This is a genomic window from Streptomyces sp. 2A115 (genome assembly GCF_052245575.1).
Lineage (GTDB): Bacteria > Actinomycetota > Actinomycetes > Streptomycetales > Streptomycetaceae > Streptomyces.
Genome location: NZ_JBQQCG010000044.1, coordinates 1 through 55,199, shown reverse-complemented (window position 1 = coordinate 55,199; position 55,199 = coordinate 1). Strand labels below are relative to the sequence as shown.

Genomic DNA, 55,199 nt, shown 5'->3' with positions numbered 1-55,199 from the left:
GCACGTGGCTCCGATCGCGATGGCGATGGAGGCCAGGGCGAATGCGACGGCGCAGACGCACGCGGTGCCGCCGATGACCACCCACTTCTTGGCGCTGAACTCCTGCTTCGGCGCGTGGTGCTGGCAGGACGGGGCTTGCTGCTGGCTGTTGGCGACCTTGGCCAGTTCCACGGCGGCGAGCGCCAGCTGTACGGCGGCGGTGTTGGTCTGCGCCTCCGTGACGGCGGCCTCGGCCTTGGCGAGGGGGTCGCTCATGTCGCCCACCTCCGCACGCTGCGGGTGATGCGCGGCCACATCCAGACGCCGGCGGCGAACGCGAGGACGGCGGGCTGCGAGACGACCGCGGCGACGATGGCCAGGACGACGGCGAGGAGGGCGGGGTAGGCGACGAGGAGGCCGAGGATCGCGCCGAAGATGAGTCGGCTCATGACGGCACCGCTTCCAGCTCGGGGAGCACGTCCGGGTGGAACAGGTTGCGTCCTCGGGCGTCCTTGCTGTGGACGGTGAGGCGTCCCGCGTGGACCCAGGAGCGGACGGTGGACTGCTCGATGCCGTACCGCGCGGCGACCTGAGAGGACGTCATGAGGGGCGCCTCGGGCGGTGGCCCGTCCTCGGCGTCCTGGTCCGTCCCGGGCGGGAGTTCGGGCGTCTCGTCGGCGTCCTGGTCGGTGTCGCGTTCGAGGGTCACGGTGGGCTGCTCGACGGGCGCGGGCGTGTCTCCAATTGGAGACACGGGGACGCTCGGGACGGCTGTGGACGCGGGGGCGTCCTCGGCGTCTTGCGCGAGGCGCTCGTGCAGCTGCCGCATGAGGGCGCCGAACGCTACGAGGGCGGCGGAGGGCGGGACGGCGGCCACGATGTACTCCATCGGGTCGGCCCCGTATCCGACGCCCGCGACGTTCAGTGCGATCGAGCCGAGCGACCCGAACGCGGCGAGGGCGACGGCCCACCAGTCCATGCCGCGGCGGGCCAGTGAGGCGCGGAGGATGAGCAACTCTCCGGCGACGATGAACAGGTCGACGGTCGCCGGCCATGCCCAGGCGCGCCGGCCGTCGAGGCCGTTGCCGTCGGCGACGTCGTGAAGGTGTTCGTAGGACAGCCAGAACGCGGATGCGGTGAGCAGGATGGTGACGGTGGCTGCGCCGACGGCGAGGCCGTCGCGGGCGCTGGGTCGGCTCACTGGGCACCTCCGCGCAGGCGGTCGGCCTCGTCGGCGGCGCGGTCGATGCGCAGGGATGCGACGCGGAGCGCTTGGGCGATCTTCCGGGCGTCTTCGGGGGTGGCGTCGAGGTGGGCGTCGAGGGTCAGGGCGAGCAGCGGGTGCGGCTCGTCGTGCAGCTCGCCGTAGGGGGCGTGGCTGATGTAGGCGTCCATGACCTCGACCAGGCCGTGGTTCCAGGTGGAGGCGCTGGCCTTGACGTGTACGCCGTTGTGGGTGATGTCGGCGAGGTAGCCGACGAGCTCGCCGTCGTGGCCGGTGCACCAGGCCGGTTCGGGGACGGTGACCTCGCCGTGATCGCCGGTCTGCAGGATGACGGTGCCCTCGGCGTAGCGGGGATCCTGTACAGCGGGCTCCGGGCGGGTGGGCGGGTATGCCCGGTCGACGGCCGCGGCGAGCTGGTCCATGACGGCCTGGTGTTTGGCCGACCAGGTACGCCGCCGGTCCCGCTCCATGACGTTGTCGATCTCGGCGACGGGCGCGGCGCCGAGGATGCCCTCGACCTCCTCGCGGATCTCGGCGACGGTGAGGCTGGCGGGGTCGCGGCCCTCGCCCATCTGCGCCCAGCCGATGCCGAGGGCGGTGGCCAACTGTTCGCGGGACAGGGCGTAGGCGACGCGGACGACGACGTCTGGGGTGATGCCCTCGTCGGGCAGGATCTGCGTCGGCCCGTACACGGGCAGGTCGTCGTACCTCATGCGCGCTCACCTCGCTCGTCGGCGAGGAACGCGGCGATGGCCGGGAACTCCTCCGCGAACGAGGGGTCGACGGAGTGGCGGGCGGCCTCGTCCTCGGCGGCGCGGATGAGGATGCGCAGGGCCTCGCGGACGCCGGCGTCGTTGGGGGTGGCGAGCATGCGGTGCCCGAGCTCGATCGCAACGGCGAGGTCGCTGGGCTCGGCGGCGTTGATCAAGGCGCCAGCGGGCGCGCTAGGGTTCTGCTGGGTCATGAGGAGGCTTCATCTCTCTCGTGATCAAGTGGTGCCCCGGCGGGCGGTAGGGTCGCCTTGCCGGGGTTGCCCGCTTTCCGGGCCTATTCGGTTGTGGTCGGGGAGTCGGCGGGCCGTAGGGTGGCCGATCCGTACTCGCGGATGGATCTCCGGACTGCGCTGACGTCGATCCCGATCTCTCGGGCGACAGCCGACTTGCTGCCGAGTTCTCGGACGCCCTCTTCGAACGCTTCCGCTCGCCTCCGGGCGCTTGCCGCGATCTCCGCTTGCAGCTCGCGCTGCCGCCGGTTTTCGGCATCAACACGTGCGCGCCAATCGGGTGTTGGCACATCGCCCACCGTACTAGGACCCAGTGTCCTAGGCAAGACTGCCGCGCCATTCACGCAACCCCCTCGGGTTGCAACCGGGCGAGCATCAGGAAGTCCTTCGACTCGTACACCAGGCCGCACCACGGGCAGACGAGACGCGTGTCGCCGTCGCGGTAGCGGATCGTCGCCCCGCACGGAGTGTCGTCCTCGTCGACGGCGGCCACGCACTGGCCAAGCGGCCGGCCGCGGTCCGGCTTCGCCCCCACGATCGACAGGGCCGCACCCTCCAGCTCCCTGACCTCACGAGCCAGATCACCGGCGCCCGGGTACGAGGACGCGATCCACTCCAGGCTCATGCCGAGCCAGCGGCACGCGACCATGACGCGGCGGTCGATGCTGCCCTCGATGGCCGGCTGCCCCCAGCCGCGCGCCGCCTGCACGTCGGACCGCCACGACTCCAGGACGAGGGCGATGCCGCCGTGCCGGAGGTCGAGGACGGCCTCGTTCAGCGGGAGCGGCGGCTCGGCCGGGGCGGTCGTGACGCGCTCGCCGAGCGGCCGCGCAGCCGGGGCCAGGTACAGCCCCAGCTCCACGAACAGCTTCGGCAAGCGGTCCAGCCGCCCGGCGAGGGCGAGCACGTCGCCGGGGCACAGGGAGCCGTGCTCGAGGTCGCGGTCGCACAGGCCGCACTGGTTCATGCGTCGGCCCTCTCGCGTGCGGCCTGCAGTCGGGCCTCGGCGGCGCGGACGGCCTTCCGGTCGCGGCGGTCGTCGAGGACACCGAAGACGATCTGGACGAGCAGCATGAAGTACATGCCGACCGAGGCGCCGAGGGCGAGCAGCTGAATGTCGTGATCACTCATGACCGTGTCCTCTCCAAGATCAGAACGGGGGCTGCTCGGGGTGTCCGGCCGGGGCGGGTGCGGGCGGGGTGGTTGACCACCCTCCGCCGGTGGACTGGCCGGGCGCGGCCGGTGCGGGCTTGGCACCGGCCCACGGGTCATCCGTTGCCTTCTGAGCAACGGTTCCCTGCCCGCCACCCGCCGGGTTCTTCGTGACCTTGGCGGTGGCGCGGGCGAGGGTCGGGCCGACCTCGTCGACGTCGATCTCGTAGACGGTCCGCTTGACCTGCTCGCGGTCCTCATACGACCGCTGCTTCAGTCGGCCGGTGACGATGACGCGGACGCCGCGGGCGAGGGACTCGGCGACGTTCTCGGCGGCCTGCCGCCACACCGAGCAGGTGAGGAACAGGGCGTCGCCGTCCTCCCATTCGCTGGTCGTCTTGTTGAAGCGGCGCGGGGTGGAGGCGATGCGGAACTTGGCGACGGCCGCGCCGGCCGGGGTGAAGCGCAGCTCGGGGTCGTCGACCAGGTTGCCGACGATGGTGATGACGGTCTCGCCTGACATGGCGGACTCCTTCCTGATCTTGCCGCTGTCGGCAAGGTCAGTTGGTGGGATGCTGGGTGGGTGGCCGGGCCCGATATCCGCGGGCCCGGCCGGTGTCGTGTAGGTCAGGCGCGCGGCATCGTGATGCCCTCAGCGAGGGACTCGTTGAGGGGGCGCCCGGCAGCCTCGAATGCGGCGGCCGTCTCGTTGATCGTGGGCAGCACGCGGGCGCGGATCTCGACCCCCTGGACTTCGAAGTCGTGCTCGCGCAGCTCGTTGGGCGTGAAGAGCATGTCGACGTACAGGAAGACGGGCTGGACGCTGGTCGTGGCGGTGCCGTCGATCAGGTGAGCGTCGATGACGGTGGCCCACCCGATGACCGGGCAGGTGATCTCTTCGCTGCTGTCGCCGTGGTCGAAGACGACGACCCAGTCGTGTCCGGCGGGGGCCATGTTGAGGACGGATCCGGTGGCGATGTTCATGAGTTCTCCTCGGTGGTATTTGCGGTGGAGTCGGACTCCACCGCAGCGGTTGCGACTCCGTCGCTCGGATTCGCAAGGGATCCGTCGGTCGGGCCGACGGAAGCCTGGTTGCGGAGCTTGGCGGCGTGCCGGAATGCGAGGCCGCGCTGCCGGTTGGCGTTGAGGGCTGCGCGCCGACGCTTGGCCGCCTCGGCGCGGGCGCGGGCGGCGGCGATCTTCTCGGCCACCACGTCGTCGACGTTCACGGCTGGGCCTCTGCAGGCGGGTTGACCGTCACGCCGTAGCCGAAGACCTCGTTGTACTCGGCCGTCGTCCAGACCCCGCCGTCGACCACGAAGACGGGCTGGACCAGATCGCTGTCGCCGAGCGGACCGGAGGCGTTCGGGGTCAGGATCCAGGCGGCGACGGGTGCGGTGACGGGGTCTCCGTTCCGCGGGTCTCCAACGGTCACGGTCCACCCGGGGGTGGCCGCAGTGATCCCAGTTGCGGATGGGGCGGGCTTAGCTGATTCGGGCATTGGTGCCTCCTGCGGCGGGTGGGTTGACCTCGTCCCGGCGCCTTGCTCCTGTGGAGTGCTCCTGTGTGACCTCGTCCTCGTCCCACCTAAAGAAGTGGGACGAGGGACGAGGACTCACGACCTCGTCCGGGACGAGGTGGGACGAGGTCGGACGAGGTCAACTTCGAGTGGTGTGGATCAAGAGGGTGGGGCGAAGTGGGGCAGATTCGGGCATCCGACCTCGTCCCATGCCCGGGACGAGGTCACGCGGCGTCCTCCTCGGGCGGTTCGTCCTGTTGTGTGATCGGTGTTGCGAGCCGGTGGAGGATGGCGCCGCGCGCCCCTGGCTCGGCCACAATTCGGCCCGCATCGACGAGGGCGGCGACCGCCCGGCGGACATCGACGGCACGCCCGTTGACGCGGTCCTCGATCCCCTTGCCGGGCAGGGGGGTGGGTGCCCCGGCGAGGGCGTCGAGAACCTTGGCCTTCAGCTTGTTGATGCGCTTCTGGTCCTCGTCGGCCTCGCGGTCTTCCTCGTCGCGCACCTTGGGTGCATAGAGGTGGGCCTCGGCGTACTCCTGGGTCTCGGACTTGACGACGAGGTCGGCGTACCAGTGCATGCCGCTGGTGTGCGGCAGGCCGTTCTTGCGGATCTGTCCGGGCCGGTCCTTGGCGACTCGGATGATGGACTTGCCGGTGACGCCGATGCCGAACGGCCGGTGGTTCTCGAGCATGTACATCACGCCGTTGAGGCCGTTGAGCTTGTGGACGCCGCCGATGCTGTAGCGGCCGCGGTTCTCGCTGGACTTGACGACGTGGTCGAGGGTGACGACGGCGGCCCCCGAGTTGGCCATCGGGCGCAGCAGGGTGCGCCCGAACTTGGCGACGTCGGTGTTGTCCTTCAGCTCCAGGCCGAAGAGGCTCATGCCCTCGGTGACGCCGTCGACGATGGCCAGTGTCGGGTTGTACTCCAGGGCTCCGGCCAGGTCGATCAGGTCGATGTCGCTGGGGCCGTTCTCGGGGCGGATGTAGTGGAAGCGCTCCAGGATGTCGGCGGGGTTGGCGCCGAGGCAGAGGAGCCGGCCTACGACGCCGCCCGCGTCGTCCTCGAAGTCGAGGTACAGGACGTGGTTGCCGTCGTTGATCTCCTGGAGGGAGGCGATGAGGGCGAGCCACGTCTTGCCCGCTTCGGATTCGCTGGCGACGCTGTTCATCCGGCCCGGGTAGAACAGACCGACGCCGTCGTCGCGCCGTCCGACGGTGGGCTGCGGCGGCTTATACGAGCCGTCGAGGACGCTCGCCAGGTCCTGCGGAGCCCACGTGCGCGGCACCGGCTCGCGCGCGGTTTCGACAGGCGCGGCGTTCCCCCAGTCGTGGGGCGGCTCCTCGCCGTCCTGACCGAAGTAGGCGTCCATCGCCTGGTCGATGTCGGTCGTCATGCGGCCCATCCCCTGTCACCGGGCCGGGTGGCAGCGCTGTCGAAGGAGGCGCGGGCCTCGGAGTCGGTCAGCCCGACCGCCCCCGCGGCGGACAGGAGACCGGCCTCGGCGTCGTACAGGTTGATGAGCCCCTGCTCGGCGAGTTCGTGGGCGCGGCATGCGGCGAAGTAGAAGCTGCGGTTGCGGCCGCCCTCGGCGGAGTCCATGACGTGCTGGACGAGGTCGTCGACGGTCCAAAGCTTCCCGCCACCGGGACGCTTCGCGGAGCTGGCGGCGGACGGGAACCGGTGGCGTGGTGCCTGTCGCGGGGCGGGCGCGGGACGCCGTTCCTTGCGGGGCAGGAGCGTCTCCGGCCACGGGGTGGCGGGCGCGCGGTACAACCCGTCGCCTGCCCATCGGTATCGGCCGCCGGACGCGTGCACGGAGGGGGCGAGCAGGATGTAGCCGTTGTGTTTGAAGTCGATGCCGGGGAAGGGTTCGCCGGGCAGGTCGAAGCCGGGGGACAGATACGGCATGTGAAGGCCGCCACCTCCGGTGAGCTGCATGACGGTGCCGGGCAGGACGCCGACGCGCTCTTCGAGGGCCCGGAAGGACTTGTCGCCGCCGTTGCGCGGGTCGACGTCGATGACGGCCCAGCCGTTGGGCTTGCAGGGCGCGCCGATGTTGGCGTCGGGCTCCTCCGTCCACCACTTGTGGATAAGTGCCGGGTCGGTCGTGGCTGCCCAGAAGCCGTGACAGGTGGGCACGCCGCAGCGGCATTCCTCGGGGCGGTGCTTCACGTACAGGCTGCTCTGCTTGTCACAGCGCGGGCAGTTCGCGTAGGGGGTCTTGTTGCGGCGGACGCGGAAGACCTTGACGCCGAGGGCGGCGTAGGCCAGTGCTGCGTCGCCGAGTGCGGCGGGGATGACTCTGCCGACGTTCACGAACTGCTCTCTTCTACGAGCTGGATCAGTGGTTCGTGGGGTGCAGGCGGGCGCCGCGGGGGGATGGCGGCGCCCGCCTGCGGCTCAGCCGGTACTTCGCTTTGCCTGGGCGATGTCGTCGGCGGCCGCGGTGATGCGTGCGCACCAGGCGCGGGCGGCGGACTGGACGCACGGGCTGCTGGGCTGCTGCCTCAGGTCGTGCTTGATCGAGTCCATGACCATCTCGTGCAGCGCCGTCTCGGCCGCGCGCTGCACGTACAGCTCATCGGCCGTGACCTGCTCGACCGTGTCCAGGTCGGCGGGCTCGGTGACCGGCCATTGGCCGGGGCGCTTGCTCACGGCTGGCTCCCGAGCATCCGGTACACGAAGACGACGGCTTCGTCGCGGTGGCCGGTGCAGACGGGGAGGTCGCGGCGGAGCCTGGTCCCGTCGTGGACGCGGAGCACGGATCCGGCCGGCTGCGCGCAGCCGGCGCAGTGGTGGCCGTCGGTGTCGCCGAGGACCTGGTCGTCCGAGCAGTCGCACCATGAGCACTGCTCGCCGTCGGCGAAGTCGTTGACGACGGCGATGGTGCGGCCGTCGGCGGCGGCTTCGCGGGCAGTGGCGAGGGCTTGGTCTGACCAGAACGTTTGCTGCGCGGTGCGCGTCACGTCGCCTCCTTGCGGAAGATGGGCCAGCCGGGGCCGGGCTGGGGTTCGGGCTTGCCCTGCAGGGCGGCCGGGGTGTGGAGCGGACAGCGGCGGCCGGGGATGAACAGTCGGACGCCGTTGGCCTCCTTGCAGAACTGGCGCTCGTCGCCGATCCAGTGGCGGCATTCGGGCCTGCGCTGGGAGTCGTCCCAGAAGCTGCGGGCCGGGCGGCCGGGGGCGCCCACGAGCTGCGCACCCCCGGCCGACGCGGTGTTCTGCTGGTCGGTCACGACTGGCGCTCCGCCTGGTCGGCGGTGTCGGAGTAGCCGTGCTCCAGCCAGCCGCCCGGGTGTGGGCGCGGCTGGACGACGTACACGCCGTCGTCGGATACGACGACGGGCCCGTCCGTACCAACCTGCAGGTAGGCGGTCGTGCGGGCGGCCTTGGCCTTGGCGGCGAACTCTGCTTCGAACTCCTTCTGCGTGGGCTCGCCGCCGTTGTCGTCGTCGGTCGGCCAGGCGGTGACGGCGCTGGGTCCGAGGATCGGCTCGATCCAGTTGGAGCAGGTCTCACAGACGGGGATGCACCGGCAGGTGGTGGCCCGGGATCCGGCGGGCCGCCAGTCGTCCGGGGCCGCCTCGGGTCGGAGCGGGTCGGAGCAGCGCGGGCAGATGCCGGTGTCGATGGCCTGGGTGATGCGCTCGGCGTTCAGGACGGCGAGCTCGGCGGCCGTGTCGGGCAGCAGCGTCTCAAGGAGTCGGCGGCTGGAGTCGACGACGCATTGCGGCCGGTACGGGTGTGCACCGGAGAAGGTGCGGATCGGGGTACTCATGCCTGCACCGCCCGCTTCTGCTGGTCGAGGACCAGGTCGCGGAGGGCGCTGAGTCGCGCGACAGGGTCCAGCCCCTCGGGGACGGTGACGATCAGCTCGCCGTCCTTGAGGAGGGCGGCCGAGCCGCGGAAGATTGCGGCGAGCTCCGGGTCGATGGCGCGGAGTCCATCGAGGCTGGTCTCTCTGAGCGTGATCCCGTAGTGCTCGACGAACGCGGGGATCACGACGGTGGCCGCGTACTCGTTGGCGAGCGACTCGACCTGGTCGAGCTGGGCGCGGGCCTCGGTGACCTTCGCCAGGAGCTGGCGGGGAGTGACCTCCTGCAGGTCGCCCTGATTTCCCTGGGTGCTGGCGACGAGGGTGGGGCGGCCGTCGTCGAGGTCATGCATGATCTCGGCGGTGAGGCTGGCGGTGACGCTCTGCTCGTCGGGGACTGACGTCGCCGTTGACGTCTTGGCTACTCTGGTCATGAGCGTGTTCCGTTTCCTACTTCGCGGTATGGATGGGCTGGCTCACTGGAGAGGGCGGCTGGTACCCGCCCTCTCCGTCGTTTCCGGCGGACGCTCCGACCTGGTACGTAGGAGCGGCGCCGTTCTCCTGGGGCAGTAGCCCGAGGAAGCGTTGGAGGTCGACGGTCCGTGCGACGCGCCGGCGTCCCAGCCGGATGACCTCGATGGGCAGTCGATCTTGCGCAGCTAGCTGATACGTCGTGCTCTCTGCCAGACCTAGCGCCCGGCCGACGGTCGGCCACAGCGGGACGAGCGCGGGCTGGTCGAGGATCGCGGCGATAGAGAGGGCGGGGACGGTCATGCCGTCTCCCGCTCACGCTCGCCAAGCCACGCATCGACGGTGGTTCGCCGATAGACGACCTCCCGGCCGAGCCGGAATCCGACAGGCCCGACCTTGCGGTAGCGCCAGCCACGCACCGTGGCGACGGGCTTACGCAGGTAGGCCGCGAGCTCCTTGGTTGTGAGCAGGTCAGGAGCTTCCTGAACAGGCATTTCCCCTCCTTGCAACCCCTCGGACACCGACCGCCGATGGGATGAGTCACAACATTATGAGCAACGTTGGGAAGAGTCAACAACAACAGCCGCAACGACGGCCACCAGATCCCAACGCTACTCGCAGCGTTGTGGGCTCACCCTCTTGCGTCAGCTCACAACGGGCCCGACCCTTGCGAGTAACGTTGCGAAGCGTTGAGACAGATTGAGGAGCCATGGACGCATCAGGTTGGCCGGAAGAGAACTGGGTTGTCCTGGGCGAAGAGATCGCCAAAGCTCGCCGCGCCAAGGGCTGGGATCAGCCGGAACTTGCGCGGCAGTCCGGCAACTCGCCCAACACGATCAGCAACTACGAACGAGGGCGTGTGCCTAGAAGCCGCCGCGTGCCACCTGGGGTTACCCGTGTCGCGCAGGCTCTGGGATGGCTGCCGGACACAGCGAACAGGATCCTTGCCGGCGAGGACCCCGAGGTGGCCCTTGGCCAGCCAGAGCTCTTCTCGCTACCGGAAAGGTACGAGGAAATGTCGCGGTCCAGGCGGGCCGGGACCGCGAGCGCGGCGGCGGGGCCTGCGCGAGTCGGGCCGCTGAGTGCGCGCGACATCGAACTAACGCAATCTGGCCACGTTGCCCAAGACACGTTCATCCGCCAGATGAAGCGCTATCGAAAACTGCAGAATGTCTCGACTGAAGAACTTGCCAAGCGTGTTGCAGAGTTCGGCGGAGATATTAGCCTGGAAAATCTCACGCGTCTCGAAAACGGCACACGCCAACTGAATATGTGGGAGGCCGAGACGCTTGCGCGTGCACTGGATACCAGTGTGCAATGGCTACTCGGTTCGGGATTTCAGAGCGGCATGCCGGATGAGCTGACAGCACCCCCTACGGATGAGGAACTGCAGGCCGAAGCAAAGGCCATCGAGCGACGCATCGCTGAGGCTGGCATCCAGGTCAACCATGCAGCCGCACGGCACGCCTACGTCGTGGAACAGGCGGAGCAGGCGCGGCGGGAAGCTGAAATGGCGCGGATGATGGTGCAGCAAGCGATTACCCAGCAGGCAGAGCTGGAGAGGCAGTATCACTACCTGCTTGGACGAATCGATTCCCTGCGCGCGGCAAAGGGGGAAGAGCTAATCATCCAGACGCATCTCGTCTCCCAGCCGAGTGACGAAGACTTTGCGGACCAACGGTCGGTCGGTGCCCAGTTGGCAGAGGGGAGGAAACGGCTCGAGATGACCCTTGAAGATACGCACCTGCTGACGCGGATTCGGCCGGATATTATCCTTGCCATTGAGCGCGACGACTTCACAGCGGTGTCTAAAGACCCAGGCAAACGCGACGTGTTTGCGCGTGGTCACATTCGCGTGCTTGCCCGCGCCTACGGCCTCGATCCTGCACAACTGCTTAGTCAGTACGACGCAGAGCGCGGGGGGTGGCCAGCTCCGTCCCCCGAGGCGCCCGTGTCCCCGGCCGATTCCGGCACCAAGCCGCGTCGGCGAGTTGTGCGGCGGAAGAAAACTGACGGAGATCAGTGACCCCGTTCCACTCGGACATCATGGTGTCGCAGCCGAAGTAGCCGCTGCCAGATGCGGCGCTGCGGATCCGCACTGAAGGAGATCGCCATGAAGGGTTCTACGTATCGCCGTTGTTACTGCCGTGACGAGAACGGCAAGGCGCTGAACAAGTCGTGCCCTCAGCTGTCGTCCCGGCGGCATGGTGTGTGGGCGGTACGGCAGGAACTTCCCAACCGGCAGGACGGCACCCGCAGGTCGTTCTCCCGCTCCGGCTACGACACGGCGAAGGACGCGCAGGCAGACCTGGACAAGGTGCGGGCGCTGCTCGACCTCCCGGACGGCGACGACACCGAAGCGCAGGTCCTCGTCGGCGACCTGCTCGAGACGGTGAGCAAGAACAAGAAGGCTCCCCTGCCCGATCTCGCGGAGACGCGGCGGCGCCTGGTGCGCGGGCAGAAGTTGACGGCGACGATGACCGTCGGCGACCTCCTCGACGAGTGGCTCGACGTGAAGCGCAAGTCCCGCGAGAAGACCACGCTGAACGGATACGAGTCCCACGTCCGCGTCCACCTGCGGCCGGCGCTCGCCGACTACCGCCTCGACCGGCTCGGGGTCGGGCACTGCCAGCAGATGTTCGACGCGATCGACGACCACAACGAGACGATCGCCGTGGAGAACGCGGAACGGCGCGAGCAGGTGGAGCGCTGCAAGTGGGTCAAGGGTGGGCGCCCTCCGACTGCCGAGCGCGAGCGCCTGGACGCGGAGAAGGCGAAGCTGGCCTCGATGCCGCCGTACCGCCGGGTCACCGGTCCGGCCTCGAAGCAGGCGATCCGGCGGACGCTGCGTACCGCCCTGAACTTCGCGATCGGCCGCGAGTACGTCACCTACAACCCGGCCAAGTACGTGGAGCTGACGGCCACCAAGCGCCCGGCCGGCCTGCTGTGGACGGATGAGCGGGTGGCGCGGTGGCATGCCACCGGGGAGCGGCCGTCGGCCGTGATGGTGTGGACGCCCGAGCAGCTGGGCCAGTTCCTCGACGCGGCCGAGAGCGACCGCCTGTACGCCGTCTTCCATGTGATCGCCCATCACGGCCTGCGCCGCGCCGAGGCGGTGGGCATGGACTGGGAGCACGTCTCGTTCGAGGCCAAGCAGATCCTCGTCGCCAAGTCCATCACCGTGGATGGCTGGACGCCCATCGAGAAGGCGCCGAAGACGGACGGGTCCGCGGACACCGTGCAGATCGACGGCGGCACCGTGGACGTCCTGAAGGCGCACCGCGCCCGGCAGTTGGAGGAGCGGACCGCACGGCTGGAAGCGGGCCTGCCGTGGACGGACACGGGCAAGGTGTTCGCCGACGAGTCCGGCGAGTGGCTGCACCCAGAGGTCGTGTCGGAGACGTTCCGCGCGATCGTCGCGGAGGAAGACCTGCCGCCCATCAACCTCCGTGATCTACGTCATGGAGCGGCGGCTCTGATCAAGGCGGCGGGCGGCGACCTCCATGACGCGAAGGTGAAGCTGCGGCACTCGACGATCACGCTCACGTCGGACACCTACCTCACGCTCTTCCGTGACTACGAGGACGCTCTGACGGAGAAGGCGGCGGCCGTTGTGCCTCGCGCCCGGAAGGGGTCCGCTGACACTCCCGCTCACGCACCGCTCACGCAGGAGTCCGGAAACGGCGACGCCCCCCAACCGGTCTAGACCGATTAGAGGGCGTCTTCCCTGCTCATCCACCAGTTGGATTACCCAACCTTGGTAGACCCTGTGGGACTCGAACCCACAACCAATGGATTAAAAGTCCACTGCTCTGCCAATTGAGCTAAGGGTCCGCGCACCGGCACTCGCCAACGCGCCGCACCGACCCGTGTCGATGCAGGAACGAGCATAGCCGGACGAGGCCGGGACTCCGATCGGGTATCGGTGACCCGGCCGTGCCGATGGCGCGGAGATGGAGCAGAGATGGAGCGGAAAGCCACGAACCGACCGGCCCCGAGCTACGGATCAACCGGCTCCGGAGCCCCCGCGCGAGCGGCTTCGCGGGCCAGGGTTCGTTCGTGATCCGGGTTGAGGAACCAGTGCCGGGCCGAGACGAACCACCAGATCGCGGCGAAGCCGAGGACGGCCAGGACCGCGAGCGGGGCGTAGTTGAAGGTCTCCCAGGTGACCGGGGAGACCTGGGGCAGCATGAAGAGGACCGTGATCACGCCCACCCACGCGATCGCGACGATCCCGATGGGGCGGGACCAGCGGCCCAGGTGCCAGGGGCCGCGTTCGAAGGCGTCTCCCTTGCGGACCCGCAGCAGCGTCGGGATGACGTACGCGATGTAGAGGCCGATCACGGCGATCGACGTCACCGCCGCGTAGGCCGTGACATTGATCAGGTAGGGCAACCCAAGCACCAGCGCGCCCAGCGCCGCCAGCCACACCGCCGCGACCGGCGTGCGCGTGCGCGGGCTCACCGTGTGCCACACGTGCGAGAACGGCAGGGCCCCGTCGCGCGAGAAGGCGTAGATCATGCGGGAGTTGGCGGTCACGGACGCCATGCCGCAGAACAGCTGGGCGCCGATCACGACCAGCAGGAGCAGCTTGCCCGCGGTCGCGCCCAGGGCGTCCATGAGGATCTGGGCCGGTGGCACGCCTGTCGGCGAGCCCAGCGCCCCGTCGTACGACTGGATCGCGAAGGTGAAGCCCAGCAAGAGGACGAAACCCGCTATCCATGACGTCCAGATGGACTGGACGATGCCCTTCGGGCCGGCCGTCGACGCGTCGCGCGTCTCCTCCGTCATGTGCGCCGAGGCGTCGTACCCGGTGAAGGTGTACTGCGCCATCAGCAGGCCCAGGAGGACGACGTACAGGCCGCTGCCCCAGCCCGTGTTGTTCACGAACTCCGTGAAGACGAAGGACGCCGACTGGTGTTGGTCGGGTACGAAGACCAGCGCGCCCACGATGACCCCGACACCCAGCACGTGCCACCACACGCTGACGCTGTTGAGGAAGCCGACGATGCTTACGCCGAAGGTGTTGAGGAGGCCGTGCAGGACCAGGATCCCGGCGAAGAGCAGGATCGTACGGCCGGCGGTGACCTCGAAGTCGAACTGGAGGTTCAGGTACGCGCCCAGGAAGGACGCGGCCCCGAAGTCGACCCCCGCGGTCACCGCCAGCTGGCCGAGGACGTTGAACCACCCCGTGAACCATGCCCAGGCCGCGGCCGTGCGGGGTGGGGCCAGGCGGTGGGACCAGAAGTAGAGGCCGGCGGAGGTCGGGTAGGCCGAACAGATCTCGGCCATCGCGAGGCCGACGATCAGCGTCATCAGTCCGACCGCCACCCAGCCCCACATGATCACGGAGGGCCCGCCGGTGTTCATCCCGAACAGGTACAGCGTCATGCATCCCGAGAGCACCGAGATGATCGTGAAGGAGACCGCGTAGTTGGAGAACGCCGACATCCGGCGGGCGAGAACCTGCGTGTAACCGAGCTGGGCAAGCCGTTCTTCGTCCGACAGCCCAGGTGTCTTGACGTCATCTGTCATGCCCCCAGCAATGCCCCGGCCGGGGGTATGACATGCGCCACAGAGGAGTTCGGTTGGCCAAAAATAGGTGGCCGATCCGCAGTCCGCCCCTGGGAATGCCGAAGGGCCCGGCCGACCGAGGTCGTCCGGGCCCTTCAGATGCTGGTCGGTGAGGGTTCACTGCACGTCAGCCGTTGCGCTTCCAGCGCGGCTTGTCGTCGCGGCGCCCGAAGGAGCCGGTAGCGGTGCCGGTGCCGGAACCGGCGCCGTCACGACGGCCGGTCGGGCGGTCGTGGCCGCCGGTGCGGAAACCACCGCCGGAGGGACGGTCGCCCTGACGGTCACGGTTGAACGGACGGTCGCTGCCACGGTGGCCGGACGGACGGTCGTCACGGCGGAAGCCGCCACGGTCGCCACCGCGCTCGCCGTCACGGCGGTCACGGTTGAAGCCACCCGTGGGACGGTCGCCCTGACGGTCACGGTTGAAGCCGCCACGCTCACCGTCACGACGGTCGTCACGGCGGAAACCACCCGAGGGACGGTCGCCCTGACGGTCGAAGGAACGGCCGCCGCGGTCGTCCTCACGACGGAAGCCACCCGTACCCGACGGGCGCTCGTCACGGCGGTCACGGTTGAAGCCACCCGACGGACGGTCGCCCTGACGGTCACGGTTGAAACCGCCACGCTCACCGTCACGACGGTCATCGCGACGGAAACCACCCGAGGGACGGTCGTCACGGCGGAAGCCGCCACGGTCGCCACCGCGCTCGCCGTCACGGCGGTCACGGTTGAAGCCGCCCGACGGACGGTCGTCACGACGGTCACGGCGCTCGAAGTTGCCGCGCTCGTCACGACGCTGACGCGGCTGCTCCTCGCGAGCCTGCTCGGCGGCGGCCTGCGCCACCTGCTGCTCGGCCACGGCGGCGGCAGCAGCCTCCACCACGGCGGCCGCCTCGGCCAGCGCGGCCTCCGGGTCCTCGCCCCGCTCGCGCGCGGCCCGAGCGATCAGCCGGTCGGCCTCCTCGCGCAGCTCGCTCGCACGCCGCTGCGCACGCTCCAGCTCCTTGGCGAGCTGCGAGACCTCACGCTCGGCCTGCTGCGCGGCGTTGACCGCCGACTCGGACTGGACCTCGGTCATCGACCGGGCTCCGGTGATGTCGGCGACCTCCGGGTCGAAGGCCGCACCGCCCTGGATGATGTGGCGCGTGGCGTCGACGCCCGCGTCCTCCATCTGACGGAAGATCTGGCGACGCTGGTGCGGCAGGGAGAGGGACACGACCGTGCCGCTCTTCCCCGCGCGAGCCGTACGGCCGGAGCGGTGCAGGTAGTCCTTGTGGTCGCCGGCCGGGTCCACGTTGAGGACCAGGTCGATGCCGTCGACGTGGATACCGCGGGCGGCCACGTCGGTCGCGACCAGCGCGTTGACGTAACCCTTCTTGAAGTCCTCGAGCACGCGGGTACGCGCGCCCTGTGTCATACCGCCGTGCAGCGCGTCCGCCTTCACACCGGAGTCGCAGAGCTGCTCGGCGATGCGGTCGGCGCCCAGCTGGGTGCGGACGAAGATGATCGTGCGGCCCTTGCGGGAGGCGATCGCGGCGGTGACCGGCGCCTTGTCCTTGGGCTTCACGATGAGGATGTGGTGGGACATGGTCGTGACGTTGCCCTGGGCGCTGTCGACCTCGTGCGTGACCGGGTTGGTCAGGTAGCGCTTGACCAGCGTGGAGATCTCGTTCTCCATCGTGGCGGAGAACAGCATGCGCTGGCCGCCGCCCGGGATCTGGTCGAGCAGCTCGGTCACCTCGGGCAGGAAGCCCAGGTCGGACATCTGGTCGGCCTCGTCGAGGACCGCGATCTCGACGTTCGCCAGGGAGCAGGCGCCGCGGTTGATGATGTCGCGCAGCCGGCCCGGAGTGGCGACGAGGACGTCGACACCGCGCTCCAGGGCGTAGATCTGGTTGCTCATCGACGTACCGCCGCAGACGACCTTCATCTTCAGGCCGAGGACGTCGCCGTACGGCTGGAGGGCGTCCGCGACCTGCATCGCGAGCTCACGCGTCGGCGTGAGGATGATGCCGCGGGGCTTCTTCTTCTCGGTGTGGCCGCCGGACAGCTTCGTCAGCAGCGGCAGACCGAACGAGAGGGTCTTGCCGGAGCCGGTGCGGCCGCGGCCGAGGATGTCCTTGCCGGCCAGGGCGTCCGGGATGGTCGCGGCCTGGATCGGGAAGGGGGAGGTCACGCCGTTCTGCGCGAGCTTGCGCACGATGCCGTCGGGGAGACCGAGGTCACCGAAGGTGGGCTCGGGAGTCTCGGACGTCTCGGGAGCCGTGGCCTCGACGGCCGCGTCTGCGTTGTCCCCGCTGTTCTCGGGCACGACGACGTGATCAGTACTAGAAATGGACATGCGAATGCGAAACCTTCCGGAGTCTCTTCGGCACGCGCCCGTCAACTCCGTGATTTCGCAAACGACCGCCTCAATGCGGTCAGCCACGGCAAGGGAGAGTACGCGCCACGCGGCGCGCTCTGGTGCGGCGCCGGGCAATAGGATCAGACGATCTACCACCATACGCACCCTCCACCCCTGAAGGCAAACGGAGCGCGACAGTCCAGGTCAGCCCCTTCCGAGCCCCTCCGTGCGGGCCTCCCGCGCCTCCGTGCGGGCCTCCCGCGTCTCCGTGCGGGCCTCACGGGTCACACCTCGGGCCTCACGCCTCAGGCCTCGACCCCGGCACGCGGTGCGGGCTCCCGGTCGGCGAACTGGGGCGCGGGATCCGGGTGCGCCGAGGACGAGGGCTCGGCGGTGGACGGGTCGGGCGACGGCGTGGGGGTCGCCTTGGTGGGCGTCGGCTCCGGGTCGGGGCGCGGCGGAGTGGTGGGCTGCGCCTTGGTCGGTGAGGGCGCCCCCGGCCTGGGCTTCTTCCCGCCCGTGTGCCCTTCGCCACCCTCGCCGCCCTTGACGGGTCCGGACGGGGCGGGGGACACGCTCTCCCCGGCCGACGGCGAGCCCGACCGGGACGCGGACTCACTCGGCTTCGTCACACCGTGTTTTCCGTCACTCGCGCCGTGATAGCCGGGGCCCCCGCCGGACACCGCCGACCCCCCGTCGGGCGCCTCGCCGCCCCGCTGCCCCGCCGAGTGCGAGGGCTTCGCACGGTCTCCCTCATCGTCACCGACGCTCATACAGCCGGCGGACGCGGCGACGGCCAGGGCCGCGGCGGCCAGACGGACGGGTACGTACATGGCGCGCACGGGCAGCCACCTCCGAGGGCGGTGTGAGGAGTCCCCCTGCCCAACTCCCGCCGCCCACAAGAGGACACGGACACGCGCCCCGCCTCCTCAGGCCGTACCCGTCGCCTCAGGCCGTACCCGATGGCTCAGCCGTGCTCGAGTGCTCACCCGTACCCGAGGGCGTGCAGGCGCGCGTCGTCGATGCCGAAGTGGTGAGCGATCTCATGCACCACCGTCACCTCCGTCTCGACCACCACGTCCTCACGCGTCTCGCACATCCGCAGCGTGGGACCCCGGTAGATCGTGATCCGGTCCGGCAGCACCCCGGCGTACCACTCACCGCGATCGGTCAGCGGAGTCCCCTCGTACAAACCGAGCAGCTCGGGATCATCGGACGGTGGTTCGTCCTCGACGAACACCGCCACGTTGTCCATCAGCCGCGTCAGCTCCGGCGGAATCCGGTCCAGGGCCTCGGCGACCAGTTCCTCGAACGCCTCGCGCGTCATCTCCAGCACAGGGCCATTGTCCGGTACGGACGTCCGGCCGGTACCGATGTCCGGCCGGTACGGACACCGCGTACGAGAACACGCACACGTGCCCGTACGAGAGCACCGGTCAGGCCGCATATACACCCCGGCACTTGGGCATACGGGAGCAATGGCCCGCGTCCCCGCTGCCGCCGCCGCTCTGCACCGCGTACAAAAGGCGCCCAGCGCCCTCGTACGGCACTACCGCGCACGCCGCACGCACCCGGAAATCGAACTCGTCCACCAGCCGCACCCCTACACCCGCGCCCTCGGCCTCGTCGCCGTCGTCCTGCTCGGCGCCTGGCTGGGCCTGCTGATCGTCGGGAACGTGCGCGCGCCGGTCGGCCCCATGGACACGACCATGACCCTGCGCCCCTCCGTCTCGGGCGGCACGAAGATCAACGTGTCGCCGCTGGGCGCCCTCGAACTGCGCAGCCATGTGGCCCCGCTCCGTCTCGACGTCGACGTCGACCAGCTCGACCCGGTCCGCTCCCAGGCCCTCGTCGACCATCCCGAACGGCTCTCCGGCCTCCAGGACGAGATCGCCCGCGACGTCGGCCACGGCACCCTGGACCTGGCCGTACGCTCCTGCGTCGCCGTCGTCTCGGGCGCGACGGCGCTGGGTCTCGCGGTCTACCGGCGCCCACGCCGGGCCCTGGCGGCGGGCGGCCTCGCGCTGGCCCTCCTGGCCGCCTCGGGAGGGACTGCCTTCGTGACGTGGAACCCCAAGTCGGTCCTGGAGCCGAAATTCTCGGGGCTGCTGTCCTCCGCTCCGTCCGTCGTCGGCGACGCCCGCAGCATCGTCAGCGAATTCGACGTCTACCAGAAGGAGTTGGCACGCCTGGTGACGAACGTGACGAAGCTGTACGACGCCACGTCCACGCTTCCCGCGTACGCGCCGGACCCCTCCACCATCCGCGTCCTGCACGTCTCCGACATCCATCTCAACCCGGCGAGCTGGAAGATCATCGCCTCGCTCGTGGAGCAGTACGAGATCGATGTGATCGTCGACTCCGGCGACACGATGGACCACGGATCGGCGGCGGAGAACGGCTTCCTGGACCCGATCGAGGACCTGGGAGCCCCCTACGTCTGGGTCCGGGGCAACCACGACTCGGACACCACCCAGCGCTACCTGGAAGGCCTGAAGAACGTCCACGTCCTGGACGACGGCCGGGCCGAGACGATCGAGGGCCTGCGCTTCGCGGGCATCGGCGACCCGCAGTTCACTCCCGACCGCACGAACAAGCCCGGCGCCGAGCAGTCCCAGGAACTGGCCGGCGCCCGCCTGGCCTCCGCCCTCCGCGACCAGAACACCGCCGGCACCCCCGTCGACATCGCCGTCGCCCACGAACCGTCGGCGGCCCGCGAGGTGGACGGCGAGGTCCCGCTGGTGCTGGCCGGCCACCTCCACCACAACGAGATGGAGATCCTGAAGTACGGCACCCGCCTACGGATCGAAGGGTCCACCGGCGGCAGCGGCCTGCGCGCGATCGAGGGCAAGTACCCGGACCCCATCGAGGCGTCGATCCTCTACATGGACCGCGACACCCGCCGCCTCCAGGCCTGGGACGAGATCAAGCTGGGCGGCCTCGGCCTCACAACGGCCGAGGTCAGCCGCCACCTCCCGGAGGAGAACCAGCCGGGGGCGACGCCGTCGCCGAGCCCGCCCGGGTCCGGCCCGTAGGTCTGTGGGTGCTACGCCTATTCGGTTTGGTTCAGGCTCAAACGCCGTAGTACAGTCACGTCGTGCCCACGGGCAGCGGTCAGGGCTTGACCGTCCTGAGTTCCGACAGGGACGCGGGAGAAGCGGAACCCTTCGGGGGAAAGCGGAGTCACATGCTTCTCACGTCCCCTCCTCTTGGGGACGCACCGATGAAGCAGCAGTATTGGCCGTCCGCCCTCATCGTCTAGCGGCCTAGGACGCCGCCCTTTCAAGGCGGTAGCACGGGTTCGAATCCCGTTGGGGGCACCAGCTACTCTGCGTTATTGCAGGTCAGGGCACACGTATTCGCCTTGCGATTTACTGAACGCGTTTTTGTGTCGCGTTCTGTGTTTCCTGTAGCACCGCGGCTCACGAAGTCGCAGGTGAGCGCTTTGAACAGCTGCCAGGCGAGTGCCTTCACCGCCATTCGCACCTGCTGCTTCTCCACAAACTCCACTTCCTCTGCCTCTGCCTCTGCCGGGGAAGCTTCGATCCGTGGTGCCGGGCTGCGGTGCCTCTTGATGGGTCATGCGCCCGCCGCACGGTCAGCCGTCGGCCGGTTGGTTCTGTTACCTGCGCCGGACGTAGAGGCGGTTGCCCTCCGGTCCTGTCCACTCCAGGCGGACCACGCCGGGGACGGCGGCGTTCGCGATGCGGGACGGGTGGGACCAGTATCCGGCGGTCGGGTTGCGGAAGAACGTGGCCCAGAGGCCACCCGCGTGGTCGGCGAAGAAGTTGTTGTGGCCCGCACCGACGCCCGCGGTCCACCGCCGGGAGTACGGGCCCTCGAAGCGGTCGGCGACGGCGACGACCGCGTCGTACTGGTATTGCGTGCGGCCGGTGCCCGGCGGGTCGTAGGCGTAGCGCGTGCTCTCGTCCGGGGCGACGGACGAGCGGTTCCAGGCGGCGTGGAGGAGGTAGTACCTGCCGCCGTGCTTGAAGACGTACGCGCCTTCGAGGTACGGCTCCGGAGAGTAGGGCGACTGCCGGAACTCCGGGAGGTCCGTGGTGGGGACGATGTCCTCCATGTCGTCACGGAACTTGGCGTACAGGTCGTTGTGCAGCACGAGCCAGGCGTCGTCGCCCTCGGCGTAGATGCTGCCGTCGATGTGGTGGTACGCGCCGGGCGCGATAAACGGCGGCCCGCCGGTGAGCGATTCGCCGAACGGCTTGGCGAGGTTGCCCTCGGCGAGCCGGTACGGGCCCGCGACCCCGCCCTCGCTCACCAGCAGGAAAGAGCCGACCTTGCGGGAGTGGTCGCCCATGCACGCGACGATGTACCAGCGGCCGCGGACGTAGTGCACCTCCGGCGCCCACACCTCGCCGCGCTTGCCGAACTCGTCGTCGTGCCAGTACTGCTGCCAGGGGGCGACGACCGTGCGCCCGGGCCGGTTCTCGCCCACGAACTCGGGCGACCACACCTTGCCCTTGGCGGCGCCCGGGCGGATTCCGGTGGTGTCGGCCAGCCGCCACGGTCCGCGCAGCGACCGTGACACCCACACGAAGATGCCGTCGTTCCACGGGCCGGCGACGTCGAGGCCCGGCGCCCGGGTGGTGCCCGTGGCGACGTAGAGCGGACGGCCCCCGACGACGAAGCAGTTGACGTAGGTGTCCCGCATCCAGACCACGCCGCGCTCCTTGTCCCGGGGGCGCAGTTCGAGCGGGAGGACGAGGGAGTTGTCGTCGCGCGGCCAGAGGTCCGGGCGGGGGTCGGCGAGGCCGTACGGTTCGGGGTCGGGCCAGTTCGCCGGGTATGCCGCGGCTTGTCCCCGTCGCGTCGCCGGGTCCGCCCGTACGGAGGTCGTGGGCAGCGCCGCCGCCACTCCCAGGGTGCCGGCACCTGCCAGCAGGGCTCTCCGGCCGATGGGCGGCCCGTTCGTGTTGTTGATCATCAGCCATGTCCTCCCTCGTCGGGCCGCCCGGGTGACGGCATGACGCCCAGGATGCGAACGGCCGCCGGATTTCGTCAACAGCCCGGAAAATTAATCCGGATCGGGTGTTCCGGGGGCGCGGCTTCAGCCGGGGCGACTCCAACCGTCATGCGTTATCGAAGCGTTACGATCCGGGTGGCGGCCTAGGCTTTCCAAGTAACCCCAGTTCACAGGCGTGGAGGTCGACTGCCCCTGGAGGATGGGGGCGGCGAAGTGATTTCGTCCGACTCATTGACGAAAATATTCGGCGCTCACATGCTGTCCGGCATGCACCCACACGACGGTCCGCTGACACGGCTCCGGCGCAGCCATGAGCAATCCGTTCTCGAACTGCTCCGCAAGTACGGTCCGCTGAGCCGTGCCGAGATGGGCACCCGCAGCGGGCTCTCCCGCACCACGCTCTACGACATAGTCGCCGGCCTGGTGACCAGCGGTGCGGTGGTCGTCGGCACGCCGTACGTCGAGGCGCGCAAGCGGGGGCGCCCGGTGGAGAAGCTCAGCCTCAACCCGGCCGCCGGTGAGGCGGTGGGCATCGACTTCGCGCGCCGTGCCGTGCATGTCGCCGCGGTCAACCTCGCCCACGAAGTGGTCGGTTCGGCCGGCGAGGGGCATGCGGCGGACCTGTCCTGGCCCGAGCGGGTGGACATCGCCGTACGGCTGCTCGACTCGCTGACCACCGGTGCGCCGGGACCGGAATCGGGATCCGACGGCTCAGGGCGGGCACAGGCCGTCCATCTCGGCGCGCTCCGTGCGATCGGCGTCGGCGTGGTCGGACCGACCACCGACCCCGGCAGCGAGAGCGCCCACGCGCAGGGCATCGACGGTCTGCCGGACCTGCTGCGCAAGCGGTTCGGGGTGCCGGTGCTGCTCGACAACAACACCCGCCTCGCCGCGCTCGCCGAAGCGGTGTGGGGCGCGGCGGCGGACAGCAGCGACGTGCTCTACCTGAGGCTGTCGCACGGTGTGGGCGGCGGCCTCGTCGTGGGCGGCGCGCTGCACCGGGGCAGGCACGGACTGTCCGGCGAGTTCGGGCACATCACCGTGGACCCGGCCGGCGAGCGGTGCGAGTGCGGCAAGACCGGCTGCCTGGAGACCCTCGCCTCACTCGACGCGGTACTGCGCCGCTACCGGGCGGCGGGCGGCGGGGCGGACAGCCCCGCGCAGTTCCTGGACGCCGCAACGGCAGCCGACCCGCCCGCCCTCGAGGTCCTTGCCCGCGTCGGCAGCGAGGTCGGCGGCGTACTGGCCGCGATCTGCCACGCCGTCGGCCCGGGCGTCATCGTCGTCGGCGGCGAACTGGCCCAGGCCGGCGACGCCCTGCTCGAACCGGTCGAACAGGCCCTGCGGCAGCACCTGATGCCGCTTGCCCGCCACCACGTGGACGTACGGCGCGCCACGCTCGGCGAGGCCGGCAGCGCACTGGGCGGCATCGCCCTCGTACTCCATGAAACCCCCCTGCTCACCCACTACCCGCAGCCCGTCTCCGAGGAGAACGCATGAGTCCACCAGTGAGGAACCCATGGCTGTGATCACCCCTCTCGACAAGGCCGCCGCCCCCGCGCAGCGGCAGCAGCAACCGCGTCGTACCGTCCGACCACTGGTCCTGGGCGGCCTGGCGCTCGCGGCGGGTGTCGGCGCCTGGGCCGTCGTGGCCGCCCTTGGACTGGTCGAGAACCTGCCCACACCGGCGGCGGTGGCGAGCAAGGCGGGCACCATGATCGCCGACGGCACGCTGGCGTCCGATACGGTCGCCAGCCTGCGCCGGGTCTTCATCGGCTACGCCCTCGGCGTGGTCGTGGCGGTCCCGGTCGGCTTCCTCATGGGCTGGTACCCGACTGTGCGCGCCGTGGTCGAGCCATACATCCAGTTCTTCCGCACCATCCCGCCGCTCGCGCTGATCCCGCTGGCCGTGGTGCTGCTCGGTATCGGCGAGGTGCCGAAGATCGCCGTGATCTGTCTGGCCTCGTTCATGGCCTGCGTCGTGGCCTCCTTCCAGGGCGTCGTCGACGTGGACAAGACGCTGATCAACGCCGCCCGGGTGCTGGGCGCTTCGGACCGCGTCATCTTCGCCAAGGTGGTCGTGCCGGCGTCCACCCCGTTCATCCTCGTCGGCATGCGGATCGGTCTCGGCGCGTCCTGGGCCACCGTGGTCGCCGCCGAACTCATCGGTGCGCAGGAGGGGTTGGGCTACCGGATGCAGAAGGCGGCCACCTGGTTCGACATGGACGCGATCTTCGTATCGCTGATCACCATCGGAGTGCTCGGGCTCGTCATGGACCGGCTGTTGCTGCTGGCCGAGCGACGCCTCACCGGCTGGCAGGAGCGACGATGAACAGCAGGATCAGTTTCCGTGGCGTGGTGAAGACCTTCCCGCTGAAGGGCGCCACCTTCACGGCACTCGGCGGGGTGGACCTGGACATCGCGGACCAGGAGTTCGTCACAGTCGTGGGCCCGTCCGGCTGCGGCAAGTCCACGCTGATGAGCATGGCCGCGGGACTGCAGGCGCCCGACTCGGGCAGCGTCCTGGTCGACGGGAAGCCGGTGTCGGGTCCCGGCCCCGACCGGGGTGTGATCTTCCAGCAGTACGCCCTGTTCCCCTGGCTGACCGTGCGCCAGAACGTGGAGTTCGGGCTCAAACTCGCCTCCGTACCCGCCGACGAGCGCAGGCGGCGCGCGGACGAGGCCATCGCCCTCGTCGGACTCGGTGAGTTCGCCGATGCCCTGCCCAAGACGCTGTCCGGCGGCATGAAGCAGCGCTGCGCCATCGCCCGCGCGTACGCGGTGGACCCTCAAGTGCTGCTGATGGACGAGCCGTTCGGTGCTCTCGACGCGCTCACCCGGGTGCAGTTGCAGGACCAGCTGCTGGGGACCTGGAGCCAGGAGAAGCGGACCGTGCTGTTCATCACCCATGACGTGGACGAGGCCGTCTACCTGGCCAACCGTGTCGTCGTCATGGCGGCCGGCCCCGGGCGCGTCCACCGCGTCATCGACGTGGACCTGCCCTATCCGCGCACGGAGGAGATCCGGCTGTCCGCGGAGTTCCGCCGCGTCCGCAACGAAGTCTGGACGTCCGTCTACCACCAGGACGAAGCCGCCTCGGCTGCGTAACCGCCCGACGGCTTTCCGCTACCCGCCCTCGTACTGCCTCGTACTGCCTCGCACTGCACCGAGAGGATTCCTCCACCATGCCCCGAAGCACAGTCAGGCACGCCCTCACGGCGCTACCAGCCGTATTCGTCATGTCGCTTTCCGTGAGCGCGTGTTCCGGGAGCGTTTCCGGTGACGACTCCACAGTCAGGTTCGGCTACATAGGCGACTACAACGGGGCCAGTCTGCTGGCGATCGCCGAGAAGCAGGAGCTGTGGAAGAAGGCCGGGCTGACCGCGGACGTGAAGTCGTTCAACAACGGCCCGGTGCAGATCCAGGCGCTCAGTGCCGGCGACCTCGACTACGGCTACATCGGCCCCGGCGCCATGTGGCTGCCCGCCTCCGGCCAGTCCAAGATCATCGCCATCAATACGCTCACGTACGCCGACCGGGTCATAGGCCAGCCCGGGATGGAGTCCATGAAGGACCTCAAGGGCAAGCGGATAGGCGTGCCCGAGGGCACTTCCGGCGACATGATCCTCAACATCGCGCTGGAGGAGGCCGGGATGACCGACAAGGACATCTCCAAGGTCAACATGGATCCGTCCACGATCGTCTCCGCCTTCTCCTCCGGGAAGATCGACGGCGCCGGCTTCTTCTATCCGGCCATCGACACCATCAAGAAGAAGGTGCCGGACCTGGTGGAGGTCGCCAGCACCAAGGACACCGGGGATTCCTTCCCCACCGCGTTCGTCGCCGGCAACAAGGTGCCGGAAGAGAAGAACAGCAAGGTGGTCGAGGTGCTGCAGCAGGCCAACGACTGGCGCCAGGCACACCCCGAGGAGACCATCGCGCTCACCGCGAAGCTGCTGGAGGTCTCCGAGGCCCAGACGAAGGCCGACGCCTCCCACGTCCAGACCCTCTCCACCGCGGACCTGGCGGCCAAGTCGAAGAGCGGTGAGGTGGACAAGTGGCTGAAGACACTCGGTGACTTCTTCGTACGCAACGAGCAGCTGGACGAGAACCCCGATCCGGGCGAGTACTACGCGGGCGAGCTCTACGAGAAGGCGCGGGGCGAGTAGGGGGCGAACGCGTCCTCCGGGGCCGCGTCCTTACGGCTCGCCAGGCAATGCGATCCGTCCGTACGACCCGTCCGTACGACTCGAAAGGCACCGCCGTGCGCCACAACATGCTCTTCCTCATGACCGACCAGCATCGCGTCGACACCATCGGCGCCTACGGCAACCCGCACGTGCGCACCCCCAACCTGGACCGCCTCGCCACGCAGGGCACCCGCTTCGACAGCTGCTACACGCCGACCGCCATCTGCACCCCGGCCCGGGCCAGCCTGCTGACCGGCGCGGCACCCTTCCGGCACAAGCTGCTCGCCAACTACGAGCGCAACGTGGGCTACTTGGAGGACCTGGCCGACGGCCAGTTCACCTTCGCCGAGCGACTGCGCGGCGAGGGTTACAACCTGGGCCTGCTCGGCAAGTGGCACGGCGGCGTCCGGCGCACCGCCGCCGACTACGGCTTCCAGGGCCCGGACCTCGCCGGCTGGCACAACCCCGTCGATCACCCCGACTACCTGGCCTACCTCAAGGAGAACGGCCTGCCCGAGTACGCCATCAGCGACCGGATGCGCGGCACGACCCCCAACGGCAGCCCCGGCAACCTCCTGGCGGCCCGGCTGCACCAGCCCGTCGAGGCCACCTTCGAGTACTACCTGGCCACGCGCACGATCGAGATGCTCCACCGCTTCGCCGGGCACGAGCAGGCCGGGGAGGGCGCCCCGTTCTTCCTCGCCACCCACTTCTTCGGCCCGCACCTGCCGTACATCCTCCCCGACGAGTACTTCGACCTGTACGACCCGGACCTGGTGGAGCTGCCCGCCTCCATCGGCGAGACCTTCGCGGACAAGCCACCGGTGCAGCGCAACTACAGCAAGCTGTGGGCGTTCGACACCATGCCGATCGAGGACAGCCGCAAACTCATCGCCGTCTACTGGGGGTACGTCACGCTCATCGACGAGCAGATCGGCCGCATCCTCGACGCCGTACGGGAGTTGGGCCTCGACGAGCGCACCGCGGTGTGCTTCACCGCCGACCACGGCGAGTTCACCGGCGCCCACCGGCTGCACGACAAGGGCCCCGCCATGTACGAGGACATCTACCGCATCCCCGGGCTGCTGCGGGTGCCGGGCGCCGTACCCGGCCAGGTGCGCGAGGAGTTCGTCTCCCTCACCGACTACACGGCGACCATCCTGGAACTCGCCGGCAGCGACCCCGCCCCGGCCGTCGACAGCCGCAGCCTGCTGCCCCTTGCCCGCGGCGAACGGCCGGCCTGGGACGAGCACCACCTGGCCGAGTACCACGGCCACCACTTCCCGTACCCGCAGCGCATGCTGCGCACCCGGCGCTACAAGCTGGTCGTCAACCCCGAGTCGCGCAACGAGCTGTACGACCTGCGGACCGACCCGCACGAGCTCCTCAACCGCTACGAACACCCCGAACTCCGACACGTACGCACACAGTTGATGCACCGCCTGTACCGCCTGCTACGGGACCGAGGCGACAATTTCTTCCACTGGATGACACCCATGTACGACGTGCCGACCGACCACGACACCACCCTGTCGTCGTTCGAGACGGAGAAGCCCGGCGGCGCGGGCTCCTCGACGCCCGCCGGTACAGATGCCCCGACGCCGGCCGGCGGTACGCGATGAGCAGCCCACCGAGCGCGGGCCGCGCCGACTTCTCCCGCTGTGCCCCTCCCGCGCCGACGCCGATGCCGTCGACGCGGGTCGGCTCGCCCTCGCGCTCACGCCGCCCGCACCCGGCCGCCCGGCTACGACACCCACGTCGCCCTGCCCGCCGGAACCTTCCGTATGGGCACCGAGGACGCGCACCCCGGTGACCGGGAGGGCCCCATCCGTGAGGTGGCCGTGGACGCGTTCGCCATCGACGCCCACGTCGTCAACTTGAGACGCGTCTCCCCGCCCCGATGCCACCCCGTGGTGGTGCGGCGTGCGGGGAGCCACCTGGCGCACCCCGGAGGGGCCCAGCAGCGACATCGAGGGCCGCTGGGACCATCCCGTCACCCACGCCGGCTGGTCAGACGCCAAGGCGTTCGCCGAGTGGGCCGGCGGACGGCTGCCCACCGAGACCGAATGGGAGTACGCCGCCCGCGACGGCCTCGACCAGGCCACGTACGGTTCCTTGCGAGGTTCTCGTACGGCGCGTCGCGCTGGTCCCGCGCCGGCGCTGGTGAACGCGATCAGCGGCTTGCCGCCGACGGCGCCGATCTCGCGGGAGACGACGAGCCCACTCCATAGTGAGGTGACGGAACCGCCGCTCTGCGGGGCACCCGGGACGGTGGCGGCGTAGTGCCCCCACCCTGCTCGTTTTCGGGCCGTAGCCCTTCCTCTGATACGCTGCTCCAGCGACGTCACCCCAGCTGACAAGCACCTCCACGATCATCGAGAACCATCTTCTCGGTGTCGTCGGCGCTCCAGCGGGACGGTGGCGGAGAGCAAAGAATCCCGTTGGGGACACGCAAAACCGTGTGCGACACTGTCTTACGCGTCACACACAAAAGCTTGGTCCTGTGGAGCAGTTTGGAGTGCTCGCCACCCTGTCAAGGTGGAGGCCGCGGGTTCAAATCCCGTCAGGACCGCTGCGATCCGCGAAAGCGGATCGCGTGGCTGGGTAGCTCAGTTGGTACGAGCGATCGCCTGAAAAGCGATAGGTCGCCGGTTCGATCCCGGCCCCAGCCACAACCCGAAGGCCCCGCCCAGATGGACGGGGCCTTCGCCGTGCCCGGCCCGCGTGGGCGGCCATCCGCAGGTCCCTGCGCAAAAGCGTTCGCACCTTGTTTCCCCGAGGTGAGATCCTGGACCGCGTATGTCTACGCATCCCGCCCCCGCCCCCGCCTTCGGCGATCTCGCCCCCCGTCTGGCCGAGCTGTCCCTGCGCGACGCGCACCGGCTCGGGCGCAGGCTCGAGGGCGCGCGCCGGATCCGTAAGCCCGAGGCCCGGGCCGCCGTGCTCGCCGAGATCGAGGCGGAGGTGGCCAAGGGCGAGGTCCGCATGGCCGAGCGGCGCGGCCGCGTGCCCGCCGTCTCGTACCCCGAGCAGCTGCCCGTCAGCCAGAAGAAGGACGACATCGCGGACGCCATCCGTGCTCACCAGGTCGTCATCGTCGCAGGTGAGACCGGGTCCGGTAAGACGACTCAGATCCCCAAGATCTGTCTCGAACTCGGTCGTGGCGTCCGCGGCATGATCGGGCACACCCAGCCCCGCCGCATCGCCGCCCGTACCGTCGCCGAGCGCGTCGCCGAGGAGCTGGACACGCCGCTGGGCGAGGCCGTCGGCTGGAAGGTGCGCTTCACCGACCAGGTGAACCCGGACGGCACGTTCGTGAAGCTCATGACGGACGGCATCCTGCTCGCCGAGATCCAGACGGACCGCGAGCTGCGCGCCTACGACACGATCATCATCGACGAGGCCCACGAGCGGTCCCTGAACATCGACTTCCTGCTGGGATATCTCGCTCAGCTCCTACCCAAGCGGCCGGATCTGAAAGTCGTCATCACGTCCGCGACCATCGATCCGCAGCGGTTCTCCCGGCACTTCGGGGACGCGCCCATCGTCGAGGTCAGCGGTCGTACGTACCCCGTGGAGGTACGCTACCGCCCCCTTCTCGAAGAGGAGGGCGACGATTCCGACCGCGACCAGATCACCGCGATCACGGACGCCGTCGAGGAGCTCCAGGCCGAGGGCAAGGGCGACATCCTCGTCTTCCTCTCGGGCGAGCGGGAGATCCGGGACACGGCCGACGCACTCACCAAGAAGAACTACCGGTTCACAGAGGTCCTGCCCCTCTACGCCCGTCTCTCGCACGCGGAGCAGCACCGCGTCTTCCAGCAGCACACGGGCCGCAGGATCGTTCTGGCCACGAACGTCGCCGAGACGTCGCTGACCGTCCCGGGCATCAAGTACGTCATCGACCCGGGCACCGCCCGCATCTCCAGATACAGCCACCGTACGAAGGTCCAGCGCCTCCCGATCGAGGCGGTCTCCCAGGCGAGCGCCAACCAGCGCAAGGGCCGTTGCGGACGGACCAGCGACGGCATCTGCATCCGGCTCTACAGCGAAGAGGACTTCCTCGCCCGGCCCGAGTTCACCGACGCCGAGATCCTCCGTACGAACCTGGCCTCCGTCATTCTCCAGATGACCGCGGCCGGCCTGGGCGACATCGAGAAGTTCCCGTTCATCGATCCACCGGACCACCGCAACATCCGTGACGGCGTCCAACTCCTCCAGGAACTGGGCGCGTTGGACCCCTCCCAGAAGGACACACGCAAGCGCCTCACCGACACGGGCCGAAAGCTCGCCCAGCTGCCCGTCGATCCACGCCTGGCCCGGATGGTCCTGGAGGCCGACAAGAACGGCTGTGTCCGCGAGGTCATGGTGATCGCGGCCGCGCTCTCCATCCAGGACCCGCGCGAGCGCCCGGCCGACAAGCAGACGCAGGCAGACCAGCAGCACGCCCGCTTCAAGGACGAGACGTCCGACTTCCTCGCCTTCCTCAACCTCTGGCGGTACGTGCGCGAGCAGCAGAAGGAGCGGGGCTCGTCGTCCTTCCGCCGCATGTGCAAGCAGGAGTATCTGAACTTCCTGCGGATCCGCGAGTGGCAGGACATCTACTCCCAGCTCCGTACCGTCGCCAAGCAGATGGGCCTCCATCTGGAGGAGCCTTCGGCGGGTGCTTCCGCCCCCGAGCAGCAGGTCCACCTCTCGCTCCTCGCCGGGTTGCTGTCGCACATCGGCATGAAGGACGTGAAGGAGGGGGCGAAGAACGAGTATCTGGGCGCACGGAGCGCCAAGTTCGCGATCTTCCCCGGCTCGGCGCTCTTCAAGAAGCCCCCGCGTTTCGTGATGTCCGCCGAACTCGTCGAGACCTCCCGCCTCTGGGCCCGCGTCAACGCGAAGATCGAACCCGAGTGGGTCGAGCCCCTCGCGGAGCACCTGCTGAAGCGCACGTACAGCGAACCGCACTGGGAGAAGGACCAGGCCGCGGTGATGGCGTACGAGAAGGTCACGCTGTACGGCGTGCCGATCATCGCCCAGCGGAAGGTCAACTACGGGCGTGTCGACCCGGAGACGTCCCGCGAGCTGTTCATCCGCAACGCGCTCGTCGAGGGCGACTGGCGTACGCACCACAAGTTCTTCGCCGACAACCGCAGACTCCTCACCGAGGTGGAGGAGCTGGAGCACCGCGCCCGGCGCCGCGACATCCTCGTCGACGACGAGACCCTCTTCGACTTCTACGACCAGCGGGTACCCGAACACGTCGTGTCGGGCGCGCACTTCGACTCCTGGTGGAAGCACAAACGCCACGAGGAGCCCGAACTCCTCGACTTCGAGCGCTCGATGCTCATCAACGAGCGGGCAGGGGACGTAAGCAAGGACGACTACCCCGACTCGTGGCGCCAGGGCCGCCTCAAGTTCCGCGTCACCTACCAGTTCGAGCCGGGCGCCGACGCGGACGGCGTGACGGTCCACATCCCGCTCCAGGTCCTGAACCAGGTCACGGACGAGGGCTTCGACTGGCAGATCCCGGGCCTGCGGGAAGAGGTCGTCACGGAGCTGATCCGCTCCCTCCCGAAGCCGATCCGCCGGAACTACGTGCCGGCGCCCAACTTCGCGCAGAAGTTCCTGGCGCGGGCGGAACCCCTCCAGGAGCCGCTGACGACGACGATGGCGCGCGAGCTGAAGCGCATGGTCGGTGTCCCGTTGACGGCCGACGACTTCGACTGGTCCAGGGTCCCCGACCACTTGAGGATCACTTTCCGGATCGTCGACGAGCGGCGGCGCAATCTGGCCGAGGACAAGGACCTGGAGGCGCTGCAGCTGCGGCTGAAACCGAAGGCCCGCCAGGCCATCTCGCAGGCGGCCGCCGCCACGGCCGAACGCGAGGGCGGCGAGTCCCTGGAGCGCAAGGGCCTCACGGACTGGACGATCGGCTCGCTCACCCGCGTCTTCGAGACGCGTCGTGCGGGCCAGCCGGTCAAGGCGTACCCGGCGCTGGTCGACGACGGCGACACCGTCTCCGTACGCCTCTTCGACACCGAGGCCGAGCAGCAGCAGGCGATGTGGAAGGGCACGCGGCGGCTGATCCTGCGCAACATCCCGGTGAATCCGGCGAAGTTCGCGTCGGACAAGCTCACGAACGCCCAGAAGCTGGCGCTGTCCGCGAACCCGCACGGCTCCATCCAGGCGCTGTTCGCCGACTGCGCGATGGCTGCCGCCGACAAGCTGATCGGGGACTTCGGCGGCCCGGCCTGGGACGAGGAGTCGTACCGCAAGCTGTACGACAAGGTGCGCGCTGAGATCGTGGACACGACGGTCCGCACGGTAGGCCAGGTGGAGCAGGTCCTGGCCGCCTGGCAGGCCTGTGAGCGCCGCCTGAAGTCCGTACGGAGCCCTGTGCTGCTCGCGAACCTCACGGACGTACGGAGCCAGCTGGACGCCCTCGTGAAGCCCGGCTTCGTCACGGAGGCCGGCCTGCGGCGCCTGCCGGACCTGATGCGGTACCTGGTCGCGGCGGACCGCCGGCTGCAACAGATGCCGACCGGCGTCCAGAGGGACACGAGCCGCATGGAGAAGGTCCACGAGATGCAGGACGAGTACGCCTGGCTGCTGGAGCAGATGCCGCAGGGCCGCCCCGTCCCCTCGTCCGTCCTGGACATCCGCTGGATGATCGAGGAACTCCGCGTCAGCTACTTCGCCCATGCGCTGGGCACGGCGTACCCCGTCTCCGACAAACGCATCGTGAAGGCGATCGACGCGGCCGTCCCGTAACGGAGCCTGCACACTGGGTGAGTTCGCCCTCGGCCGCCCCCCTCCTGTAGAGTCTCTTCTCGCAGCGCAACGCAAGAATCGCACTGCGAAACCTGGTCCTGTGGAGCAGTTTGGAGTGCTCGCCACCCTGTCAAGGTGGAGGCCGCGGGTTCAAATCCCGTCAGGACCGCTTGGATTGAGGGCCTCGTATCCGTCAAGGATGCGGGGCCCTTCCTCACGCCCGCCCACACCGCCCCGAAAGCGCCCGCCACCCCGTCAAGGCGGAGGCCGCGCCTGCGGCGCAGCCGCAATCGGGCACAGCAAATCCCGTCAACACCGCTTGGATTGAGGGCCCCACGTCTACCAAGGATGCGGGGCCCTTCCTCACGCCCCGCACAGGAGCGCCCCAAAGGGGCGCGGGGCCGTGACATCGTGCGGCTCCGCCGCGTGGGCGCGACCAGCCCCCACGGACCCGCAGCCGCACACCGCCGCCACAATCCCTCACGCCGGCGCAACCTCCGCCAGACCTCGCTCGCCCCACAAGCCCTCCCAAGCCCCGCACAGCGCACCGCGGGCTTGACGCCGTCACATTCCGCCGGTACTCAGAAACCAGGGCCCAACACCCCACCGGAGGTGGCTATGGCGGCGTCCGCTAGGCATGAGACGCGAGCTCTGCTCCGCGCCCATCTGTCGGCCGCTTCCGGCTACCGCTACGGCTACCGCCACCTGACTCGGCACTGTCCGATCTGTCACCGGCTCCTCCGACTGGCCTCGGAGCCCGGCCCGGGCGGCAAGGAGAGCCCCGAGGGCGCCACCGCGGACGAAAGCCCCTCGACGGCATGAGCGGACCGAGCAGCGTGCGCAGCGCTTCACGCATCAACTGCCCCTGGGGCAGCCCCAGATGCACTCGGCCCCATTAGCGCACGAACGCCACACGAACCAGGACTCTGGCATGTGACGGGTGTCACTGCATAGGATTTCAAACCGGTGGAACTTACCCCCCACCTACAACTGGTCAATTTAATATGTGCAATTGCACCAGCCTCAGAGACCGACCGCCGGCGATCCAACAGGCCTCCCCAGGCTGCGACAAGGCCGCTCACAGACCGGCCTCGCACCCCATGACCAGCGCACAAAAAAGATCGCGCTGGACTCGGCGGAGTCCAGCGCGATCCACGACGCACCCTTGTTGCTTGTGGTTCCTGCTCGGGCGTGGACCCCGTTGGGGCAGGATCCGCGTCGCTTGGAGCTTGGGTTCGGGCGTACCGACAAGTGGGGGACCTGCCGAAATGCCCTGCTATGGAGTTGTTGTTCAGGCTTCGCTGCGCTGCTGCGGGATGCCCGCGAGCAGAGCGCGGACCTCAGCTTCGCGGTAACGGCGATGCCCGCCGAGCGTGCGGATCGAAGTGAGCTTGCCTGCCTTCGCCCACCGCGTGACCGTCTTCGGGTCCACGCGGAACATCGTGGCAACCTCAGCGGGGGTCAGCAGCGGCTCGGCATCAGGGGTGCGAGCGGTCATGAGCGGCCTCCTCGGGAGAACCGAACCTTCTCGGTTCTTTCCTCTAAATTCTGCACCTTGACCCGCGTTGCCCGAAATGGCGGACGCGGGCCGAGTCGGTTATAGGACGAACGGCTTGTCCTCGGCACTACAACTACACCATCTGTCCAGCCACGTCGGCCAAACCGATGGAATTGCCCTCCCAGGTGTTCATCAGCGACGGAAGCCGATGGACCATGCCATAGCGGACAGTCACGCCACTGTGACGATCAGTCACAGTGGCGATCAGGAGTCACCAGACCCCCCATAGTGCGCAATGCTGAGATTCCACCCATACATGAGTAGATGGAGCCTCCCCCGGACTCCTTGTCCTATTTTGGCATGAGGAGGGGCGTTAGGCGCAAGGTCCACGTAAGTGCCGTCCGTCACGCTTACCCCGTAAGACCCGGATGGGTCTTACGTCCTGTCAGATCCCGTGACACAGAGGAACCGAGGGAAGTGCCGAACGCGGCGGGTGAGCTCGGGCACTCAAGTCCCGGCAGACGGCCTTCAGTTCGCCGACCGGCGGTCCCGCACCGACCGCCACCGCTCCACGAGCCGGCCGTACGCCTCCCCGGCCCCGACCCCGTCGCCGCTGCGCAACGCCTCGACGCCCTCGGCCACGTCCGCCGCCGAGTGGTCGCCGTCGAGCTCCGCGGCGGGCAGGACGTGCACCAGGCCGCCGTAGTCCAGCTCGACCAGCGAGCGCGGGTGGAACTCCTCCAGCCAGCGCCCCACATCCACCAGGCCGTCGATGAGCGGCCCCTCGTCAAGGGTGTCCCTGAGCGTCCGCAGGGCCCGCGCCACCCGCCGCCGCGCCTGCACCATCGGCGTCCGGTAGCGCAGCACGGGCGCGTCCTCCTCGGCCCCGGAGCCGGTCCCCTTGTCGTACTCGCGCTCCTCGTCCGAGACCAGCACGAACCAGTTCAGCGGGACCTGCCAGGTCGACGTGCGGATCCAGGGCCGGGCGTCGGGGTTGCGGGTCAGCCAGCGCTCGTAGTCCTGGGTCGCCTGGCGGCGTACGACCGCGGGAAGCACCGCGTCCAGGAGCGGCGGCGGCAGCTCCTCGGCCAGGTCTCCCAGGGCCTGCCAGCCGCGCAGCCGGGTGCGCCAGGGGCACACGCACAGCACCCCGTCCACCTCGGCGACGAACGCGTCGCCGCTCTCGTGCACCGGCACCGGGATCGGCGGGATGGGCAGCAGGTCGGCCAGGGAGCGACGCAGTTCGTCCTGGTACGAGGGGCGCTCCGGGCGACGCGCGTAGCGCGCCCAGTGGTCGCGCTCCGGTTCCGGGAAGGCGGCCAGCGGTTCGTACACGCGGAGATAGGCCGCGTACGGGACGATCAACGAGGACACCTTGGGCACGCCTGCTCCCTCCCCCGACAGCCACCAGGAAAACCCGCGAAACCCGCACACAGGCGCGCGGGAAAACTATGCAAATCGTCCCACGGCCCAACCCCCCGAGTAGGTGATCCTGAACACTGCGCCGATGGCGGGCGGGCGCAGGCTCTAATCTCATGCCCACGGGACCCGCCACCCGTACGGGACCCGCCCCTCAATCGCCGCTTATTACCTGGGAGTCACCACCGTGACCGACGTAACCGACGGCGTCCTGCACACCCTGTTCCGCTCGGATCAGGGGGGCCATGAGCAAGTCGTGCTCTGCCAGGACCGAGCCAGTGGCCTCAAGGCCGTCATCGCCATCCACTCGACCGCCCTGGGCCCCGCCCTCGGCGGTACGCGCTTCTACCCGTACGCGAGCGAGGAGGAGGCCGTCGCCGACGCGCTGAACCTCTCGCGCGGGATGTCGTACAAGAACGCCATGGCCGGACTCGACCACGGCGGCGGCAAAGCAGTGATCATCGGCGACCCCGACAGGATCAAGACCGACAAGCTGCTCCTCGCGTACGGCCGGTTCGTGGCCTCGCTCGGCGGGCGGTACGTGACCGCCTGCGACGTCGGGACGTACGTGGCCGACATGGACGTCGTCGCCCGGGAGTGCCGCTGGACCACCGGCCGCTCGCCGGAGAAGGGGGGCGCCGGCGACTCCTCCGTGCTGACCGCGTTCGGCGTCTTCCAGGGCATGCGGGCCTCCGCCCAGCACCTGTGGGGCGACCCGTCACTGCGCGGCCGCACGGTCGGTATCGCGGGCGTCGGCAAGGTCGGTCGCCACCTGGTGGAGCACCTGCTGGAGGACGGCGCTCAGGTCGTGATCACAGACGTACGGCACGAAGCCGTGCGGAGCATCGCCGACAAGCACCCGTCCGTGGGAGTGGTCGCCGACACCGACCGGCTGATCCAGGCCGAGGGACTCGACATCTACGCCCCCTGCGCCCTGGGCGGCGCCCTGAACGACGACTCCGTGCCGGTGCTCACCGCGAAGATCGTCTGCGGTGCGGCCAACAACCAGCTGGAGCACGCCGGAGTGGAGAAGGACCTCGCCGACCGCGGGATCCTCTACGCGCCGGACTACGTGGTGAACGCGGGCGGTGTCATCCAGGTCGCCGACGAGCTGCACGGCTTCGACTTCAAGCGGTGCAAGGCCAAGGCCGCGAAGATCTTCGACACCACGCTGGCCATCTTCGCACGTGCGAAGGCGGACGGGATTCCACCGGCTGCCGCGGCCGACCGTATCGCCGAGCACCGGATGGCGGAAGCACGCCGTCCGTGACGTCCGGGGGCGTCCGGTGGGTACCCGTCGGCGGATGTTGGAGAGAACTCTCACGTTCGTCGGCGGGTCGTTCGCCAAGAAGAGGCTAAAATCGCGGTTGACCAGCGAGGACAGGGCACCTCGCGGGTTCTGGGCGTAGGCACGTCCTGCGGGCGACGTACCGTATGGGCGTGGGCTCAGGTACCGTGGATGCCCTACGGACCGGTCTCTCCACGGAGAGCCCGTTCCAGATCATGAACGCGTGTCAAGACTCTGGGGCCGTCGAGCCCCGTCACCGAGGGGGTCGAGCCATGGGGCGCGGCCGGGCCAAGGCCAAGCAGACGAAGGTCGCCCGCCAGCTGAAGTACAACAGCGGCGGGACTGACCTGTCGCGTCTGGCCAACGAGCTGGGCGCTTCGACTTCGCAACAGCCGCCGAATGGCGAGCCGTTCGAGGACGATGACGAGGAAGATGACCCGTACGCCCAGTACGCGGATCTCTATAACGACGACGCGGACGAGGACGATGAGTCCGGTCCCGCGTCGCAACGCCGCGGCGCTTGACGTCGTTCCAGCTGAGCTTGTCGTTCTAGCTGCGCTTTCCCGGTCCGGGGCGGTTTCGCGCCGGACCGGGTTTTGTGCATGGCGCTCCGCTTGGGGCGCCGGTATATCTGCGGGTCGTCCATATGCCTGCGGGTCGTTTTGGGCTGATCGCGCAGTTCCCCGCGCCCCTGAGTGGGGCGCCCCTGACCCGGCGTCTGATCAGTTGGCGTAGTCGCCGGTCAGTGTTGCGCCCGTCTCGTGGGCGGCGCGGTCGGTGATCTCGCCTGCCACCCAGGCGTCCACGCCCCGGTCGGCCAGGGTGGCCAGTGCCACATCCGTGGACTCCTCCGGGACGATCGCGATCATGCCGACGCCCATGTTCAGCGTCTTCTCCAGCTCGAGGCGCTCGACCTGGCCGGTGGTGCCGACGAGGTCGAAGACGGGGGCCGGGGTCCAGGTGCCGCGGTCGACGATCGCGTGCAGGCCGTCCGGGATCACGCGGGCCAGGTTGGCCGCGAGGCCGCCGCCTGTGATGTGCGAGTAGGCGTGCACGTCGGTCGTGCGGGTCAGGGCCAGGCAGTCCAGCGAGTAGATCTTGGTGGGCTCCAGGAGCTCCTCGCCGAGCGTGCGGCCGAACTCCTCGACGTGCTGGTCGAGCTTCAGCTTCGCGCGGTCGAAGAGGACGTGCCGGACGAGCGAGTACCCGTTCGAGTGAAGACCGGAGGCCGCCATGGCGATCACCGCGTCACCCGTACGGATACGATCCGCGCCCAGCAGCCGGTCGGCTTCCACAACGCCCGTACCGGCGCCGGCGACGTCGAAGTCGTCCGGGCCGAGGAGGCCCGGGTGTTCGGCCGTCTCGCCACCGACGAGGGCGCAGCCGGCGAGGACACAGCCCTCGGCGATGCCCTTCACGATGGCGGCGACGCGCTCGGGGTGGACCTTTCCGACACAGATGTAGTCGGTCATGAAGAGCGGCTCGGCGCCGCACACCACGATGTCGTCCATAACCATCGCGACCAGGTCGTGGCCGATGGTGTCGTACACGCCGAGCTGCCGGGCGAGGTCGACCTTCGTGCCCACGCCGTCGGTGGCGGAGGCGAGCAGCGGCCGCTCGTAGCGCTTGAGGGCGGAGGCGTCGAAGAGGCCGGCGAAGCCGCCGAGGCCGCCGAGGACCTCGGGGCGCTGCGTCTTCTTCACCCACTCCTTCATGAGCTCTACGGCGCGGTCGCCCGCCTCGATGTCGACGCCGGCAGCTGCGTAGCTGGCACCTGTGGTCTCAGAAGACATGACAGTGAGAGCTTTCGTGTCGTACAGCTGAAGTGCTGCGGGGTCTTACGGGCGACGGATCGCGTCGGCCGCGGCCGTGGCTGCCGGACCGGCGGCCAGTTCGGTCTCCAGGAGCTGCTTGCCGAGCAGCTCGGGGTCCGGGAGCTCCATCGGGTACTCGCCGTCGAAGCAGGCGCGGCAGAGGTTCGGCTTGGCGATGGTGGTCGCCTCGATCATGCCGTCGATGGAGATGTACGAGAGTGAGTCGGCGCCCAGGGAGGTGCCGATCTCGTCGATGGTCATGCCGTTGGCGATCAGCTCGGCGCGGGTCGCGAAGTCGATGCCGAAGAAGCAGGGCCACTTCACCGGGGGCGATGAAATCCGGATGTGGACCTCTGCCGCGCCCGCCTCACGGAGCATCCGGACGAGCGCGCGCTGCGTGTTGCCGCGGACGATCGAGTCGTCCACGACGACCAGGCGCTTGCCCCGGATGACTTCCTTCAGCGGGTTCAGCTTCAGACGGATGCCGAGCTGGCGGATCGTCTGAGAGGGCTGGATGAAGGTTCGGCCGACGTACGCGTTCTTCACCAGGCCGGCACCGAACGGGATGCCGGAGGCCTCCGCGTAGCCGATCGCGGCGGGCGTGCCGGACTCCGGGGTCGCTATGACCAGATCGGCCTCTACAGGGGCTTCCTTGGCGAGTTTGCGGCCCATTTCGACGCGCGAGAGGTACACGTTCCGGCCGGCGATGTCCGTGTCCGGACGGGCCAGATACACGTACTCGAAGACGCAGCCCTTGGGCTTCGCTTCCGCGAATCGGGAGGTACGGAGGCCGTTCTCGTCGATGGCGACGAACTCGCCGGGCTCGATCTCCCGGACGTAGGCCGCGCCGCAGATGTCGAGGGCGGCGGACTCGGAGGCGACGACCCAGCCGCGCTCCAGGCGACCGAGGACCAGCGGGCGGATGCCCTGCGGGTCGCGGGCCGCGTACAGCGTGTGCTCGTCCATGAAGACGAGGCTGAAGGCGCCCTTGACCTGCGGGAGGATCCTCGCGGAGGCCTCCTCGATGGTCAGCGGCTTGCCCTCGTCGTCGACCTGGGCCGCGAGGAGCGCGGTGAGCAGGTCGGTGTCGTTGGTTGCCGCCACACGCGGAGTGCGGCCCTCCTGCTTGGGCAGGTCGGCGACCATCTCGGCGAGCTCGGCCGTGTTGACCAGGTTGCCGTTGTGGCCGAGCGCGATGGAACCGTGCGCCGTGGCACGGAAGGTGGGCTGGGCGTTCTCCCAGGTGGACGCGCCGGTGGTCGAGTAGCGGGCGTGACCGACCGCGATATGACCGAGGAGCGAACCGAGCGAGGCCTCGTCGAAGACCTGGGACACGAGGCCCATGTCCTTGAAGACGAGGATCTTGGAGCCGTTGCTGACCGCGATTCCCGCGGATTCCTGGCCTCGATGCTGTAGGGCGTAGAGCCCGAAGTAAGTGAGCTTGGCGACCTCTTCACCGGGAGCCCAGACTCCGAAGACGCCGCAAGCGTCCTGGGGGCCTTTCTCGCCGGGGAGCAGATCATGACTGAGTCGACCGTCACCACGTGGCACGCCACCGAGTGTAGGCGAGATCGACCACTGGTCCGAATTGGGGAATCCCTGAAGATGCGAGTCCCTAATGGATCACTCCGCGGCGACGGCTTCGACGCCCGTTCCGTTTTCGCTGGTCAGCGTGAGGGTTCGGTCCTTGAGCTGGTACTTCACCGTGCCGTTGAAGAGCTTCAGCAGGGCCCGCTCGGTGTCCATGAGTGAGGCGGAGCACATCATTCGAGTGGTGCCGGGGCTGCCCAAAGTGATATTGCCGTCGCTGACCGTGGCTTTCGCCGTCACCTTGTTGCAGCCGAGCTGGCCGCGGACGGTGCCCTTCTCGTCGAACGTGAGGTGGACCTTGCCGTCGGCCTCGGAGGACAGGGGCACGGCCGACTCGCCCTTCACCTCGCCCTTCATCAGCGAGGTGACGTTCCACTTCGTGCCGTAGAGCTCGGCCGGCTGTTCGGCGGTGAGTTTCACGGTGTGCCCGTCCTTCGTGGTCAACGTCAGCTTGTCGTCGTTGACCTCGGCCTTGATCGTGCTGCCGGAGATCACGTCGCCGAGTCGGGACTCGAACTCCATCGTCCCCTTGGTCGTACAGGCCATCTCGGTCTTCATCGTGTCGTCGCCGACCTTGATGGTGTCGCCCTTGACCTCGGCGCTCGCCCCGAAGTGGTTGCAGCCGTAGTTGCCGCCCACCCTGCCGTCCTCGGCGAACTCGATGTGGGCTCCGGCCGGGGCGTCGTACGTCTTGCCTCCGGTCGTCACGCTCTGCACGCTCCACTGCTTGCCGGTGATCTCGACGGACTGGCCGGTGCCTACGGAACCGGAACCGGATTTGTCGTCGCCGCTCTCCGTGCCGCAGGCGGCGGTGGCGAACAGCCCGGTGATGGCCAGGACGCTGAGGCTGCTGAGGGTAAGACGCTGCGTGTGCATGCCGCTTTGACGGGACGGGTGGGGTGGTTGGTTCCCCTTCTGGGTGAACGGGGGCACCGCATCCGGAAGAGCTCAGCGCATCAAGGGAAGCAGTCCGCCCAGGTCGGACCTTTCCCCGCTCGCGCTGACCTCGGCGTCGGCGAGGGCAGCCCGCCATTCCGTTCGCCCGGTCGCGAGCCGGATCCAGGTCAGGGGGTCCGTCTCGACGACGTTCGGCGGGGTGCCGCGGGTGTGGCGCGGGCCCTCCACGCACTGCACGACCGCGTACGGCGGCACGCGCACCTCCGTGGAGGCGCCGGGTGCCTTGGCCGCGAGCGCGTCGGCGAGGAGACGGGTGCAGGCGGCGAGGGCCTGGCGGTCGTACGGGACGTCGAGGCCCGGGACGGCCGCGTTCAGGTCGTCGGTGTGGACAACCAGCTCGACCGTGCGGGTGACGAGGTAGTCGGCGAGGGTCATGGAGCCCGTGCGGGCGGCGAGCCGCCGGGTGTCGGGGGCCGCCGCCAGGCGCTCGGTGAGGCGCCGCTCGGTGCGGGCGTAGAGCGCGTCGAGGTCCGGGTTCGCCCTGGCCAGTTCCCGGGTGTCCGCGGCGATGTCGTCCGACCTGCCGGAGGTCGCGAACGGCCAGTCCAGCAGGGCGAGCTCCGCCTTGTCCGGTTCCTCCCGGTCGAGGTTCCGGCTGACGGTCTCGACGGCCATGGTGATGTGCGCGGCCAGGTCCCGTACGGTCCAGTCGCCCAGCCGGGTGGGGAGGGCGAGCCGGTCGCCGCCGAGCGTCCGTACCGCCTCCCGTACGTTCCCGAACTGCGCGAACACCGCCGCGCGGATCTTGGCCGGGTCGTAGGTACGGGTGCGCTTCTTGGCCGGGGGCATGGCAGGAGCGTACGTCGGTGCGAGGGCTGGGGGCCGCCCCTGGGTAGGGGGTGTGCTCCAGGAATGTGACAGATCTCGGTGGACTGTCACATTCCTGGGGACCAGGTGGGGGGTTACGCCTGCCGGAGCTGCGTCCCCGGTGCCAGGGGCCTAAAGTTCAGCCCGCTCTTGACCAGCCGTGAACGTCTCGCCGTTGGCCGGAACTCCGATTCCCCGCCAACGGAACGGAACACCGAGGGCCGAGTCCACGTCCGGGCCGTCCATCAGCTGGAAGTGGACATGCGGCTCGGTGGAGTTGCCGGAGTTTCCACAGCGGGCTATCTCCTGCCCTGCCCGCACACGGTCGCCCGCCCGCACCGCGAGTGAGCCGCGCCGCAGATGCGCGTACATGGCGTACACCCCGTCGCCCAGGTCGAGAACGACATGATTGCCGACGATCCCGCCCGCGCCGCCGGTCTCCCGGACGGCCGCCTCGATCACCATCAGGTAGGCGAAGGCGGGCCAGGAGTTGCGGCTGAGGTGGTCACGTCGCCAGTCGGAGGCACGCACGACGGTGGCGTCGGCGACGGCGTACAGCGGCTCGTCGAAGGCGGGGAAGGCCCGGACTCGCCGGACGACCGGCCACAGCACGGCGAAACCGGGGCGGGACCTCGGGCCGTCCTCGGGTTCCGCCACGATGTCGATCGCGTACGTCTGCCCGTACCCGTGCGTGCCATGGCTCGGCACCTTGGTGGCGGGGCTGTTGAGGGCGGACCAGCGGCCCCTGACCGGCGGGTCCACCTCGACCGGCGTGCGGTGGGCGGCTTCGCGCCGGGGCCCGCTGCGGCCGACGACCGAGCCGATGGCGAGGGCCACCGCCAGAGGCATGAACACCCACCACCCGTTGATCGAGAAGCCGAAGACAGAGCCCCCGATCACGATGGCGAAAAAGGCCAGCAGGAGAACCCGAAACAGGATCATCGCGGTCTTGCGTACGGACATCATTCCCCCAAAGTCTGTCGCTCGGTATCAGGTCGGCCGAGCCGCAGTCAGGGCCACCAGGAGCGGCACGACCCGCACCGCAGGGATCTCGTAGCGACCACGCCCCGCCTGCCGCAGCCAGCCCGCGGAGGTCAGCTGCCGCAGGTGGTGGTAGATCTGGCCGCTCGTCCCCACGTCGTCGAGCTCGGCCAGTTCGGTGGCCGTACGGCGACCGCCGAGGATCTCGCGGAGCAGCCGCAGCCGCATGGCATGCCCGAGCGCGGCGAAGGCCTCGGCCAACTCGCCCCAGTCGGCGTCGAGCAGCTGCTCGGTGAGCGCGCCGTACTGCCACTCGTAGCGCTCCTCGGTCGGCAACCGCACCGCGCCCGTGAACAGCACGCCCCCGTCGGCCACCTGGGCCAGCTGCTCCTTGAGCCCTTCGAGCGCCCAGAAGTCACCGCTGGACGGAACGACGGGCTCGGGGCCCTCGCTCTCCAGGGCATCAAGACGCCGCTCCAGTTCCGCGACGCGCTGTTCGAGATCCACACCCCGATATTACGTAATTACGTAAAGCCCGACAACAGGTCTGTCCGGATACGGCGAAGCCCCCCGCCCGGGTCGGCGGGGGGCTTCGGTCGAACCGGGTCGGCCTGCCTGTCAGGCAAGCAGCGCCGGGATCGTCTCCTCGTGCGCCGTGCGCAGCTCGGCCAGGGAGAGGGTGAACTCGCCCTGGACCTCCACCGCGTCCCCGTCGACGACCCCGATGCGGGTGACGGGCAGGCCGCGCGCCCCGCACATGTCGTTGAAACGGAGCTCCTCGGAGCGCGGGATCGCGACGATCGCGCGGCCCGCGGACTCGGAGAAGAGGAAGGTGAAGGCGTCGAGCCCGTCGGGTACGACGAGACGCGCGCCCTTGCCGCCGAGCAGTGCCGACTCGACCACGGCCTGGATCAGACCGCCGTCGGACAGATCGTGCGCGGAGTCGATCATTCCGTCGCGGGAGGCGGAGATCAGGATCTCGGCCAGGAGCCGCTCGCGCTCCAGGTCGACCTGGGGCGGAAGACCGCCGAGGTGGTCGTGGATCACCTGCGACCAGGCCGAACCGCCGAACTCCTCACGCGTGTCGCCGAGCAGGTAGAGGAGCTGGCCCTCCTCCTGGAAGGCGACGGGCGTGCGGCGGGCGACGTCGTCGATGACGCCCAGCACGGCCACGACCGGCGTGGGGTGGATGGCCGCCTCGCCCGTCTGGTTGTAGAGCGAGACGTTGCCGCCGGTCACCGGGGTGCCCAACTGCTGGCAGGCGTCGGCCAGTCCGCGAATGGCCTCCGCGAACTGCCACATCACCGCCGGGTCTTCGGGCGAGCCGAAGTTCAGGCAGTCGGACACGGCGAGCGGCTTGGCACCGGTCGTCGCGACGTTGCGGTACGCCTCGGCCAGCGCCAACTGGGCGCCGTGGTACGGGTCCAGCTTGGTATAGCGACCGTTGCCGTCCGTGGCGATGGCGACGCCGAGCCCGGTCGACTCGTCGATGCGGATCATGCCCGAGTCCTCGGGCTGGGCGAGCACGGTGTTGCCCTGCACGAAGTGGTCGTACTGGCTGGTGATCCAGGACTTGGAGGCCTGGTTGGGGGACGCCACCAGCTTCAGGACCTGGTCCTTCAGCTCGTCCGAAGTGTCCGGCCTGGGCAGCTTGTTGGCGTCGTCCGCCTGGAGCGCGTCCTGCCAGGACGGACGGGCGTACGGGCGCTCGTAGACCGGACCGTCGTGCGCGACCGTGCGCGGGTCGACGTCGACGATCTTGCCGCCGTGCCAGTAGATCTCGAGGCGGTCGCCGTCCGTCACCTCACCGATGACGGTGGCGATGACGTCCCACTTGTCGCAGATCTCCAGGAACCGGTCGACCTTCGCCGGCTCGACGACCGCGCACATGCGCTCCTGCGACTCGCTCATGAGGATTTCCTCGGGCGAGAGCGTGGAGTCGCGCAGGGGTACGTCGTCCAGCGTGACGCGCATGCCGCCGGAGCCGTTGGAGGCGAGCTCGGACGTCGCACACGACAGCCCGGCCGCACCAAGGTCCTGGATGCCGACGACCAGCTTCTCGGCGAAGGCCTCCAGGGTGCACTCGATGAGCAGCTTCTCCTGGAAGGGGTCGCCGACCTGGACCGCCGGACGCTTCGACGGCTTGGCGTCGTCGAAGGTCTCACTCGCCAGGATCGAGGCGCCGCCGATACCGTCGCCACCCGTGCGAGCCCCGTACAGGATGACCTTGTTGCCGGAGCCCGACGCCTTCGCGAGGTGGATGTCCTCGTGCCTCATGACACCGATGGCACCGGCGTTGACCAGCGGGTTGCCCTGGTAGCAGGCGTCGAAGACGACCTCGCCGCCGATGTTCGGCAGACCGAGGCAGTTGCCGTAGCCGCCGATGCCGGCGACGACACCGGGCAGTACGCGCTTGGTGTCGGGGTGGTCCGCCGCACCGAAGCGCAGGGGGTCCACGACCGCGACCGGCCTGGCCCCCATCGCGATGATGTCGCGCACGATGCCGCCGACGCCGGTGGCCGCGCCCTGGTAGGGCTCGACGTACGACGGGTGGTTGTGCGACTCGACCTTGAAGGTGACCGCGTAGCCCTGGCCGACGTCGACGACGCCGGCGTTCTCGCCGATGCCGACGAGGAGGGCGTCGGACTGGGGGGCCTTCTCACCGAACTGCTTGAGGTGGACCTTGGAGGACTTGTACGAGCAGTGCTCGGACCACATGACCGAGTACATGGCGAGCTCGGCACCGGTGGGCCGGCGGCCGAGGATCTCCACGACCCGCTCGTACTCGTCCTTCTTCAGGCCCAGTTCGGCCCAGGGCAGCTCGACGTCGGGGGTCTCGGTCGCGTGCTCGACCGTGTCCAGAGGCGTCCGGCTCATACGTTGACCAGCTTCTTGAGGATCGAGGTGAAGAAGGGGAGGCCGTCGGTGCGGCCGGTCCCGATGAGGGGCTCGACCGCGTGCTCGGGGTGCGGCATGAGGCCGACGACGTTGCCCGCCGCGTTCGAGATGCCGGCGATGTCGCGCAGCGAGCCGTTGGGGTTGAAGTCGAGGTAGCGGAAGGCGACCCGGCCTTCCGCCTCCAGCATGTCGAGGGTGCGCTCGTCGGCGACGTACCGCCCGTCCATGTTCTTCAGCGGGATGTGGATCTCCTGGCCGGACTCGTAGTCGGTGGTCCAGGAGGTGGCCGCGTTGTCCACCCGCAGTTTCTGGTCACGGCAGATGAAGTGCCGGTGGTCGTTGCCGAGCATGCCGCCGGGCAACAGATGGGCCTCGGTCAGGATCTGGAAGCCGTTACAGATCCCGAGCACCGGCATTTCCGACTTCGCCTGCTCAATCACGGTCTCCATCACCGGCGAGAAGCGCGCGATGGCTCCGGCGCGCAGATAGTCGCCGTACGAGAAACCGCCGCAGAGCACCACCGCGTCGACCTGCTTGAGGTCCTTGTCCTTGTGCCAGAGAGCGACGGGTTCGGCACCGGCGAGCTTGATCGCGCGCTGGGTGTCGCGGTCGTCGAGGCTGCCCGGGAAAGTGACGACGCCAATACGAGCGGTCACTTTCCGACCTCCGCGACTTCCTCCACCTTGACGGTGAAGTCTTCGATCACGGTGTTGGCGAGGAAGGATTCCGCCAGTTCATGGATGCGGGCGAGCGCGGCGTCGTCCACCGGTCCGTCCACTTCCAGTTCGAATCGCTTTCCCTGACGTACGTCGGAGACACCCTCGAAACCGAGACGCGGCAGTGCACGCTGCACCGCCTGGCCCTGGGGGTCGAGGATCTCCGGCTTGAGCATGACGTCGACTACGACGCGTGCCACTGGCACTCCCGGTGTGTGGTGCTGAGCAGGTTCCTTCAGACTACCCGCACAAAATTTCTACGCGGGTAGATTGGTAGGAATCTACGTGACGGCCATCACGATTCCGCATCGAGGTGCTATCTACGACCTATCGACGGGCTACCTTCACGAAAAATCCTGGGAAAGATCCGGGTCGGGGCCCCGTTCCCTATTGCCCTCGGACACGCCAAGAGATTTAGTCGAGCTTCACATTGGATTGCCGGGCACTGTACAAATGAATTGGCAATAGTCGATACTTTGCCCAATCGCTCATAAAAACAGCCGACAGTCGGCATCTCCGCACGTCGTCGCGCGTCGCTGGAGAGGTGCCGCACGAAGGGACCGATATTCGTGGCGCAGCGTGTCGTAGTCACTCTCTTCGACGACATCGACGGCTCGGAAGCGGCGGAAACGATCGCCTTCGGTCTGGACGGCAAGTCGTACGAGATCGACCTGAATCAAGCCAACGCGAAGAAACTGCGTAAGGCGCTCGAGCCCTACGTGGAGGCCGGCCGGAAGCGGTCGCGCTCCGGCAAGGCCTACCGGCAGACGGCCGTCGCCCCGGACCCGGCGGCGGTCCGGGCCTGGGCGCAGTCCAACAAGCTGGAGGTGCCTGCCCGCGGGCGCATCCCCAAGAGGGTTTACGAGGCGTTCGCAGAGGCGCAGTGACCCCAGGGAGAGGCGTGGCTTCCGCGGGTCAGTTGTTGGGTGTCGGTTTGTTCGGGCTGGTCGCTCCCCCGCTCATGGGGGTCCCCCATCGCGGCGGAGCCACATGTGTCACAGCCCCGCGCCCCCTTACGGGGCCTGGCCCCGGGGTCCTCATCGGACCCTGGGAACAGCCGACTTGCGCTGCACCCCCGCTGATCAGCTAGAGTCTGGAGCACGCCGAGGGGCCAGGCCGAAAGGCCCACCTCACGGAGTCACGCGGGTGTAGTTCAGTAGCAGAACATCCCCCTTCCAGGGGGAAGGCGCAGTGTGCAATTCCTGTCACCCGCTCTGCATCGCTTACCAACCACTGTTGTGGATCAGGTAGGCTGGTGCTTACGCCGACCGGTGAGAGCCGGTCGGAGGCAATGCGGACGTAGCTCAGTTGGTAGAGCGCAACCTTGCCAAGGTTGAGGTCGCCAGTTCGAACCTGGTCGTCCGCTCCAGTCAGTACAAGCAAGTAAAGGCTCCGGTCATCGCGACCGGGGCCTTTCTCGTATGCCCTCGCCCGCTTGCCGAGACCCGATGTCCTCGACTGACACCGTTCTGACATTTGTCATGTGCGGCGATGACAGCACGCACTGCCCGCGTCACTCGGCAGCCGGGACGCTGGTCTCATGAACGCGAATCTCATGGGCACGAACGAACGCGTGATTGAGGTCACTGATCTGCGACGCGTGTACGGGGCAGAGTTCGAGGCGGTCCGGGGGGTGAGCTTCGCCGTGGGCCGCGGGGAGCTGTTCGCGCTGCTCGGGACCAACGGCGCGGGCAAGACCTCCACCGTCGAACTGCTGGAGGGCCTCGCGCCGCCGGCCGGCGGACAGGTGCGGGTCCTCGGTCACGACCCGTACACGGAACGCGCCGTGGTGCGCCCGCGCATCGGCGTCATGCTCCAGGAGGGCGGCTTCTCGTCCGAGCTGAGCGTCGCGGAGACCATACGGATGTGGGCGGGCTGTACGAGCGGGGCACGGCCGGAGGGCGAGGCGCTGGCGCTGGTCGGCCTCGCGCGCCGGGCCGACGTACGGGTGAAGCAGTTGTCCGGGGGTGAGAAACGGCGCCTGGACCTGGCGTGCGCGCTCCTCGGACGGCCCGAGGTGCTCTTCCTGGACGAGCCGACGACCGGGCTCGACGCCGAAGGGCGTCAGGAGACCTGGGAGTTGGTGCGCGAGCTGCGTGAGACGGGCACGACCGTGCTGCTGACCACGCACTACCTGGAGGAGGCGGAAGGGCTCGCCGACCGGCTCGCGATCCTGCACGCGGGGCGGATCGCGGTCTCCGGGACCCCGGCCGAGGTGACCGCCTCCCAGCCGTCCCGGATCTCCTTCGAGCTGCCCGACGGCTACTTCCCCGGCGACCTGCCGCCGCTCGCCTCGCTCGGGATCACCGGGCACGAGATGGACGGGCGGAAGCTCCGGCTGAGCACGAACGAGCTGCAGCGGGCCGCCACCGGGCTCCTGGTGTGGGCCGAACACGCCGGGGTCGAGCTGCGGGGGCTCGATGTGCGGTCGGGGTCGCTGGAGGAGGCGTTCCTGCGGATCGCCCGTGAGGTGTCGGCCGAGGCCGAGAAGGCAGACGTGGAGAAGGGAGGCGTGTCATGAGCGCGGAGACATTGACGCAGACCGCACCCGTGGGTTCGGGTACGGCAGTGACCGCCGCGGGGCGGATGAAGGCCCTCGCACGGGCCGAGCTGACGTTGCTCTGGCGGAGCAGGGCCACGCTCTTCGCGGCCCTGTTCGTGCCGCTGACCTTGCCGTTCACCTTTCGCTTGACGGTCGAGGAGATAGACCTGGAGGAGGCGGGGCTCTCGGTCGGCTCGGTGATCCTGCCGGCCACCATCGGCTTCTCCCTGCTCTTCGCCGTCTACAGCTCTCTGGTGAGCGTCTACGCCGCCCGACGTGAGGAGCTCGTCCTCAAGCGGCTGCGCACCGGGGAGCTGCGGGACGCGGAGATCCTGGCGGGCGCCGCGCTGCCGTCCGTCCTGATCGGGCTGGCGCAGTGTCTGGTGCTGGCGGTCGCCTGCGCGGCGCTCCTCGACCTGGGAGCGCCCGAGGCACCGCACTACGCCGTCGTGGGGCTGCTGTTGGGGCTCGTGATGTGGCCCGCGCTCGCGGCCGTCGTCGCGAGTTTCAGCCGGAGCGTGGAGGGCGCCCAGGTCGCGGCGATGCCCTTGATGCTCGTGTCGATGATGGGCTCCGGCGCCCTCGTACCGCTCGAGGTCATGCCGGACCGTCTCGCCTCCGTCTGCGAACTGCTGCCGCTGTCACCGGTGATCGCTCTCGTACGCGGCGGCTGGACCGGAGACCTCGGCGCGTACGACGCGCTGGGCGCCGTCGCCACGGCTGTGGCCTGGACCGTGCTCGCGGTGTTTGCTGTACGGCGGTGGTTCCGCTGGGAACCGCGACGCTGAGACCGACGGGCCATGGACGGACGACGGAAGGACGGGGACGGGTATGCGCGCGCCGGGAGCCTGGTGGCACGGGAAGAGCACGCCGGCGAAGGTCGAGACGTACACCCGCTGGTCGTTTCACTTCTTCGCGGTGATCGAGATCGCCTCGACCGGGCTCCCGGTGTTCGGACAGGTGGGGGCAGGGCTCGCCGTCTGGCTGTTCCTGCCGCTGTGCGGGCATGCCGTGCTGTGCGCGGTGACCGCGTCCCGGGCACTCGGCTGGACACGCGGCACCCGCGAGCAGCCCGTACGGTTGCTCGCCGCGCTCGGTACGGTTACCGGGCTGCTCGGGATCGGCGCGCTCGCCCTGACGGAGCACGGTCCCGGCGGCGAGGGCACCGACACCGCGGCGGGCACGCTCTTCGCGGGCGTGATGGTCTTCGGGGCCGGGACGCTGGCCCTGGGCGTCCGCAACCGGCGCCGCGTACTGGCGGTCGTGGGCGGTTTCGCGGCGGGCACCGGGGTCGTGGCGTTTCTGTTGGGCATCCCCGGGACCGCCGCCCTGGCCTGGGCGTTGGTCGTACTGATCGCCGGCGGGTTCCTCTCTCTCACGTCCATCTTCTCGGTGTGGCTGCTCAACGCCGTGTACGCCCTCGACGCGGCCCGCGAGACCCGCACCCGCCTCGCCGTCGCCGAGGAACGGCTCCGCTTCGGGCGCGACCTGCACGACGTGATGGGCCGCAACCTCGCGGTGATCGCCCTCAAGAGCGAACTCGCCGTCCAGCTCGCGCGACGCGAACGACCTGAAGCAGTGGAGCAGATGATCGAAGTGCAGCGGATAGCCCGCGAGTCGCAGAACGAGGTGCGCGAGGTCGTACGCGGCTATCGCGAGGCCGATCTCGGCGCCGAACTCGCGGGCGCGCAGGGGGTGTTGACGGCGGCCGGAGTCGACTGCACGGTGACCGGTTCCGCGGCGGGGCTGCCCGTGGCGGTGCAGTCGGCGCTGGGCTGGGTCGTACGGGAGGCTACGACGAACGTGTTGCGGCATGGGAACGCTGAACGGGTTTCCGTGTCGCTGGGGGTGGCGGGGGCGCGTGTCGTCCTCACCGTGGAGAACGACGGGGCGGAGAAGGCCAGGGTGGAGAACGACGGGGTGGAGAACGACGGGGTGGAGAAGGCCGGGGTGGCGTCGCCCGGTGGCTCCGGTCGCCTCGCTGGTGACTCCGGTGGTCGCGGTGGGTCCGGTCTCGCGGGGCTGCGGGAACGGCTGTCGGCGGTGGACGGGACGCTGGAGACGGGCCCGGTCGGGGGCGGGGTGTTCCGGGTGGTGGCGGAGGTGCCGCTGCTGTCCCCCGGTGCTCCGCCCTCTGCTTCGCGGCTGGTTCCGCGCTCGGTGGGCGAGGAGGTCGGCTGATGACGTCCGTACATCGCGTCCGTCTGCTGCTCGCCGATGACGAGCACCTCATCCGTGGGGCACTGGCCGCGCTGCTCGCGCTGGAGGACGATCTGCTCGTGGTGGCGGAGGCGGCCACGGGGCCCGAGGCGCTGGCGATGGCCCGGGCCCACGAACCCGACGTAGCGGTACTGGATCTTCAGATGCCGGGCGCGGACGGTGTGAGGGTGGCCACATCGCTGCGGGCCGAACTGCCGGCCTGCCGGGTACTGATCGTGACGAGTCACGGGCGGCCGGGGCATCTGAAGCGGGCGCTTGCGGCGGGTGTGCGCGGGTTCGTCCCGAAGACCGTCAGCGCGCGGCGGCTCGCGGAGATCATCCGTACGGTGCATGCGGGAAACCGCTACGTCGACCCGGAGTTGGCCGCCGACGCGATCTCCGCCGGGGACTCGCCGCTGACCGTGCGCGAGGCCGAGGTGCTGGAGCTGGCCGCCGACGGAGCGCCCGTCGCGGAGATCGCGGAGCGGGCCGCGCTCTCGCAGGGAACCGTACGGAACTATCTGTCGTCGGCCGTGTCCAAGCTCGGCGCCGAGAACCGTCACTCGGCAGTGCGGCTCGCACGTGAGCGAGGTTGGGTATAGTGGCTCTCGCGCCACGGCGCAGCGCGGACGTAGCTCAGTTGGTAGAGCGCAACCTTGCCAAGGTTGAGGTCGCCAGTTCGAACCTGGTCGTCCGCTCAGAGAAAGCACAGTGAAGAAGCCCCCGGTCGCGATGGCCGGGGGCTTCTTCGTGTGCGGTGTGCGGTGTGCGCTTCTTGTGCTGTGCGCGCTCAGGTCCAGGTGCCGCCGGTCAGTCGCTCGTACGCCTCCACGTACTTGGCGCGGGTCGCGTCCACGACCTGCTGGGGCAGGGCCGGCGGCGGCTGTTCGCTCGCCCGGTCCCAGCCGGACTCGGCGGAGGTCAGCCAGTCGCGTACGAACTGCTTGTCGAACGAGGGCTGTGAGCGGCCCGGCTCCCACTGGTCGGCGGGCCAGAAACGGGAGGAGTCCGGGGTCAGCACCTCGTCGGCGATGACGAGCGTCTCTCCGTCGAAGCCGAACTCGAACTTCGTGTCCGCGAGGATGATCCCGCGGTCGCGCGCGATGTCGCGGCCACGGCCGTAGACGGCGAGCGTCGCCTGACGCAGCTGGGCCGCGGTGTCGGCGCCGACCTGGCGGGCGACCTCCTCGTACGAGACGTTCTCGTCGTGCTCGCCGACCGCGGCCTTCGTGGCGGGGGTGAAGATCGGCGCGGGGAGTTCCGAGCCGTCTGTCAGGCCCTCGGGGAGGGCCAGGCCGCAGACGGTACGGGTCTCCTTGTACTCGGCGAGGCCCGAGCCGGTGAGATAGCCGCGGGCGACGCACTCGACCGGAACCATCTGCAGGGACTTGCAGATCACGGTCCGCCCCTGCCAGTCGGCCGGGGCGCCGGCCGGGAGGTCGCCGCTGTCGGCGCTCACGATGTGGTTCGGGATCAGGTCGGCGAGCTGGTCGAACCACCAGAGGGAGAGCTGCGTCAGGACGCGGCCCTTGTCGGGGATCTCCGTGGGGAGTACCCAGTCGAACGCGGAGATGCGGTCGCTGGCAACCATCACGAGATCGCCCGCCTCGTTCTGGTACAGGTCGCGCACCTTGCCGGTGTGCAGATGCACCAGACCCGGAACCTCGAGGGGTTCGGGCTTTTCTACGAATCCGGACACGGTTCCCTCCCGTGGTTCTGACTGAATGGCTCGATTCTCCCGTATGCGGGAAGCCGCAGGTGAAGGGGGTCCGGTCAGTTGTCCGGCCAGTCGTCCGGCCTGTCGTCCGCCCAGTAGTCCGGACAGTCGCCGGTCAGTCTCGTTTGCAGATGCGGTCCAGGAGATTGGCCGTGGCGCGCTGGACTCGGGGGTCGACGTGGCCCGGGCGGTCCAGGGCCGGGGACCAGGCGAAGGTGCCGGCCGCGAAGACCAGGGCGCCGGAGGGTGCGCGGTACAGGGACGTCTCCTGGTGGCGGATCGCTCCCTCGGTGTCCCGGTAGGGGGAGTGGGCGAGGAGGATACGGCCCTGGTGCTCGGGGAGCGCGACGCGCGGGAAGTAGCGGTCGGCCTCGCCCGCGACCATGCCCTCCAGCTCGTCGCCCTCGTGCGCGCCGGTCGCCTCCCACAGCCAGTGGTCGGCGTTGCGGACGACCAGCGAGTGCGCCTCGGGGACCCGGCCCGCGTACTGGATGCCCAGGATCTCCTGCTCCGGGCGGTCGACGTCACGCCAGAGCGCGGGCTTTCCGGGGCCTCGGCGTTTCAGGCAGGTGAGGAGACGGTCGGGGACGCCGGACGGGGAGGGGCTCAACTCGATCTGCCAGTACATGGTGTTGGCGGAGAGGAAGACGAGCGAGGTGCCGTTCTCGCGGGCGAGTTCCACGGTGCGGCGCATGGCCGTCGACCAGTACTCGTCATGTCCCGGGAAGACCAGACCGCGGTAGCGGGTGGGGTCGACGCGGCCGGCGTGCAGGTCGCGGGCGTCGGCGTAGGCCAGGTCGTAGCCGTAGCGCTCGGCCCAGCGGATGAAGTCGTAGGCGTGGCCCACGTGGAGGGGCAGGCCCGCGCCCGCGTACGGACGGTCGAAGGAGACCGTCGTCGCGGCGTCGGCCTCGCCGAGCAGCCGGCCGTTCTCGTCCCACGCGTGGTAGAGGCTCGCGCCCGTGCGGCCGTCCTCCGGGTAGAGGTTGTACGCCTGCCAGGTGATGTCCGGGAGGAGGAGCAGGAGGTCGGCGGGGTGGCTGTCGCGGACCGTGAAGGGGACGTGGGAGCGGTAGCCGTCGACGGTGGTGAGGACGGCGACGTACGCGCCGATGCTCCAGTAGGACGGGATCTGGAGCCGCCATGACTGCCACCAGTGGTGGCAGGAGACCGTACGGTCCGCGGTGAGCGGTGGTGGCTGGACGATGCCGGAGAGGCGGGGGCTGGTGGTGATCTTGCTGGCGCCGTCGCCTCCGTAGTGGCCGATCCGGTAGATGTCCACGCTGAACTGCTGGGGCGGGTCCACGGTGATGTGGAAGTCGATGGCCTCGCCGGGGGCGGCCGCGCCGGTGGAGGCGAAGCCCTTGATCTGGCGGTGGACGTCATCGGCCGAGCGGGGGCCTCCGGCGGTTGGGCGGGGGGAGTGGGGGTGGCTCGGGGTGGCGTTGTGGCCCGGGTTGCGATGGTCGCGGTTGTGGGGAGCGGTTGCGCCGGGTGTTGGAGTGTGGTCCACGTACCACGGGACGACCTGGCCGGTGTCGTCGAAGTAGTGCTCGCTTCCGCGTAGCCAAGGCACCGGGCCCTGTCCGAAGGGGTCCGTGACGGCGTGCGCCAGCGCTCCCGACTCCCATCGGCGAATCTGCTCCGACCCCATGCGACGTTCCCTCCCTCGTGCCCCCGCTGGCCCTGGTAAGCCCTTGCTGTGTCATGAGCGGTCCCAGCACATCACATTACGCATGCGGACCGTCAC

55 protein-coding genes, 8 tRNA genes and 1 pseudogene (1 of these 64 running past the window's edge) are annotated in these 55,199 nt (G+C 69.2%); 25 read left to right on the top strand and 39 right to left on the bottom strand.

The features are described from left to right. The 20 genes from ACTWQR_RS32005 to ACTWQR_RS31910 form a co-directional block, all read right to left on the bottom strand. Positions 1-255, bottom strand: partial view of a hypothetical protein gene (locus ACTWQR_RS32005; RefSeq protein ID WP_443230694.1) — the 5' portion only. It extends 60 nt beyond the left edge of the window; the window shows 255 of its 315 coding nt (coding positions 1-255); its start codon is at positions 253-255; its stop codon lies off the left edge, out of view. Continuing rightward, positions 252-428, bottom strand: a complete 177-nt coding sequence (locus tag ACTWQR_RS32000) for a hypothetical protein (protein WP_443230693.1) — start codon at positions 426-428, stop codon at positions 252-254. The genes ACTWQR_RS32005 and ACTWQR_RS32000 overlap by 4 nt, the downstream gene beginning before the upstream one ends. Then, the gene (locus ACTWQR_RS31995; protein ID WP_443230692.1) at positions 425-1,180 is read right to left on the bottom strand and encodes a DUF2637 domain-containing protein; all 756 of its coding nucleotides are present in this window, start codon (positions 1,178-1,180) and stop codon (positions 425-427) included. The genes ACTWQR_RS32000 and ACTWQR_RS31995 overlap by 4 nt, the downstream gene beginning before the upstream one ends. Beyond that, a complete protein-coding gene (locus ACTWQR_RS31990) occupies positions 1,177-1,917 on the bottom strand; it encodes a DUF6907 domain-containing protein (protein WP_443230691.1) in 741 nt (246 codons plus the stop codon). The genes ACTWQR_RS31995 and ACTWQR_RS31990 overlap by 4 nt, the downstream gene beginning before the upstream one ends. Then, entirely contained in the window at positions 1,914-2,168 is a 255-nt protein-coding gene (locus ACTWQR_RS31985; protein ID WP_443230690.1) for a hypothetical protein, read from the bottom strand. The genes ACTWQR_RS31990 and ACTWQR_RS31985 overlap by 4 nt, the downstream gene beginning before the upstream one ends. 379 nt (positions 2,169-2,547) lie before the next feature. Next, the gene (locus ACTWQR_RS31980; RefSeq protein ID WP_443230689.1) at positions 2,548-3,174 is read right to left on the bottom strand and encodes a hypothetical protein; all 627 of its coding nucleotides are present in this window, start codon (positions 3,172-3,174) and stop codon (positions 2,548-2,550) included. Then, positions 3,171-3,338 (bottom strand): hypothetical protein, encoded by a 168-nt coding sequence (locus ACTWQR_RS31975; protein ID WP_443230688.1) that lies wholly within the window; start codon positions 3,336-3,338, stop codon positions 3,171-3,173. The genes ACTWQR_RS31980 and ACTWQR_RS31975 overlap by 4 nt, the downstream gene beginning before the upstream one ends. Before the next feature lie 19 nt (positions 3,339-3,357). Beyond that, positions 3,358-3,882, bottom strand: a complete 525-nt coding sequence (locus tag ACTWQR_RS31970) for a single-stranded DNA-binding protein (protein ID WP_443230687.1) — start codon at positions 3,880-3,882, stop codon at positions 3,358-3,360. Between the two features lie 104 nt (positions 3,883-3,986). Next, complete coding sequence (locus ACTWQR_RS31965; protein ID WP_443230686.1) at positions 3,987-4,343, bottom strand: hypothetical protein; 357 nt, start codon at positions 4,341-4,343, stop codon at positions 3,987-3,989. Next, complete coding sequence (locus ACTWQR_RS31960) at positions 4,340-4,588, bottom strand: hypothetical protein (protein WP_443230685.1); 249 nt, start codon at positions 4,586-4,588, stop codon at positions 4,340-4,342. Before ACTWQR_RS31960 ends, ACTWQR_RS31965 begins: the two co-directional genes overlap by 4 nt. Beyond that, positions 4,585-4,794: a hypothetical protein gene (locus tag ACTWQR_RS31955; RefSeq protein WP_443230684.1), complete on the bottom strand. Its 210-nt coding sequence runs from the start codon at positions 4,792-4,794 to the stop codon at positions 4,585-4,587. Before ACTWQR_RS31955 ends, ACTWQR_RS31960 begins: the two co-directional genes overlap by 4 nt. Positions 4,795-5,102: 308 nt before the next feature. Beyond that, positions 5,103-6,278: an AAA family ATPase gene (locus ACTWQR_RS31950; RefSeq protein ID WP_443230683.1), complete on the bottom strand. Its 1,176-nt coding sequence runs from the start codon at positions 6,276-6,278 to the stop codon at positions 5,103-5,105. Next, the gene (locus tag ACTWQR_RS31945; RefSeq protein WP_443230682.1) at positions 6,275-7,201 is read right to left on the bottom strand and encodes a bifunctional DNA primase/polymerase; all 927 of its coding nucleotides are present in this window, start codon (positions 7,199-7,201) and stop codon (positions 6,275-6,277) included. The genes ACTWQR_RS31950 and ACTWQR_RS31945 overlap by 4 nt, the downstream gene beginning before the upstream one ends. Before the next feature lie 84 nt (positions 7,202-7,285). Beyond that, positions 7,286-7,540: a hypothetical protein gene (locus tag ACTWQR_RS31940; protein ID WP_443230681.1), complete on the bottom strand. Its 255-nt coding sequence runs from the start codon at positions 7,538-7,540 to the stop codon at positions 7,286-7,288. Further along, entirely contained in the window at positions 7,537-7,851 is a 315-nt protein-coding gene (locus tag ACTWQR_RS31935) for a hypothetical protein (protein ID WP_443230680.1), read from the bottom strand. Before ACTWQR_RS31935 ends, ACTWQR_RS31940 begins: the two co-directional genes overlap by 4 nt. Further along, on the bottom strand, positions 7,848-8,120 hold the full coding sequence (locus tag ACTWQR_RS31930) for a hypothetical protein (protein ID WP_443230679.1): 273 nt from the start codon (positions 8,118-8,120) through the stop codon (positions 7,848-7,850). Before ACTWQR_RS31930 ends, ACTWQR_RS31935 begins: the two co-directional genes overlap by 4 nt. Next, positions 8,117-8,662: a hypothetical protein gene (locus ACTWQR_RS31925; RefSeq protein ID WP_443230678.1), complete on the bottom strand. Its 546-nt coding sequence runs from the start codon at positions 8,660-8,662 to the stop codon at positions 8,117-8,119. The genes ACTWQR_RS31930 and ACTWQR_RS31925 overlap by 4 nt, the downstream gene beginning before the upstream one ends. Then, positions 8,659-9,132 (bottom strand): hypothetical protein, encoded by a 474-nt coding sequence (locus ACTWQR_RS31920; RefSeq protein ID WP_443230677.1) that lies wholly within the window; start codon positions 9,130-9,132, stop codon positions 8,659-8,661. Before ACTWQR_RS31920 ends, ACTWQR_RS31925 begins: the two co-directional genes overlap by 4 nt. Before the next feature lie 16 nt (positions 9,133-9,148). After that, complete coding sequence (locus ACTWQR_RS31915; protein WP_443230676.1) at positions 9,149-9,472, bottom strand: helix-turn-helix domain-containing protein; 324 nt, start codon at positions 9,470-9,472, stop codon at positions 9,149-9,151. After that, positions 9,469-9,663, bottom strand: coding sequence for a helix-turn-helix domain-containing protein (locus ACTWQR_RS31910; protein ID WP_443230675.1), 195 nt, complete (start codon positions 9,661-9,663; stop codon positions 9,469-9,471). The genes ACTWQR_RS31915 and ACTWQR_RS31910 overlap by 4 nt, the downstream gene beginning before the upstream one ends. A gap of 215 nt (positions 9,664-9,878) precedes the next feature. Here ACTWQR_RS31910 and ACTWQR_RS31905 point away from each other — a divergent pair, with 215 nt between their 5' ends. Then, positions 9,879-11,195, top strand: coding sequence for a helix-turn-helix domain-containing protein (locus ACTWQR_RS31905; RefSeq protein WP_443230674.1), 1,317 nt, complete (start codon positions 9,879-9,881; stop codon positions 11,193-11,195). A gap of 87 nt (positions 11,196-11,282) precedes the next feature. Continuing rightward, positions 11,283-12,875, top strand: coding sequence for a site-specific integrase (locus ACTWQR_RS31900; RefSeq protein ID WP_443230673.1), 1,593 nt, complete (start codon positions 11,283-11,285; stop codon positions 12,873-12,875). A 52-nt stretch (positions 12,876-12,927) separates the two neighbouring features. On the opposite strand, the gene ACTWQR_RS31895 is transcribed toward ACTWQR_RS31900, so the two are convergent. From ACTWQR_RS31895 to ACTWQR_RS31875, 5 genes are all read right to left on the bottom strand, one after another. Beyond that, positions 12,928-13,003 (bottom strand) — tRNA-Lys (locus ACTWQR_RS31895). Between the two features lie 165 nt (positions 13,004-13,168). After that, entirely contained in the window at positions 13,169-14,704 is a 1,536-nt protein-coding gene (locus ACTWQR_RS31890; RefSeq protein WP_443230672.1) for an amino acid permease, read from the bottom strand. Between the two features lie 166 nt (positions 14,705-14,870). Beyond that, a complete protein-coding gene (locus ACTWQR_RS31885) occupies positions 14,871-17,084 on the bottom strand; it encodes a DEAD/DEAH box helicase (RefSeq protein WP_443230671.1) in 2,214 nt (737 codons plus the stop codon). Positions 17,085-17,392: 308 nt separating this feature from the next. Continuing rightward, positions 17,393-17,920, bottom strand: coding sequence for a hypothetical protein (locus tag ACTWQR_RS31880; protein WP_443230740.1), 528 nt, complete (start codon positions 17,918-17,920; stop codon positions 17,393-17,395). A 152-nt stretch (positions 17,921-18,072) separates the two neighbouring features. Next, complete coding sequence (locus ACTWQR_RS31875) at positions 18,073-18,423, bottom strand: metallopeptidase family protein (RefSeq protein WP_443230670.1); 351 nt, start codon at positions 18,421-18,423, stop codon at positions 18,073-18,075. A gap of 142 nt (positions 18,424-18,565) precedes the next feature. Between ACTWQR_RS31875 and ACTWQR_RS31870 the strand changes: the two genes are divergently transcribed. Beyond that, positions 18,566-20,122, top strand: a complete 1,557-nt coding sequence (locus ACTWQR_RS31870) for a metallophosphoesterase family protein (RefSeq protein ID WP_443230669.1) — start codon at positions 18,566-18,568, stop codon at positions 20,120-20,122. Positions 20,123-20,334: 212 nt separating this feature from the next. Continuing rightward, positions 20,335-20,410 (top strand) — tRNA-Glu (locus ACTWQR_RS31865). 299 nt (positions 20,411-20,709) lie between these two features. Here ACTWQR_RS31865 and ACTWQR_RS31860 read toward each other — a convergent pair. Then, on the bottom strand, positions 20,710-22,032 hold the full coding sequence (locus tag ACTWQR_RS31860) for a family 43 glycosylhydrolase (RefSeq protein WP_443230668.1): 1,323 nt from the start codon (positions 22,030-22,032) through the stop codon (positions 20,710-20,712). 294 nt (positions 22,033-22,326) lie between these two features. Here ACTWQR_RS31860 and ACTWQR_RS31855 point away from each other — a divergent pair, with 294 nt between their 5' ends. From ACTWQR_RS31855 to ACTWQR_RS31805, 11 genes and pseudogenes are all read left to right on the top strand, one after another. After that, a complete protein-coding gene (locus ACTWQR_RS31855; RefSeq protein ID WP_443230739.1) occupies positions 22,327-23,571 on the top strand; it encodes an ROK family protein in 1,245 nt (414 codons plus the stop codon). 19 nt (positions 23,572-23,590) lie between these two features. Next, positions 23,591-24,403, top strand: coding sequence for an ABC transporter permease (locus ACTWQR_RS31850; RefSeq protein WP_443230667.1), 813 nt, complete (start codon positions 23,591-23,593; stop codon positions 24,401-24,403). Continuing rightward, complete coding sequence (locus ACTWQR_RS31845; RefSeq protein ID WP_443230666.1) at positions 24,400-25,179, top strand: ABC transporter ATP-binding protein; 780 nt, start codon at positions 24,400-24,402, stop codon at positions 25,177-25,179. The genes ACTWQR_RS31850 and ACTWQR_RS31845 overlap by 4 nt, the downstream gene beginning before the upstream one ends. A 77-nt stretch (positions 25,180-25,256) precedes the next feature. Further along, positions 25,257-26,240, top strand: coding sequence for an aliphatic sulfonate ABC transporter substrate-binding protein (locus ACTWQR_RS31840; RefSeq protein WP_443230665.1), 984 nt, complete (start codon positions 25,257-25,259; stop codon positions 26,238-26,240). A 107-nt stretch (positions 26,241-26,347) separates the two neighbouring features. Next, a complete protein-coding gene (locus ACTWQR_RS31835; RefSeq protein WP_443230738.1) occupies positions 26,348-27,883 on the top strand; it encodes a sulfatase-like hydrolase/transferase in 1,536 nt (511 codons plus the stop codon). A gap of 39 nt (positions 27,884-27,922) precedes the next feature. After that, positions 27,923-28,370 (top strand): annotated as a pseudogene (locus ACTWQR_RS31830) (SUMF1/EgtB/PvdO family nonheme iron enzyme); the annotation flags it as partial. Between the two features lie 388 nt (positions 28,371-28,758). Next, a tRNA-Asp gene (locus ACTWQR_RS31825) sits at positions 28,759-28,833 on the top strand. 26 nt (positions 28,834-28,859) lie between these two features. After that, positions 28,860-28,933, top strand: a tRNA-Phe gene (locus ACTWQR_RS31820). 127 nt (positions 28,934-29,060) lie between these two features. Beyond that, entirely contained in the window at positions 29,061-33,023 is a 3,963-nt protein-coding gene (gene hrpA, locus ACTWQR_RS31815) for an ATP-dependent RNA helicase HrpA (RefSeq protein WP_443230664.1), read from the top strand. A 94-nt stretch (positions 33,024-33,117) separates the two neighbouring features. Further along, positions 33,118-33,192 (top strand) — tRNA-Asp (locus ACTWQR_RS31810). A 449-nt stretch (positions 33,193-33,641) separates the two neighbouring features. Beyond that, entirely contained in the window at positions 33,642-33,845 is a 204-nt protein-coding gene (locus ACTWQR_RS31805; protein WP_443230663.1) for a DUF6274 family protein, read from the top strand. 469 nt (positions 33,846-34,314) lie between these two features. On the opposite strand, the gene bldC is transcribed toward ACTWQR_RS31805, so the two are convergent. Beyond that, the gene (gene bldC, locus ACTWQR_RS31800; protein ID WP_003949541.1) at positions 34,315-34,521 is read right to left on the bottom strand and encodes a developmental transcriptional regulator BldC; all 207 of its coding nucleotides are present in this window, start codon (positions 34,519-34,521) and stop codon (positions 34,315-34,317) included. Between the two features lie 528 nt (positions 34,522-35,049). Next, positions 35,050-35,904: a hypothetical protein gene (locus tag ACTWQR_RS31795; protein ID WP_443230662.1), complete on the bottom strand. Its 855-nt coding sequence runs from the start codon at positions 35,902-35,904 to the stop codon at positions 35,050-35,052. Between the two features lie 223 nt (positions 35,905-36,127). Here ACTWQR_RS31795 and ACTWQR_RS31790 point away from each other — a divergent pair, with 223 nt between their 5' ends. Then, positions 36,128-37,210 (top strand): Leu/Phe/Val dehydrogenase, encoded by a 1,083-nt coding sequence (locus tag ACTWQR_RS31790; protein ID WP_443230661.1) that lies wholly within the window; start codon positions 36,128-36,130, stop codon positions 37,208-37,210. A 290-nt stretch (positions 37,211-37,500) separates the two neighbouring features. Further along, the gene (locus ACTWQR_RS31785) at positions 37,501-37,752 is read left to right on the top strand and encodes a DUF3073 domain-containing protein (RefSeq protein WP_443230660.1); all 252 of its coding nucleotides are present in this window, start codon (positions 37,501-37,503) and stop codon (positions 37,750-37,752) included. A gap of 198 nt (positions 37,753-37,950) precedes the next feature. On the opposite strand, the gene purM is transcribed toward ACTWQR_RS31785, so the two are convergent. From purM to purS, 9 genes are all read right to left on the bottom strand, one after another. Beyond that, positions 37,951-39,021, bottom strand: a complete 1,071-nt coding sequence (gene purM / locus ACTWQR_RS31780) for a phosphoribosylformylglycinamidine cyclo-ligase (RefSeq protein ID WP_443230659.1) — start codon at positions 39,019-39,021, stop codon at positions 37,951-37,953. A gap of 45 nt (positions 39,022-39,066) precedes the next feature. Continuing rightward, on the bottom strand, positions 39,067-40,593 hold the full coding sequence (gene purF / locus ACTWQR_RS31775) for an amidophosphoribosyltransferase (protein WP_443230658.1): 1,527 nt from the start codon (positions 40,591-40,593) through the stop codon (positions 39,067-39,069). A gap of 72 nt (positions 40,594-40,665) precedes the next feature. After that, entirely contained in the window at positions 40,666-41,508 is an 843-nt protein-coding gene (locus ACTWQR_RS31770; protein ID WP_443230657.1) for an META domain-containing protein, read from the bottom strand. Between the two features lie 72 nt (positions 41,509-41,580). After that, the gene (locus ACTWQR_RS31765) at positions 41,581-42,378 is read right to left on the bottom strand and encodes a sterol carrier family protein (RefSeq protein WP_443230656.1); all 798 of its coding nucleotides are present in this window, start codon (positions 42,376-42,378) and stop codon (positions 41,581-41,583) included. Between the two features lie 150 nt (positions 42,379-42,528). After that, the gene (locus tag ACTWQR_RS31760; RefSeq protein WP_443230737.1) at positions 42,529-43,359 is read right to left on the bottom strand and encodes a M23 family metallopeptidase; all 831 of its coding nucleotides are present in this window, start codon (positions 43,357-43,359) and stop codon (positions 42,529-42,531) included. A gap of 27 nt (positions 43,360-43,386) precedes the next feature. Further along, on the bottom strand, positions 43,387-43,884 hold the full coding sequence (locus ACTWQR_RS31755) for an ArsR/SmtB family transcription factor (RefSeq protein WP_443230655.1): 498 nt from the start codon (positions 43,882-43,884) through the stop codon (positions 43,387-43,389). Between the two features lie 111 nt (positions 43,885-43,995). Continuing rightward, on the bottom strand, positions 43,996-46,254 hold the full coding sequence (purL, locus tag ACTWQR_RS31750) for a phosphoribosylformylglycinamidine synthase subunit PurL (protein ID WP_443230654.1): 2,259 nt from the start codon (positions 46,252-46,254) through the stop codon (positions 43,996-43,998). Further along, positions 46,251-46,931 carry a phosphoribosylformylglycinamidine synthase subunit PurQ gene (gene purQ, locus ACTWQR_RS31745; protein ID WP_443230653.1) on the bottom strand — a complete coding sequence of 227 codons (681 nt, stop codon included), beginning with the start codon at positions 46,929-46,931 and terminating at the stop codon, positions 46,251-46,253. Before purQ ends, purL begins: the two co-directional genes overlap by 4 nt. Further along, positions 46,928-47,191 (bottom strand): phosphoribosylformylglycinamidine synthase subunit PurS, encoded by a 264-nt coding sequence (gene purS, locus ACTWQR_RS31740; protein WP_033526749.1) that lies wholly within the window; start codon positions 47,189-47,191, stop codon positions 46,928-46,930. The genes purQ and purS overlap by 4 nt, the downstream gene beginning before the upstream one ends. A 369-nt stretch (positions 47,192-47,560) precedes the next feature. On the opposite strand from purS, the gene ACTWQR_RS31735 reads away from it, so the two are divergent. The 8 genes from ACTWQR_RS31735 to ACTWQR_RS31700 all read left to right on the top strand — a co-directional run bounded on the left by ACTWQR_RS31735 (position 47,561) and on the right by ACTWQR_RS31700 (position 52,430). After that, positions 47,561-47,878, top strand: coding sequence for a histone-like nucleoid-structuring protein Lsr2 (locus tag ACTWQR_RS31735; RefSeq protein WP_443230652.1), 318 nt, complete (start codon positions 47,561-47,563; stop codon positions 47,876-47,878). A gap of 255 nt (positions 47,879-48,133) precedes the next feature. After that, positions 48,134-48,205: transfer RNA gene (locus tag ACTWQR_RS31730), tRNA-Gly, on the top strand. Positions 48,206-48,284: 79 nt separating this feature from the next. After that, a tRNA-Gly gene (locus ACTWQR_RS31725) sits at positions 48,285-48,360 on the top strand. 186 nt (positions 48,361-48,546) lie between these two features. Continuing rightward, positions 48,547-49,512: an ABC transporter ATP-binding protein gene (locus tag ACTWQR_RS31720; RefSeq protein ID WP_443230736.1), complete on the top strand. Its 966-nt coding sequence runs from the start codon at positions 48,547-48,549 to the stop codon at positions 49,510-49,512. Continuing rightward, a complete protein-coding gene (locus ACTWQR_RS31715; protein WP_443230651.1) occupies positions 49,509-50,321 on the top strand; it encodes an ABC transporter permease in 813 nt (270 codons plus the stop codon). Before ACTWQR_RS31720 ends, ACTWQR_RS31715 begins: the two co-directional genes overlap by 4 nt. 43 nt (positions 50,322-50,364) lie before the next feature. After that, complete coding sequence (locus ACTWQR_RS31710) at positions 50,365-51,714, top strand: sensor histidine kinase (RefSeq protein ID WP_443230650.1); 1,350 nt, start codon at positions 50,365-50,367, stop codon at positions 51,712-51,714. Continuing rightward, positions 51,714-52,334: a response regulator gene (locus ACTWQR_RS31705; protein WP_443230649.1), complete on the top strand. Its 621-nt coding sequence runs from the start codon at positions 51,714-51,716 to the stop codon at positions 52,332-52,334. Before ACTWQR_RS31710 ends, ACTWQR_RS31705 begins: the two co-directional genes overlap by 1 nt. 23 nt (positions 52,335-52,357) lie before the next feature. Further along, positions 52,358-52,430, top strand: a tRNA-Gly gene (locus ACTWQR_RS31700). 92 nt (positions 52,431-52,522) lie between these two features. On the opposite strand, the gene ACTWQR_RS31695 is transcribed toward ACTWQR_RS31700, so the two are convergent. Further along, entirely contained in the window at positions 52,523-53,431 is a 909-nt protein-coding gene (locus ACTWQR_RS31695; protein ID WP_443230648.1) for a phosphoribosylaminoimidazolesuccinocarboxamide synthase, read from the bottom strand. Between the two features lie 133 nt (positions 53,432-53,564). Further along, positions 53,565-55,103 carry a N,N-dimethylformamidase beta subunit family domain-containing protein gene (locus ACTWQR_RS31690; protein WP_443230647.1) on the bottom strand — a complete coding sequence of 513 codons (1,539 nt, stop codon included), beginning with the start codon at positions 55,101-55,103 and terminating at the stop codon, positions 53,565-53,567. Positions 55,104-55,199 lie beyond the last annotated feature (96 nt).

Bases quoted from the DNA above. Each gene is read 5' to 3' on its own strand.
- ACTWQR_RS31880 (WP_443230740.1), bottom strand. From the start codon at position 17,920: ATGTACGTACCCGTCCGTCTGGCCGCCGCGGCCCTGGCCGTCGCCGCG.
- purL (WP_443230654.1), bottom strand. From the start codon at position 46,254: ATGAGCCGGACGCCTCTGGACACGGTCGAGCACGCGACCGAGACCCCC.
- ACTWQR_RS31975 (WP_443230688.1), bottom strand. From the start codon at position 3,338: ATGAGTGATCACGACATTCAGCTGCTCGCCCTCGGCGCCTCGGTCGGC.
- ACTWQR_RS31845 (WP_443230666.1), top strand. From the start codon at position 24,400: ATGAACAGCAGGATCAGTTTCCGTGGCGTGGTGAAGACCTTCCCGCTG.
- hrpA (WP_443230664.1), top strand. From the start codon at position 29,061: ATGTCTACGCATCCCGCCCCCGCCCCCGCCTTCGGCGATCTCGCCCCC.
- ACTWQR_RS31970 (WP_443230687.1), bottom strand. From the start codon at position 3,882: ATGTCAGGCGAGACCGTCATCACCATCGTCGGCAACCTGGTCGACGAC.
- ACTWQR_RS31915 (WP_443230676.1), bottom strand. From the start codon at position 9,472: ATGACCGTCCCCGCCCTCTCTATCGCCGCGATCCTCGACCAGCCCGCG.
- ACTWQR_RS31805 (WP_443230663.1), top strand. From the start codon at position 33,642: ATGGCGGCGTCCGCTAGGCATGAGACGCGAGCTCTGCTCCGCGCCCAT.
- ACTWQR_RS31900 (WP_443230673.1), top strand. From the start codon at position 11,283: ATGAAGGGTTCTACGTATCGCCGTTGTTACTGCCGTGACGAGAACGGC.
- ACTWQR_RS31925 (WP_443230678.1), bottom strand. From the start codon at position 8,662: ATGAGTACCCCGATCCGCACCTTCTCCGGTGCACACCCGTACCGGCCG.
- ACTWQR_RS31885 (WP_443230671.1), bottom strand. From the start codon at position 17,084: ATGTCCATTTCTAGTACTGATCACGTCGTCGTGCCCGAGAACAGCGGG.
- ACTWQR_RS31890 (WP_443230672.1), bottom strand. From the start codon at position 14,704: ATGACAGATGACGTCAAGACACCTGGGCTGTCGGACGAAGAACGGCTT.
- ACTWQR_RS31965 (WP_443230686.1), bottom strand. From the start codon at position 4,343: ATGAACATCGCCACCGGATCCGTCCTCAACATGGCCCCCGCCGGACAC.
- ACTWQR_RS31860 (WP_443230668.1), bottom strand. From the start codon at position 22,032: ATGATCAACAACACGAACGGGCCGCCCATCGGCCGGAGAGCCCTGCTG.
- purM (WP_443230659.1), bottom strand. From the start codon at position 39,021: ATGTCTTCTGAGACCACAGGTGCCAGCTACGCAGCTGCCGGCGTCGAC.
- ACTWQR_RS31980 (WP_443230689.1), bottom strand. From the start codon at position 3,174: ATGAACCAGTGCGGCCTGTGCGACCGCGACCTCGAGCACGGCTCCCTG.
- ACTWQR_RS31840 (WP_443230665.1), top strand. From the start codon at position 25,257: ATGCCCCGAAGCACAGTCAGGCACGCCCTCACGGCGCTACCAGCCGTA.
- ACTWQR_RS31905 (WP_443230674.1), top strand. From the start codon at position 9,879: ATGGACGCATCAGGTTGGCCGGAAGAGAACTGGGTTGTCCTGGGCGAA.
- ACTWQR_RS31710 (WP_443230650.1), top strand. From the start codon at position 50,365: ATGCGCGCGCCGGGAGCCTGGTGGCACGGGAAGAGCACGCCGGCGAAG.
- ACTWQR_RS32000 (WP_443230693.1), bottom strand. From the start codon at position 428: ATGAGCCGACTCATCTTCGGCGCGATCCTCGGCCTCCTCGTCGCCTAC.
- ACTWQR_RS31770 (WP_443230657.1), bottom strand. From the start codon at position 41,508: ATGCACACGCAGCGTCTTACCCTCAGCAGCCTCAGCGTCCTGGCCATC.
- ACTWQR_RS31715 (WP_443230651.1), top strand. From the start codon at position 49,509: ATGAGCGCGGAGACATTGACGCAGACCGCACCCGTGGGTTCGGGTACG.
- ACTWQR_RS31690 (WP_443230647.1), bottom strand. From the start codon at position 55,103: ATGGGGTCGGAGCAGATTCGCCGATGGGAGTCGGGAGCGCTGGCGCAC.
- ACTWQR_RS31990 (WP_443230691.1), bottom strand. From the start codon at position 1,917: ATGAGGTACGACGACCTGCCCGTGTACGGGCCGACGCAGATCCTGCCC.
- ACTWQR_RS31950 (WP_443230683.1), bottom strand. From the start codon at position 6,278: ATGACGACCGACATCGACCAGGCGATGGACGCCTACTTCGGTCAGGAC.
- ACTWQR_RS31720 (WP_443230736.1), top strand. From the start codon at position 48,547: ATGGGCACGAACGAACGCGTGATTGAGGTCACTGATCTGCGACGCGTG.
- ACTWQR_RS31765 (WP_443230656.1), bottom strand. From the start codon at position 42,378: ATGCCCCCGGCCAAGAAGCGCACCCGTACCTACGACCCGGCCAAGATC.
- ACTWQR_RS31910 (WP_443230675.1), bottom strand. From the start codon at position 9,663: ATGCCTGTTCAGGAAGCTCCTGACCTGCTCACAACCAAGGAGCTCGCG.
- ACTWQR_RS31785 (WP_443230660.1), top strand. From the start codon at position 37,501: ATGGGGCGCGGCCGGGCCAAGGCCAAGCAGACGAAGGTCGCCCGCCAG.
- bldC (WP_003949541.1), bottom strand. From the start codon at position 34,521: ATGACCGCTCGCACCCCTGATGCCGAGCCGCTGCTGACCCCCGCTGAG.
- ACTWQR_RS31705 (WP_443230649.1), top strand. From the start codon at position 51,714: ATGACGTCCGTACATCGCGTCCGTCTGCTGCTCGCCGATGACGAGCAC.
- ACTWQR_RS31985 (WP_443230690.1), bottom strand. From the start codon at position 2,168: ATGACCCAGCAGAACCCTAGCGCGCCCGCTGGCGCCTTGATCAACGCC.
- ACTWQR_RS31850 (WP_443230667.1), top strand. From the start codon at position 23,591: ATGGCTGTGATCACCCCTCTCGACAAGGCCGCCGCCCCCGCGCAGCGG.
- ACTWQR_RS31870 (WP_443230669.1), top strand. From the start codon at position 18,566: ATGGCCCGCGTCCCCGCTGCCGCCGCCGCTCTGCACCGCGTACAAAAG.
- ACTWQR_RS31855 (WP_443230739.1), top strand. From the start codon at position 22,327: ATGCTGTCCGGCATGCACCCACACGACGGTCCGCTGACACGGCTCCGG.
- ACTWQR_RS31760 (WP_443230737.1), bottom strand. From the start codon at position 43,359: ATGTCCGTACGCAAGACCGCGATGATCCTGTTTCGGGTTCTCCTGCTG.
- ACTWQR_RS31920 (WP_443230677.1), bottom strand. From the start codon at position 9,132: ATGACCAGAGTAGCCAAGACGTCAACGGCGACGTCAGTCCCCGACGAG.
- ACTWQR_RS31835 (WP_443230738.1), top strand. From the start codon at position 26,348: ATGCTCTTCCTCATGACCGACCAGCATCGCGTCGACACCATCGGCGCC.